The sequence below is a fragment of the Nocardia sp. NPDC051052 genome, assembly GCF_044456045.1.
In the GTDB taxonomy this organism is placed as follows: Bacteria; Actinomycetota; Actinomycetes; order Mycobacteriales; family Mycobacteriaceae; genus Nocardia.
The window spans coordinates 220523-277383 of the sequence record NZ_JBITFL010000003.1; the positions used below are offsets into that span (position 1 = coordinate 220523).

At 67.5% G+C, this 56861-nt stretch carries 55 protein-coding genes (2 of these 55 running past the window's edge); 17 read left to right on the forward strand and 38 right to left on the reverse strand.

What is annotated here, in order from left to right:
* The 5 genes in view from puuE to ACIBCN_RS11300 are tightly spaced (at most 38 nt apart) and all read right to left on the reverse strand, a layout consistent with a single transcriptional unit that may run on beyond the window.
* Nucleotides 1–501, reverse strand: partial view of an allantoinase PuuE gene (gene puuE / locus ACIBCN_RS11280; RefSeq protein WP_396991393.1) — the 5' portion only. It extends 411 nt beyond the left edge of the window; the window shows 501 of its 912 coding nt (coding positions 1–501); the start codon lies at nucleotides 499–501; the stop codon falls past the left edge of the window.
* Nucleotides 498–1466 (reverse strand): allantoicase, encoded by a 969-nt coding sequence (gene alc, locus ACIBCN_RS11285; RefSeq protein ID WP_396991394.1) that lies wholly within the window; start codon nucleotides 1464–1466, stop codon nucleotides 498–500. The genes puuE and alc overlap by 4 nt, the downstream gene beginning before the upstream one ends.
* Nucleotides 1463–2653 (reverse strand): DUF6986 family protein, encoded by a 1191-nt coding sequence (locus tag ACIBCN_RS11290; protein WP_396991869.1) that lies wholly within the window; start codon nucleotides 2651–2653, stop codon nucleotides 1463–1465. Before ACIBCN_RS11290 ends, alc begins: the two co-directional genes overlap by 4 nt.
* Before the next feature lie 38 nt (nucleotides 2654–2691).
* Entirely contained in the window at nucleotides 2692–5667 is a 2976-nt protein-coding gene (locus tag ACIBCN_RS11295; protein WP_396991395.1) for a molybdopterin-dependent oxidoreductase, read from the reverse strand.
* Nucleotides 5664–6521, reverse strand: coding sequence for an FAD binding domain-containing protein (locus ACIBCN_RS11300; RefSeq protein ID WP_396991396.1), 858 nt, complete (start codon nucleotides 6519–6521; stop codon nucleotides 5664–5666). The genes ACIBCN_RS11295 and ACIBCN_RS11300 overlap by 4 nt, the downstream gene beginning before the upstream one ends.
* 736 nt (nucleotides 6522–7257) lie before the next feature.
* Here ACIBCN_RS11300 and ACIBCN_RS11305 point away from each other — a divergent pair.
* Nucleotides 7258–8490, forward strand: a complete 1233-nt coding sequence (locus ACIBCN_RS11305; protein WP_396991397.1) for a M20 family metallopeptidase — start codon at nucleotides 7258–7260, stop codon at nucleotides 8488–8490.
* An 8-nt stretch (nucleotides 8491–8498) separates the two neighbouring features.
* Here ACIBCN_RS11305 and ACIBCN_RS11310 read toward each other — a convergent pair whose 3' ends face one another.
* Genes ACIBCN_RS11310 through uraD form a run of 4 tightly spaced genes read right to left on the reverse strand, consistent with a single transcriptional unit; the run spans nucleotide 8499 to nucleotide 11574 of the window.
* Complete coding sequence (locus ACIBCN_RS11310; RefSeq protein WP_396991398.1) at nucleotides 8499–9860, reverse strand: 8-oxoguanine deaminase; 1362 nt, start codon at nucleotides 9858–9860, stop codon at nucleotides 8499–8501.
* Nucleotides 9848–10753, reverse strand: coding sequence for a factor-independent urate hydroxylase (gene pucL, locus ACIBCN_RS11315; protein WP_396991399.1), 906 nt, complete (start codon nucleotides 10751–10753; stop codon nucleotides 9848–9850). Before pucL ends, ACIBCN_RS11310 begins: the two co-directional genes overlap by 13 nt.
* 6 nt (nucleotides 10754–10759) lie before the next feature.
* Nucleotides 10760–11077 carry a hydroxyisourate hydrolase gene (gene uraH, locus ACIBCN_RS11320; protein WP_396991400.1) on the reverse strand — a complete coding sequence of 106 codons (318 nt, stop codon included), beginning with the start codon at nucleotides 11075–11077 and terminating at the stop codon, nucleotides 10760–10762.
* On the reverse strand, nucleotides 11074–11574 hold the full coding sequence (gene uraD, locus ACIBCN_RS11325) for a 2-oxo-4-hydroxy-4-carboxy-5-ureidoimidazoline decarboxylase (protein ID WP_396991401.1): 501 nt from the start codon (nucleotides 11572–11574) through the stop codon (nucleotides 11074–11076). Before uraD ends, uraH begins: the two co-directional genes overlap by 4 nt.
* A gap of 150 nt (nucleotides 11575–11724) precedes the next feature.
* Here uraD and ACIBCN_RS11330 point away from each other — a divergent pair, with 150 nt between their 5' ends.
* Together ACIBCN_RS11330 and ACIBCN_RS11335 are read left to right on the forward strand one after the other, a co-directional pair.
* On the forward strand, nucleotides 11725–12324 hold the full coding sequence (locus ACIBCN_RS11330; protein ID WP_396991402.1) for an NTP transferase domain-containing protein: 600 nt from the start codon (nucleotides 11725–11727) through the stop codon (nucleotides 12322–12324).
* Nucleotides 12325–12337: 13 nt separating this feature from the next.
* On the forward strand, nucleotides 12338–13369 hold the full coding sequence (locus ACIBCN_RS11335; RefSeq protein ID WP_396991403.1) for an XdhC family protein: 1032 nt from the start codon (nucleotides 12338–12340) through the stop codon (nucleotides 13367–13369).
* On the opposite strand, the gene ACIBCN_RS11340 is transcribed toward ACIBCN_RS11335, so the two are convergent.
* The 4 genes from ACIBCN_RS11340 to ACIBCN_RS11355 form a co-directional block, all read right to left on the reverse strand.
* Complete coding sequence (locus ACIBCN_RS11340; protein WP_396991404.1) at nucleotides 13366–14538, reverse strand: ABC transporter substrate-binding protein; 1173 nt, start codon at nucleotides 14536–14538, stop codon at nucleotides 13366–13368. The two genes, ACIBCN_RS11335 and ACIBCN_RS11340, sit on opposite strands and share 4 nt — an antisense overlap.
* A gap of 98 nt (nucleotides 14539–14636) precedes the next feature.
* Complete coding sequence (locus ACIBCN_RS11345) at nucleotides 14637–15434, reverse strand: ABC transporter permease (RefSeq protein WP_396991405.1); 798 nt, start codon at nucleotides 15432–15434, stop codon at nucleotides 14637–14639.
* A 49-nt stretch (nucleotides 15435–15483) separates the two neighbouring features.
* Entirely contained in the window at nucleotides 15484–16230 is a 747-nt protein-coding gene (locus tag ACIBCN_RS11350) for an ABC transporter permease (RefSeq protein WP_396991406.1), read from the reverse strand.
* Nucleotides 16231–16345: 115 nt separating this feature from the next.
* Nucleotides 16346–17188 (reverse strand): ABC transporter ATP-binding protein, encoded by an 843-nt coding sequence (locus tag ACIBCN_RS11355; RefSeq protein ID WP_396991407.1) that lies wholly within the window; start codon nucleotides 17186–17188, stop codon nucleotides 16346–16348.
* 127 nt (nucleotides 17189–17315) lie between these two features.
* On the opposite strand from ACIBCN_RS11355, the gene pnuC reads away from it, so the two are divergent.
* The gene (gene pnuC / locus ACIBCN_RS11360) at nucleotides 17316–18032 is read left to right on the forward strand and encodes a nicotinamide riboside transporter PnuC (protein WP_396991408.1); all 717 of its coding nucleotides are present in this window, start codon (nucleotides 17316–17318) and stop codon (nucleotides 18030–18032) included.
* Between the two features lie 4 nt (nucleotides 18033–18036).
* On the opposite strand, the gene ACIBCN_RS11365 is transcribed toward pnuC, so the two are convergent.
* Nucleotides 18037–18603 (reverse strand): TetR/AcrR family transcriptional regulator, encoded by a 567-nt coding sequence (locus tag ACIBCN_RS11365; protein ID WP_396991409.1) that lies wholly within the window; start codon nucleotides 18601–18603, stop codon nucleotides 18037–18039.
* A 109-nt stretch (nucleotides 18604–18712) separates the two neighbouring features.
* Here ACIBCN_RS11365 and ACIBCN_RS11370 point away from each other — a divergent pair, with 109 nt between their 5' ends.
* Nucleotides 18713–19879 carry an FAD-dependent oxidoreductase gene (locus tag ACIBCN_RS11370; RefSeq protein ID WP_396991410.1) on the forward strand — a complete coding sequence of 389 codons (1167 nt, stop codon included), beginning with the start codon at nucleotides 18713–18715 and terminating at the stop codon, nucleotides 19877–19879.
* A gap of 22 nt (nucleotides 19880–19901) precedes the next feature.
* On the opposite strand, the gene ACIBCN_RS11375 is transcribed toward ACIBCN_RS11370, so the two are convergent.
* From ACIBCN_RS11375 to ACIBCN_RS11425, 11 genes are all read right to left on the reverse strand, one after another.
* Nucleotides 19902–20648, reverse strand: a complete 747-nt coding sequence (locus tag ACIBCN_RS11375; protein WP_396991411.1) for a TetR/AcrR family transcriptional regulator — start codon at nucleotides 20646–20648, stop codon at nucleotides 19902–19904.
* Between the two features lie 8 nt (nucleotides 20649–20656).
* On the reverse strand, nucleotides 20657–22198 hold the full coding sequence (locus ACIBCN_RS11380) for a cytochrome P450 (RefSeq protein ID WP_396991412.1): 1542 nt from the start codon (nucleotides 22196–22198) through the stop codon (nucleotides 20657–20659).
* Nucleotides 22199–22388: 190 nt separating this feature from the next.
* The gene (locus ACIBCN_RS11385) at nucleotides 22389–22535 is read right to left on the reverse strand and encodes a hypothetical protein (protein WP_396991413.1); all 147 of its coding nucleotides are present in this window, start codon (nucleotides 22533–22535) and stop codon (nucleotides 22389–22391) included.
* A 43-nt stretch (nucleotides 22536–22578) separates the two neighbouring features.
* Nucleotides 22579–23370, reverse strand: coding sequence for a DeoR/GlpR family DNA-binding transcription regulator (locus ACIBCN_RS11390; protein WP_396991414.1), 792 nt, complete (start codon nucleotides 23368–23370; stop codon nucleotides 22579–22581).
* 186 nt (nucleotides 23371–23556) lie between these two features.
* Nucleotides 23557–25677: a CocE/NonD family hydrolase gene (locus ACIBCN_RS11395; RefSeq protein WP_396991415.1), complete on the reverse strand. Its 2121-nt coding sequence runs from the start codon at nucleotides 25675–25677 to the stop codon at nucleotides 23557–23559.
* A 145-nt stretch (nucleotides 25678–25822) separates the two neighbouring features.
* On the reverse strand, nucleotides 25823–27445 hold the full coding sequence (locus ACIBCN_RS11400; protein ID WP_396991416.1) for an AMP-binding protein: 1623 nt from the start codon (nucleotides 27443–27445) through the stop codon (nucleotides 25823–25825).
* Between the two features lie 139 nt (nucleotides 27446–27584).
* Complete coding sequence (locus ACIBCN_RS11405) at nucleotides 27585–28238, reverse strand: TetR/AcrR family transcriptional regulator (RefSeq protein WP_396991417.1); 654 nt, start codon at nucleotides 28236–28238, stop codon at nucleotides 27585–27587.
* 68 nt (nucleotides 28239–28306) lie between these two features.
* Nucleotides 28307–29704, reverse strand: a complete 1398-nt coding sequence (locus tag ACIBCN_RS11410; RefSeq protein ID WP_396991418.1) for a lipase family protein — start codon at nucleotides 29702–29704, stop codon at nucleotides 28307–28309.
* 143 nt (nucleotides 29705–29847) lie between these two features.
* Nucleotides 29848–30756 (reverse strand): carbohydrate ABC transporter permease, encoded by a 909-nt coding sequence (locus ACIBCN_RS11415; RefSeq protein WP_396991419.1) that lies wholly within the window; start codon nucleotides 30754–30756, stop codon nucleotides 29848–29850.
* Complete coding sequence (locus ACIBCN_RS11420) at nucleotides 30753–31580, reverse strand: carbohydrate ABC transporter permease (protein WP_396991420.1); 828 nt, start codon at nucleotides 31578–31580, stop codon at nucleotides 30753–30755. The genes ACIBCN_RS11415 and ACIBCN_RS11420 overlap by 4 nt, the downstream gene beginning before the upstream one ends.
* A gap of 55 nt (nucleotides 31581–31635) precedes the next feature.
* On the reverse strand, nucleotides 31636–32886 hold the full coding sequence (locus tag ACIBCN_RS11425; protein WP_396991421.1) for an extracellular solute-binding protein: 1251 nt from the start codon (nucleotides 32884–32886) through the stop codon (nucleotides 31636–31638).
* Between the two features lie 128 nt (nucleotides 32887–33014).
* Here ACIBCN_RS11425 and ACIBCN_RS11430 point away from each other — a divergent pair, with 128 nt between their 5' ends.
* From ACIBCN_RS11430 to ACIBCN_RS11460, 7 genes are all read left to right on the forward strand, one after another.
* The gene (locus tag ACIBCN_RS11430; RefSeq protein WP_396991422.1) at nucleotides 33015–33959 is read left to right on the forward strand and encodes an SIS domain-containing protein; all 945 of its coding nucleotides are present in this window, start codon (nucleotides 33015–33017) and stop codon (nucleotides 33957–33959) included.
* 79 nt (nucleotides 33960–34038) lie between these two features.
* On the forward strand, nucleotides 34039–35103 hold the full coding sequence (locus ACIBCN_RS11435; protein WP_396991423.1) for an ROK family protein: 1065 nt from the start codon (nucleotides 34039–34041) through the stop codon (nucleotides 35101–35103).
* Nucleotides 35100–35414: a hypothetical protein gene (locus ACIBCN_RS11440; RefSeq protein ID WP_396991424.1), complete on the forward strand. Its 315-nt coding sequence runs from the start codon at nucleotides 35100–35102 to the stop codon at nucleotides 35412–35414. The genes ACIBCN_RS11435 and ACIBCN_RS11440 overlap by 4 nt, the downstream gene beginning before the upstream one ends.
* Nucleotides 35408–36562, forward strand: a complete 1155-nt coding sequence (locus ACIBCN_RS11445) for an N-acetylglucosamine-6-phosphate deacetylase (RefSeq protein WP_396991425.1) — start codon at nucleotides 35408–35410, stop codon at nucleotides 36560–36562. The genes ACIBCN_RS11440 and ACIBCN_RS11445 overlap by 7 nt, the downstream gene beginning before the upstream one ends.
* The gene (locus ACIBCN_RS11450) at nucleotides 36559–37512 is read left to right on the forward strand and encodes a hexose kinase (RefSeq protein WP_396991426.1); all 954 of its coding nucleotides are present in this window, start codon (nucleotides 36559–36561) and stop codon (nucleotides 37510–37512) included. The genes ACIBCN_RS11445 and ACIBCN_RS11450 overlap by 4 nt, the downstream gene beginning before the upstream one ends.
* Before the next feature lie 116 nt (nucleotides 37513–37628).
* Nucleotides 37629–38456, forward strand: a complete 828-nt coding sequence (locus tag ACIBCN_RS11455) for a class II fructose-bisphosphate aldolase (protein WP_396991427.1) — start codon at nucleotides 37629–37631, stop codon at nucleotides 38454–38456.
* 497 nt (nucleotides 38457–38953) lie between these two features.
* Entirely contained in the window at nucleotides 38954–39154 is a 201-nt protein-coding gene (locus ACIBCN_RS11460) for a DUF559 domain-containing protein (RefSeq protein WP_396991428.1), read from the forward strand.
* Nucleotides 39155–39405: 251 nt separating this feature from the next.
* On the opposite strand, the gene ACIBCN_RS11465 is transcribed toward ACIBCN_RS11460, so the two are convergent.
* The gene (locus ACIBCN_RS11465) at nucleotides 39406–39600 is read right to left on the reverse strand and encodes a DUF397 domain-containing protein (RefSeq protein ID WP_396991429.1); all 195 of its coding nucleotides are present in this window, start codon (nucleotides 39598–39600) and stop codon (nucleotides 39406–39408) included.
* Between the two features lie 9 nt (nucleotides 39601–39609).
* Nucleotides 39610–40470 carry a DUF5753 domain-containing protein gene (locus ACIBCN_RS11470; protein WP_396991430.1) on the reverse strand — a complete coding sequence of 287 codons (861 nt, stop codon included), beginning with the start codon at nucleotides 40468–40470 and terminating at the stop codon, nucleotides 39610–39612.
* A gap of 563 nt (nucleotides 40471–41033) precedes the next feature.
* Here ACIBCN_RS11470 and ACIBCN_RS11475 point away from each other — a divergent pair.
* Complete coding sequence (locus tag ACIBCN_RS11475) at nucleotides 41034–41483, forward strand: DUF4254 domain-containing protein (RefSeq protein ID WP_396991431.1); 450 nt, start codon at nucleotides 41034–41036, stop codon at nucleotides 41481–41483.
* A 594-nt stretch (nucleotides 41484–42077) separates the two neighbouring features.
* On the opposite strand, the gene ACIBCN_RS11480 is transcribed toward ACIBCN_RS11475, so the two are convergent.
* The 6 genes from ACIBCN_RS11480 to ACIBCN_RS11505 form a co-directional block, all read right to left on the reverse strand.
* Nucleotides 42078–42392 (reverse strand): DUF3349 domain-containing protein, encoded by a 315-nt coding sequence (locus tag ACIBCN_RS11480; protein ID WP_396991432.1) that lies wholly within the window; start codon nucleotides 42390–42392, stop codon nucleotides 42078–42080.
* Between the two features lie 16 nt (nucleotides 42393–42408).
* On the reverse strand, nucleotides 42409–42744 hold the full coding sequence (locus tag ACIBCN_RS11485) for a DUF3349 domain-containing protein (RefSeq protein WP_396991433.1): 336 nt from the start codon (nucleotides 42742–42744) through the stop codon (nucleotides 42409–42411).
* Nucleotides 42745–42754: 10 nt separating this feature from the next.
* Entirely contained in the window at nucleotides 42755–43039 is a 285-nt protein-coding gene (locus ACIBCN_RS11490) for a hypothetical protein (RefSeq protein ID WP_396991434.1), read from the reverse strand.
* 11 nt (nucleotides 43040–43050) lie between these two features.
* Nucleotides 43051–44319 (reverse strand): anion permease, encoded by a 1269-nt coding sequence (locus ACIBCN_RS11495; RefSeq protein WP_396991435.1) that lies wholly within the window; start codon nucleotides 44317–44319, stop codon nucleotides 43051–43053.
* 113 nt (nucleotides 44320–44432) lie between these two features.
* Entirely contained in the window at nucleotides 44433–45668 is a 1236-nt protein-coding gene (locus ACIBCN_RS11500; RefSeq protein ID WP_396991436.1) for a lipase family protein, read from the reverse strand.
* Between the two features lie 202 nt (nucleotides 45669–45870).
* Nucleotides 45871–47382 (reverse strand): ATP-dependent DNA ligase, encoded by a 1512-nt coding sequence (locus ACIBCN_RS11505; protein WP_396991437.1) that lies wholly within the window; start codon nucleotides 47380–47382, stop codon nucleotides 45871–45873.
* 93 nt (nucleotides 47383–47475) lie between these two features.
* Here ACIBCN_RS11505 and ramB point away from each other — a divergent pair, with 93 nt between their 5' ends.
* The gene (ramB, locus tag ACIBCN_RS11510) at nucleotides 47476–48882 is read left to right on the forward strand and encodes an acetate metabolism transcriptional regulator RamB (RefSeq protein ID WP_396991438.1); all 1407 of its coding nucleotides are present in this window, start codon (nucleotides 47476–47478) and stop codon (nucleotides 48880–48882) included.
* Nucleotides 48883–48993: 111 nt separating this feature from the next.
* On the opposite strand, the gene ACIBCN_RS11515 is transcribed toward ramB, so the two are convergent.
* Nucleotides 48994–50229, reverse strand: coding sequence for an MFS transporter (locus ACIBCN_RS11515; protein WP_396991439.1), 1236 nt, complete (start codon nucleotides 50227–50229; stop codon nucleotides 48994–48996).
* 75 nt (nucleotides 50230–50304) lie between these two features.
* Here ACIBCN_RS11515 and ACIBCN_RS11520 point away from each other — a divergent pair, with 75 nt between their 5' ends.
* Nucleotides 50305–51138: a TetR/AcrR family transcriptional regulator gene (locus ACIBCN_RS11520; protein WP_396991440.1), complete on the forward strand. Its 834-nt coding sequence runs from the start codon at nucleotides 50305–50307 to the stop codon at nucleotides 51136–51138.
* A gap of 24 nt (nucleotides 51139–51162) precedes the next feature.
* Here the strand turns inward: ACIBCN_RS11520 and ACIBCN_RS11525 are convergent, their stop codons facing one another.
* Both ACIBCN_RS11525 and ACIBCN_RS11530 read right to left on the reverse strand, forming a co-directional pair.
* Nucleotides 51163–52989, reverse strand: a complete 1827-nt coding sequence (locus ACIBCN_RS11525; protein WP_396991441.1) for an acyl-CoA dehydrogenase — start codon at nucleotides 52987–52989, stop codon at nucleotides 51163–51165.
* Nucleotides 52990–53169: 180 nt separating this feature from the next.
* Nucleotides 53170–54039, reverse strand: coding sequence for a nuclease-related domain-containing protein (locus ACIBCN_RS11530; protein ID WP_396991442.1), 870 nt, complete (start codon nucleotides 54037–54039; stop codon nucleotides 53170–53172).
* Between the two features lie 227 nt (nucleotides 54040–54266).
* Between ACIBCN_RS11530 and ACIBCN_RS11535 the strand changes: the two genes are divergently transcribed.
* On the forward strand, nucleotides 54267–54800 hold the full coding sequence (locus ACIBCN_RS11535) for a carboxymuconolactone decarboxylase family protein (RefSeq protein WP_396991870.1): 534 nt from the start codon (nucleotides 54267–54269) through the stop codon (nucleotides 54798–54800).
* Between the two features lie 33 nt (nucleotides 54801–54833).
* Here the strand turns inward: ACIBCN_RS11535 and ACIBCN_RS11540 are convergent, their stop codons facing one another.
* Nucleotides 54834–55562 (reverse strand): TetR/AcrR family transcriptional regulator, encoded by a 729-nt coding sequence (locus ACIBCN_RS11540; protein ID WP_396991871.1) that lies wholly within the window; start codon nucleotides 55560–55562, stop codon nucleotides 54834–54836.
* Between the two features lie 212 nt (nucleotides 55563–55774).
* Here ACIBCN_RS11540 and ACIBCN_RS11545 point away from each other — a divergent pair, with 212 nt between their 5' ends.
* Nucleotides 55775–56152: a VOC family protein gene (locus ACIBCN_RS11545; protein ID WP_396991443.1), complete on the forward strand. Its 378-nt coding sequence runs from the start codon at nucleotides 55775–55777 to the stop codon at nucleotides 56150–56152.
* Nucleotides 56153–56188: 36 nt separating this feature from the next.
* Here the strand turns inward: ACIBCN_RS11545 and ACIBCN_RS11550 are convergent, their stop codons facing one another.
* A protein-coding gene (locus tag ACIBCN_RS11550) for an SDR family oxidoreductase (protein WP_396991444.1) crosses the window boundary here: on the reverse strand, nucleotides 56189–56861 show its 3' portion. 176 nt of this gene lie beyond the right edge of the window; 673 of the gene's 849 nt are visible here — the last part of the coding sequence; its start codon lies off the right edge, out of view; the stop codon is at nucleotides 56189–56191.

Sequence of the window (56861 nt, forward strand, 5' to 3'; positions counted from 1 at the left end):
TGAGTCGCGGCCCGTGTACCAGCCCAGCGGTGCGGCACCGGTGAGCTCGGTGAGCAGGCGCACCGCCTCGGCCATGTCCGCGCGTTCGGTGTCGCGGTCGGTCAGCTGATACGACGTCCAGCGCAGGCCGTGGCTGGCGATCTCGTGGCCGAGTTCGCGAAAAGCGGCTACCGCCTCGGGGTTTCGCTGCATGGCGCGTGCGACGGCGAAGATGGTGAGCGGCAGGTCGCGGCGCTCGAAAGCGCGCAGTACCCGCCACAGTCCGGCGCGGGAGCCGTATTCGTAGAGCGACTCCATGCTCATGTGACGGTTCGGAAAGGCTTGCGCCGGAGTCATTTCCGAGAGAAACGTCTCCGAAGCCGGATCGCCGTCGAGGACGTTGCTCTCGCCGCCCTCCTCATAGTTCAGCACGAACTGCACGGCGATCCGCGCGCCGCCGGGCCACCGCGGGTCGGGCGGGTGCTGGCCATAGCCGATGAATTCGCGAGCGGGCCCGGTCATCCGCCGAGCTCTCCGTAGAGCCGCAGCCGGGCCAAGCCACCATCGGGGTAGATGTCCAACCGCACCTCCTCCACCGAGGCCGCCATCGGCGCGATCGCGAACTGATGCCTGGTGTCGGGCAAAAGCTCGGTGCGCGGCAGCAATTCGAGCTCGGTGCCGTCGTTGGTGCGGCCGGTGAGCCGGGCGGCGCCCGGACTGTTGCCCAGGAAGTAGGAGGTGTCGATCTCGGCGAGCCGGATCAGGCCGGGCCCGGCGAGCCGGATCCGCACCCAGTCGTTGCCGTCGTCGCGGCGGCGGGCGGTCTCCCAGCCGTCGCCCATCTTCCTGGCCAGCCCGGGATACAGCAGCTGATTCGGCGAGCTGTAGAAGCGGTTGGAGCAATCCAGCACCAGCGCACCGTTTTCCAGCGCCGCCAGGTCGAGCGGTCCGAGGCCGAGCAGGCGCGGATCGGGGCTGCCCTCGCCGTGTACTCGAAGCCGTGCCACCCCGCCATCGGGGTGCATGGTGAGTTTGACGTGGGTCCACCGCCGTTCGCTCGCGACGGCGAACGGGTTGCGGCTGTCCCCGGCGACCGGCGCGTGATCGATCAGGGTCTCCCAATCATCACGGGCGGCAATGCTTTCCGCCGTCGGATAGTCCACCACCTCCAGCGCGGCCACCGAGACCGCCGGCGGGTAGTTGCCCTTGAACCAGGCGGTATCGACCACGATGCCGCGGATCACGCCGGGCACGCCGAGCCGCACGATGGCGGAGTCGTCGCCGGGTCGGCCACGGTGCCTTCGGGTTTCCCAGCCGTCGTAGACCTGGCCCTTGTGCCCGAAGGTCGAGGGTTGATATTCGGCCGGATCCGGGTTGACCAGATTCTCCTTCTCCGCGAAGAATTCGTCGTCGGCCCAGATCACCGAGCCGCCGAGCGGACGAACCGCGAGGTCGGGAAGTAGCGTGAACGCCGGCTGGTCGGTCACGACCGCACCTCCTGTGGAATCGGCGAACGGGTGACCAGCGCACGCAACACCGCCGGTGACAATTCCGGCGCCCGCGCGGCAAGGTCTTCGGTGGTGCGCGCGCCGCACTCCACGCCGCGTAAGACGGTGGACGCCAAGGCTTCCGCGGTGGCCGGTTCGTCCAGTACGCCGCCCGATCGGCGATCCAGGTAGGCCTGCAGTCGCGGCACTGCCACGTCGATCGCCTGCCGGAAGAAGTCGTAGGTCGCCAGCCAGCGGGTGACCAGATGGCCGGGGTGCATGTCCCACCCCTGGTAGTACCCGCGTCGCAGCGAGCGGCTGACCAGGCGGTGGTGGTTGCGCAGTGCCGCTTCGGGCTCGGTGTCGGGCACGATCTGGGTGGAGCCGTCGCATACCCAGACGCCGGTCTGAGCCGCGGCGACCTGCATGACCGCCTTCGCGTAATCCGCGGTCGGGTGATCGAGCGCCTGGTCGGGCGCGGCTACACCGCACGCGGCGGTGTAGTCGTAGGTGCCGAAATGCAATGCGCTGCAACGCCCGTCGGCCAGCCCGAGCATCCGCGCGATCGGCGCGGTGCCGTCGGCGGCGATGATCGCCTGCGGGCTCTCGATCTGCAGCTCGAAGCGCAGCGTGCCCGCGGCGAGGCCGTAGCCGCTCTCGAGCCCCTCACACAGCGCGACCAGCGCTGGAACCTGCTCCGCCGCACGGATCTTGGGGACGGTGAAGACGAATCCCGCCGGCACGTCGACCATGGCCGCCAGCACCAGTTCGAGGGTGCGCAGGGTGCGGTTGCGTTCGCCGATCGCCAGGCCCTTCGTCCTGATGCCATAGCTCTGCGGGCGATACGGCGTGTACGCCCAGGTGGCCAGCACCGCACCGGCGGCGGTGGCCGCCGCGTCCTCTTCCGAGTCGGTGCGGAACCCGTAACCGTCCTCGAAGTCGATGCGCAGATCTTGAATCGGGTCGTGCTCCAGTCGCTTGCGCACATCGGGCAGCGATCCGGTCGAATCCAGCTCGGACAGCAGGTCCGCATGCCGGTCCAGCAGCTCGACGGCCGCGGCGCCCCACGCGGGCGGGGTGTCCTCGCGAATACGGTCGGCCGGGACATACGCCGTGTGGATCGGCTGTGCTCGTCCGTCCGGTCCCGGGTAGCGCGTGCGCAGCTCGGCATCGACGACGTCCAGCATCGCGTCGATCCTGACCCGGACATTCTCCGGCAACCGTGTCACCGCTCATCTCCTTCCTGCATGGACCGCCAGATCCGATCGGCGGTCATCGGCAGCCGATCCGGCCGCACCCCGACAGCATCCCGTATCGCGTTCGCCAAGGCGGGGGCGACCGGGTTGTACGGGGATTCACTCATCGACTTGGCCCCGAGCGGGCCGAACGCGTCGGCGGTGTCGGCGAAGTACACCTCGGTGTACGGCACATCCGAGAACCGCGGAATGTGATAGTGCCGCAGCGACTGGGTGGTGACGACGCCGAACTCGCTGCGCATGTCCTCGTAGAGTGCCGTGCCGATGGCCTGCGCGACGCCGCCCTCCACCTGGCCGCGGCACTGCACCGGATTGAGCACGGTCCCGGCGTCGGCGGCCTGGACCGACTGAAGGATGCGCACCGAACCGGTGTCCTGGTGCACGGCGACGCGGAAGGCGTGCACGTTGAAGCTCACCGATCGCGGGGTGCCCGAGTGCTCGCCGTGCGCGATCAGCTCGCCGTCGGCCAGCAATTCGCGGACGCCGAATACCTGGTCGCCGCAACGGACTCCGTCGGACTCGAGCACACAGTCGCGCTCTGGCAGCCCGGCCAGCTTCGCCGCCCTGGCCAGCAGCAGCCTGCGCAATTCGAGCGCCGCCGCGTAGGTCGCCTTGCCCGCCACCACAATTCCGGTGGAGCCGAACGCGCCGGTGTCGTGCCCGATCAGGTCGGTGTCGGATTGCCGGACCACGATGCGCGCCGCGTCGGTCTCCAGCGCGGAGGCCGCGAGCTGGGCGTGCACGGTGGTGGTGCCGTTGCCGAATTCCGCGGTGCCGACGCGGATCTCGTACCGGCCGTCGGGCCGCAGGGCGATCGTGGCGTCCGCCGAGTGCCCGCGCGGCGGGATGGTCGCGATCATCGCTATCGCCATCCCCGTGCCGACCCGCCACCGCGGCCCTGGAGCCGATACCCCGTTGCCCCGCAACAGTGCTCGTTCGGCCAGGTCGATGCACTGGTCGAGGCCGTAGCTACCGAACGACAGATCGCTCTCGTCCACCTCGGCACCGACGAACTCGTCGCCGGGGACCACCACGTTGCGGCGCCGGAACTCGAACGGGTCGATGCCGAGCGCACGCGCGAGATCGTCCAGCGCGGACTCGATCCCGAAAATGACCTGGCCGAGCCCGTAGCCGCGGAACGCGCCGGAGGGAATGTTGTTGGTGTACACCGCTTGCGCGTCCACCCGTTTGCTGGCGCAGCGGTAGACGCCGATCGATTCGCCGACACCGTGGAACATTACGCCCGCACTGTGATTGCCGTACGCGCCCGCGTCGGCGAGCACGTCGACGAGCAGCGCGGTCAGCACGCCGTCCGCGTCGGCGCCCGCGGTCACCGCGACGCGCATCGGGTGACGGCAAGTGGCGGAGGCGAATTCGTCGGCCCTGGTGAATTCGTACTGCACCGGCCGCCCGGTGCGCAGCACCGCCAGCGCGATCAGGTCCTCGGCCAGCATCTCCTGCTTGGCGCCGAACCCGCCGCCGACCCGGGTGGCGAACACCCGCACCTGGTCGCGCCGCAGCCCGAACACCTGGCACAGCTCGTCGCGCACCAGGAACGGCACCTGCGTGCTGCACCGAATGACCAGCCTGCCGTCCGCGTCGAGCCAGCCGATCCCGCCGTGCGTCTCCAGGTGCACGTGCTGTCCGCGCGGCGAATGCCACACGCCGCGCACCACTTTCGCCGCCGTCGCGAGACCGGCAGGCACATCGCCCACCTCGCCGTGCACCTCGGCGATCAGATTGCGTCCGACGTCCGCGATCCGCGCCGAATCCGGTTTGTCCCCATGCAGTTTCGGCGCGCCCGGCGTCAGCGCCTCGGCAGGATCGAACACCGCGGGCAACACCTCGTACTCGACCCGCACAGCCCGGCAGCCCGCGCGCGCGGCCGCCGAGCTCTCCGCGACCACCGCCGCGACCCGCTGCCCGACGAAGCGCACCGTCCGATCGAGCACATAGGTGTCGTCCGGATCGTCGGCGCGTAACTCGTGCCGTGCGGTGGAAAACGCCACCTCCGGTGCGTCCCGGTAGGTGAGCACCGCGTGCACTCCGGGCAGCGCCTCGGCGGCTGCCGTATCGATGGACACGATGCGCGCGTGCGCGTGCGGACTGGGCAGCACCGCGATGTGCAGCGGAGCGGTGGGCGGTGAGACCTTCGGTTCCCCAGGTGAACTCGCGCGCATGTCGTTCGCGCCCGGTCGGATATCGAAGGTGAACGGCTCCAGGCCTCGCACGATCCGCGGCCCGGCGGGGGCCCCGACACCGGCACCTGCTCGACCGGCCATCAAGGGCCCCGATTCGCCACTGCCTGAACATGTTTCGGAGGCGTTCCGCGCTGTCGCACCGTCCGGAGCGGCTGCGTCGGTTCGCCCACCGGCCAGCGCCTCGGCGATCGATCGATAACCCGTGCAGCGGCACAGGTTTCCCTTCATCAGTTCAGCCAACTCGGCGTCGGAGCGGCCGCCGTCTCCGGCCGTGCCCAAAGAACGCAGCGCTGCGGCGTCCGCCGATGCGACGGCACCGTCTCGCACGACTCCGTCGACCGATATCGCGGGCGCTTCGCCCGGCAGATCCACGCCGCTGGCCGCAACAGCCGATGTCGTCCCGGATGTGCCGCAACCCAGGCCTGCGGCGGTCACCACCATTCCCGCAGTACAGAACCCGCATTGGAAGGCGGCGTTCTCGACGAACCGGCGCTGTATCGGGTGCGGCTCTTCGGCGGTGCCGAGCCCCGCCGCCGTGGTGATCACCCGATCGGCCGCACGATGGGCTGGGATAAGGCATGAGTGCACGGTCATTCCGTCGACCTGCACCGAACACGCTCCGCAATCGCCTGTGTCGCAGCCTTTTTTGACCGACAGGGTGCCTTGCTCACGAAGCAGGGTGCGCAGGCATTGGCCGGGTCGCGGTTCGGCTTCGACAGGGCGGCCGTCGACTTCGAATCTCATAGTCGCTCCCGATCCTGGGCGCGTAGCTCGGCGGCGACCTCGCCGGCGAGTAGGCCGGTGACGTGCCTGCGCCAGTCGGGTGCGCCATGCGGGTCGTCGAACCACAGCAGTGGATCTATTTCCGCGACCATCGCATCGATCTCGGCATCGCTGGGCGCCGCGGCGAAATCCAGCACGACGGGTCGGGCAGTGGCCGCGGTAATGGTGACCACGCACCGGCCGTCCGGGTCACACCGCCCCATCACCACTGATCCGGACCTGCCCAGCGGCGCGAGCGCGACCTTGCGAAAACTTGTATGCGCCAGCAGACTCGACGTCGGCACGGTGATCGAGCGCAATACCTCGCCAGGTAGCAGCACAGTGCGGCCTGGTCCGAGTACGAACTCCCGCAGTGGGATTCGTCGATCGATGCCATCTGGGCCCCACACCAGCGCGACACTGTCGAGCGCGGTCAGCGCAGCGAGCACAGCACCGGCGGGCAAGGACAGACAGATGTTGCCGCCCACCGTCGCGGTGCGCCAGATCTTGTGCGAAGCAAGCAATGCCCGGCAGCCCTGGGCGAATAATCGTGTCCCCGGCCACTCTTCGCGCAACACCGGCGCACCGAGCTCACGCCCCGGCACCGCACCGGCGAATTCGGCCAGCGTGCAGGTGGCCGCGATCTCCAGCCCGTCCGGGCGGACCGTGAACGCGGGCCAGCCGAGTGCGGTGATGTCGACCAGCCGCTCCAGGTGATGCTGCGGCTCGGAGAAGAGGAAGGTGCCGCCCGCGAGCACCGCGCACGACGCATCGATCGCGGCCAGGTCGGCTCGCTCCCGCGCGAGCACCACCGCACGGATCGTGTCCAGATCCACGTCTCACCTCACTCCGCTGCCGCTGCGGCCACTCTAGGAGCGGGGAGTTGCCGCAATGTTGCACAACAACCGCCCCGGATGTCGCGACCGTTACCCAGCCGGCGTCCGACCGGCCTATTCCACTCCCTCGGATCGCCCGCGCGCCCCGCGACACCCGACGTCCGTTCCATTCGCCACCACAGTCAGAGGCGACCCTATTCCAGTATCCCGCACACGCGCTGAACTGGCACAATGCCGGTTCAATACCTGCCGGTCTATTTCTGACTGGCCGCAGCACAGGCCTCGAAAACACTTGCGGCGACAGCCCGCGAACTCCACCGGTCCGCAACACGCCGAGCCCCCGGTCCACGACGCGCGCTCGACACGCGACATCGAGGACGTCACACACTCGACAACCAGGCGGCTGCCGGATTAATGTCCAACCCGGCCCGCTCTGTGTGACATTTCCCACGCGTACGCGGGCCATCCCTTACTGATGTGCGCCACCGACGGCCCCGCTGCCGGCAGCCCATGTCCCGACGCGGAGGGCCTCCGATCAACGCCAACCAGCGGGCGGCGACCGCCGACCACGAGTTGCCAGCGGACCACTGTCACCGGCGGCGGCACCGCCCTCTACGATCGCTACGTCCCGGAACGGGAGCTGGGCGGCCTGGTTCTCGCCGTATTACACGACGACACGCACGGTGACCGATCCCGCCGGGTTACGCGATGTCGGTGCTGATCGGATTCAGAAAGCGTGAATAGTTCCACAACGACCTTCGTCGACCAGCTGCCCCGGCTGCTGCCCGACGACGAGCTCGTGCAGCTGGCTGCCGGGCTCACCGCGGTGCCCTCCTTCACCGGGCAGGAGACGCCGCTGGCTTTCCACGTCCGCAACGTCCTCGCCCGCAACGACATTCACGCGTACCACCAAGAGGTGCAGCCGGGCCGATTACAGACCATCGCGCGGCTCGGCCCGGAGCGCGGCACTCCAGCGCTGTTGCTCAACGGCCACCTCGACATGGATCCGCTCGGCCGCGACTTTCCCGGCGAGCCGTTCGCCGCCCGGCGCGACGGCGACCGGCTGTACGGGGCGGGCCTGCACAACATGAAGAGTGGCCTCGCCGCGATCCTCGGCGCGGCTATCGCGGTGCGCCGCAGCGGGATCGGCCTAGAACGACCGCTGCTGCTCGAGTTCGTCGTCGGCGAGCTACAGGGCGGGGTCGGCACGAGGCACGCGCTGCGCAGCGGCCTCACCGCGGACGCCGCCGTTGTCCCCGAACCGTATTCGGTGCGCAGGGTGATCACCCGCACCGCGGGCGTGCACAAGTTCGCGATCGTCGTGCGCGGCATCACCGCGCACACCAGCAGGCATCACGAGGGCGTCGACGCCGTCGCGATCCTGCGCCGCGTGCTCGACCTGCTCGACACCGCCGATCTCGGCCTGCACAACGACGAATTCCCGCCGCTACCACGGCATCAGGTGGCCAGTCTGATCGCGGGACGCGGCGAGGGACATGATTTCTCGGGGGTGAGCTACTGCTCGGACAAGGCCACCGCGCTCATCGATCTGCGCTATCCGCCGCCCTACGAGCCACATCAGGTCAGCAAGGCCATCGACGCGGTATTGGACCGCGCCCGAGACGCGTTCCCGCAAGCGCAGATCGCCATGGAGCATCCGGTCGATCCGCGGTTCCGAGTCGGCGGCACCGACATGCCGCCGATGGACATGCCTGCCGACTGCGCAGTGGTGCGCGACATCGCCGAATTGCTGCCCCAGGTCTCGGATTTCCGCGTCGAGGAAACCGGACTCGCACTGCCCTATTCCTACTGCGGTAACGACACTACTCACCTGAGCCGGGCAGGCATCGAATGCTGCCTGTTCGGGCCTCGTGGCGACACTCCGGATACCGAACATCACGTCCTGATCAGTGAAATGCGCGCCTGCGCAGACACTCTCGCGTTACTGGCGGCCCGTCGCTGCGGCTGACCCGCCCACTACCCCGCCTTGGCGACCAGCGCAGCCTGCGCCCGAGCCACCTGCGTCCCGACTGCCTCCTCATCGATGGTGCGCAACCGACCGTCGCGAACGACCGCACGCCCGTTCACGATCAGCGCCGCGAGAGGTGGCGCCGAGCCGAGCACGAGCGCGGTCACCGGATCGTCGATGCCCGCGTGCGCCGGGGTGTCCAGCCGCCACAACGCCAGGTCGGCGAGCTTGCCCGGCTCGATCGAGCCGATCTCGGCGTCGCGGCCCAGCACCCGCGCGCCGCCGATGGTGGCCAGCGCCAACGACGTTCGCACGGTCATCGCGCGCGGGCCGCCCCTGTTGCGCGCGAAGAACAGGGCATTGCGCGGCTCCTCGATCATCGAGCTCGATTCGTTGCTCGCCGCGCCGTCCACCCCGAGGCCAACCGGGACCCCGGCGTGCACCAGGTCCGCGGTACGCGCGATACCCGCGCCGATCCGCGCGTTCGAGGTGGGGCAATGCGCCACCCCGGTACCGGTTTTCGCCATCGTCTCGATCGCCGAGTCGTCCAGGTGGATCGCGTGCGCCCACCAGACGTCGGCGCCGACCCAACCGAGCCGCTCCATGTACTGCGCCGGTGTGCAGCCGAATGTCGCGGCGCAATAGTCCTGTTCGTCGATCGTCTCGGCGACATGGGTATGCAGCCGCACCCCTGACTCGCGCGCCAGAACGGCCGACTCGCGCAGCAGATCCGGCGTCACCGAGAACGGCGAGCAGGGGGCCAGCGCGATGCGCAGCATCGAGTCGAACGACGAATCATGGTGCCGGGCAATGGCCGTCGCACTGTCGGCCAGGATCTCGTCCAGCGTCTGCACCACGTGATCGGGCGGCAGTCCGCCCGAGCCCGCACCGAGATCCATCGAGCCCCGGCACGGATGGAAGCGCAGGCCCACCTCGGCCGCCGCGGCGATCTCGGCGCCGAGCAGGTCACCGCCCTCGCGCGGGAACACGTAGTGATGATCCGTCGTGGTGGTGCAGCCGGTACGGGCCAGCGCGGCGAGCCCGCCGGTCGCCGCGATCCGCACCGCCTCCTCGTCGATGCCCGCCCAGATGGGGTAGAGCGTGGTGAGCCACTCGAACAGCGTGTTGTCCGCGGCGAGACCCCGGGTGATCCACTGGTAGAGGTGGTGATGGGTGTTCACCAAGCCGGGCGTCAGCAGACAGCCACGGCCGTCGATGCGCCGCGCCGAGCCGTCGACGGCGGGCGCCGCGCCCGCGCCGACGGCCTCGATCCTGTTGCCGCGCAGCACTACATAACCGTCGCGATATTCGGTGCCGACCGCATCTACGGTCGCGACGGCACACCCATCGATGACCGTCACCGCGTCCATGCGGGCCCGGCCTCCGGTGCGTCGGCCCGCTGCACGGTCGCGTGGATCAGGCCGTACGGACGATCGGCGGCGATGTAGACCTCGCCGTTGTTCTCGATACCGAACCGTTCGAGGTCGTAGTCGAAGTGGTGCTTGTTCGGCGCGGCCAGCCGGATCTCCGCGAGCACCGGGTAAGCCTCGAGCGCGGCCTTACCCATCTCGAACAAGGTCTGCTGCAACGCCTTCGAGTGCTGTGTCGCGAACGTCTCGACCAACCGCGCCCGGATACCGGCGTACACCTCGTCCCAGGCGATGTCGGTGGTGCCCGCGAACCGCCATTCCACCACCAGCGCGGTGGCCAGCATCCGGTCGTGCGTCGGGGCGAGCACGGTGAATTCGTCGGTCAGGAAGTCGGCGAACTCCGAGCCGGTCGACTTCAGAATCGTCAGGTCCTGCACCCCGCCGATCACCCAGGCCTGCCGGTCCGCTCCCTTACCCGCCACCGTGACCGCCGCAGTGCGCACCTCGGGACCTTGCCGGACCCAGGTGTGGTCGTGTTCGTGGCCGTCCACCGAAACCCGTTGCCAGGCATACTCGTCGACCTCGATCCGCGCGCTGGTCACCGGCTCGATGTCATCGACGAAATGGCCCGCCAGCGCTAGCGCGTAGTCCTCGATCGTTTGTAGCCCTCGCTGTTTCGCGTAGGCGTACGCGGTCTGCTTCTGCGTATCGGTGGGGAGCACCTTGCGCTGATCGCCCGCGACGTAGGCGTCGGCGAAATCGCCGCGCAGCACGGTGGACACGTTCACGTCGCGGATCTCGTGGCGGGCGCGCTGCCGCCAGATCCGGACGATCCGGTTCTCGGCCTTGCCGTATCGGTGGTCGGACAGCACGATCGGCCCGGTCAGTTCCATGCTCGTTCAGCTCCCTCGATAGGTGGAAAAGGCAAAGGGCGACAGCAACAACGGGACGTGGTAGTGCCGCTCCTCGGCGACGGCGAACGCCACGGAGACCTCGGGGTAGAAGGTGTCGACCTGGCGTCCGGCGAAGTAGGCGCCGGTGGCGAACACCAGCCGATAGGTGCCCGCCGGGAGCGCACCGCCCAGCGCGGGGACCCGGCCGTCCGCGTCGGTCGTTCCCGAATCCAGCTGCTCGGCACCGCGATACAACACCACCGCGACGTCCTGCGCGGGCGCGCCGCGCACCGCGTCCAGCACGTGCGTGCTCAGCGTGCTCATCGGGCCGCCAGCAACGCGCGCAACCGAAGTCGATTGATCTTCGCCAGTTCTGTTCGCATAACCCGCCTTTCGGTCTCGGCATCGTTGCCGAGTCGTTCATCGAGGATCGCGAGCAGCTCGCCGCCCGATCTGCCGCTCGCGCACACCAGATAACGATGACCGAACCGCGCCTCGTAGGCCCGGTTGCCGTCCGCGAGCGCCGACCGTACCGCGTGCTCGGCCGTGGCGACCCCGGCTTGCTCACGCGCCGAGGCCGCCGTGTCGGGTCGCTCGCCGATCCGGGGATGCCCGGCGAGCGCGCGATCAATCTCGGACTCGGGCAGCCCGGCCAGCACGGTGTCGGCCGCGGCGAGCAGCGCGCCGACGCTCGCATACGGGCGCCCCGCGACGAGTGCCCGCGCCCATTCGGGCGAAGAGCAACACGCGAGCAATGCCTCGGTGGCCGCGCCGTCGGGCATCGCGTCGAACCGGGCGAGACCAGCAACGTCGTCTGTCATCGCACCAGCATCGAATACGACCCGCCCGGACGCCACCCGGAAGAGATACCGCACCCCCGGCGTGTCGCAGTAACGAAAGCGGCCGGGCAGGGCCACGAGCAGCACTCTTCCGGCACGCGCGCGCGACGGTTCCGGACTACCGTCGTAGCCATGGCTGTACCCGATCGCCCGGCCGCCCCGCCCGGTTGCGCGGGCATCGTGCTCGCCGCAGGCGCCGGAACACGCTACGGACGGCCCAAAGCGCTGGCCGAGGACGGTGCGTGGCTGCGCGGTGCGATCGCCGCGCTGCACGACGGCGGCTGCGATCCGGTGATCGTGGTGCTCGGTGCCACCGGCCCCGAACCGACCCTGCTCGACCTCCCCGCCGGCGTCCAGCACGTCTGGGCGGCGGACTGGGCCACCGGGCTCGGCGCGTCCGTCCGGGCCGGGCTCATCGCGGCCGCGCGCACCCCGGCGCGCTACGCCGCGATCATGCCGGTGGATACCCCCGACGTCGGCGCCGAGGTGATCGCCCGGGTCACGGCCGCGGCGTTCGCCTCGTCCAGCGGCCTAGCCCGCGCTGTGTTCCACAACACACCGGGCCATCCCGTTGTGCTCGCTCACAAGCACTGGACCTCGATATGTCAGGAGGCCGTAGGAGATTCGGGCGCGCGCACCTATTTGTCACGTAAGGCGGATATGGTGTGCGTCACGTGCGACGATTTGGCGACGGGCGTCGATCGTGATTACCCGGCCTCGTCCGCACGCTGATCGGAGCGAGCTGATGCGGGACATCGTCGATGACCTACTGCGAGTTTGGCATTCGGGGCGGACCGGTGGGCTGGCCACCATCGTGCGCACCATGGGCTCCGCGTCCTTACCGATCGGCTCGGCGATGCTGGTCGACCCGGACGGCGGCGTGTACGGCGCGGTCACCGACGGCGGGCTCGAGGAGATCGCCTACGAGGCCGTGCTGCAGGCCGCTCGCACGGGTCGGCGCGCGTTGCACCGCTACGGCGTGGCTACCCGCACGGAGGGCGCATCGGACGGCGACGGCACCATGGACGTGTTCACCGAACCGTTCTCGCGCAGACACTTTCCCGAGTTTCCCCTCGTCGCCGCGGAGATCGCCGCGCACCGGCGGATCACCGTGTTCACCGTGGTCTGGAATTCCGACGCGGACCTGATCGGCCAACACCTGGTCACCGACAAGAAGCACGGCACCGAGCTGCTCGCGCTGCCGGATTCGGACGTGTTCGTCGCGTCGTTCGCCCCGCCGCCGCGGCTGATCATCTTCGGCGCCAACTCTTTTGCCGCGGCGCTGACCGTGCAGGCGCGGCTGCTCGGCTACCGGATCACCATCTGCGACTCCAGGGAGAACTTCGCGAAACCGGAGAAGTTTCCCGGCGCCGAGGTGGTCGTCGACTGGCCGCACCGGTACTTGAACACGCTGTCCTCGGCGGGCGAAATCGACAGCGGCACCGGCATTGTCGTCACCTCGCACGACCCGAAGTTCGAGATCCCGCTGCTCACCGTCGCGCTCCGACTACCCGAGCTCGGCTACCTCGGCGCCATGGGTTCGCGCACCGTGCACACCCAGCGCATGGAAGACCTACGCGCGGGCGGCTTCGCCGAAGCGACGCTCGCCCGCCTGCATTCCCCCGCCGGACTCGACCTCGGCGCCCGCACCGCCGCCGAGATGGCCGTCGCGATCGCCGCCGAGCTGATTGCCGCCAAGACCGAACAGTCCGGGCGGCACTCGCTGTCCAACAACACCAAGACTCCGCTGAAAACGGTTGTCGGACTGAATAGTTAGGCTTTCAGGCCCGGGTTTTCCGCATACACCTCACGCAAAACCGACAGGTCGAACAGCTGATCGGCCTTGATGTCGAGCTTGGCCGCCCGCAACGCGACGACGTTCTGCTCGATGAGTGTGTCGGTCATGGTGAGCAGCCCGTTGGCGGTCGCGTCCGCCGAGGTGACCAGATCGTTCTGCGCCTGCGCCTCTTTCGTCTGCTCGGCCAGGTCGAGCTTCTGATCCTTGCCGTACACCTCGACCGCGAGCCTGGCGGATTCGGCCGGGTTGGCCACCGCGTCCTTCCAGCCCTTGATCTCCGCGACCAGGAACGCCTTCAGCTTGTCCCGCTCGTTGTCGATGGTGGACTGCTTGACGGTGAGCGTCTCGGCCGTCAGCGGCAGGTTGTAGTCGGCGAACAGGAAGTGGGTGTTGGCGAATCCCTTGGCCGTCAAGGTGATCGGCTCGTTGGTCACATAGCTGACCCAGCCGTCGACCTCGCCGTTGGCCAGCGGGGACGGGTCGAACTGCGCGGGCACGATGGTGACATCGCTCGGCTTGAGGCCGTTGGCGGTGAGCAGGGCGTTGAAGATCAGCTGGTTGGTGTCCTGCACACCGATTTTCTTGCCCTTCATGTCCTCGGGCGTCTTGATCGGCTTGGCGGCCGAGCTGACGATCGCGAAGGGGTTCTTCTGATAGGTGGTGCCGATGATCTTGCCCGGCAGGCCCTCCAGCACCGCCTTGGCGGTGGTCTGCGGGGCGGACAGGCCGAGCCAGATCTTTCCGGTGTCCAGCCCGGCCTCCACCGAGGTGCTGGCCGCGCCGCCCGCGATGAGGTTGACCGAGCCGAAACCGGCTTCTTTGAAATAGCCCTTACTGTCCGCGAAGTACTCGCCGGCGAATTCGATGTTCTTCAGCCAGGACAGCTGCACCGCGACGGTGCCGAACTTGGAGCCGTCCGCGGTGGAACCGTTCGAGGCGTCGGTGGAACTGCCGCCGCACGCGGCGAGCAGACCGGTGCCGCCTAGGGCGGCACCGGCCAGCGCGGAGTAACGAAGGAGAGACCGTCGGTTCAGTGTCGGCCCGAACGAAGAGCGTTGCCCCGCGGCGTTCACGACGGGCCCGGAGGCGGCAGCCTGCGTAACCACGTAGGGCCCCGGGAACGCCGCGAAATCAAACTCTGTTGTCATGGGCCGAATCTAGGTCGATTGCGTTTCGTTTTCTTTACTTTGGCGTTCCGGATATCGATTTGCTCGAATTTCACCGCGTTTCGCCGCGAAAACAGGGCTCAGTTTCTACCGGTGTCGGCACCGAAGCGGGCGAGCACCAGATTCTCGATCACGCCGACGATCGCGTAGAGCAGCACCGACACGATCGTGACGATGACGATCGACGACCACAGCTGGTTGTACTGGAACGTCGGGATGGCGCGAATCAAGCTGGCGCCGAGACCCGTTCCGCTGCCGAGCCATTCGCCGAGCAGCGCACCGATCAGCGCCCCCGGCACCGAGATCCGCGCCGCCGCGAACACCGAGGGCAGCGCGGCGGGCACCGCGACCATCCGCAGTCCGGTCCATTTGGACCCGCCGTACGCGGCAACCAGGTCCAGCGCCTCCCTCGGCGCGTTGCGCAAACCCGCCATGATCATCACCAGCGCCGGGAAAAACACCACGATCGCGGCGAGCACCGCAACGCCGCCGAGCCCGCGGCCGAACACCAGCACGATGATCGGCGCGAGCACCACCAGCGGCACCGAGCGCAGCAGCATCGCCACCGGCAGGAAGGTCTGCTCCAATGCGGCGAACGACACGAACAGCGCGGCCACCACCAGCGCCGCCACCATGCCGAGGCCGAAGCCGATTGCCGCGTCCCGCAACGTGATCTGCAGATCGTCGACGATCAGCTCGCGCGCCGCGCTCGCGCCGGGCGAGGTCACCAGATAGCGCCAGATATCCTCCGGCGACTTCCCCACCCGCGGCCCGACCTGCGGAAACGCCTTCAGGAAGACATACCAGATCAACAGCATCAACAACAGCGAGGTGAACAACGGGAACAAGAACTTCCCGATCCGCCACACAACCTTCATCGCCCCTCCTCCACGCCGCAGGTAAAGCGTTGCACGCCAAGCCCTTCGGTCATCGCGACTCCTGAGTGGTCCAGGGGGCGACGAGGCGGGCGGCCAGCGCGACGACCGCGTAGCCGAGACCGGCCAGTGCGGCGGCGGCCAGCGCCATGCCCCAGGTGCGTGGCACGTTGTAGGCCGTCTGGGCGGCGGTCAGCGCGACACCGATGCCGCTGTCGACGCCGCCGAGGTACTCACCGATGATCGCGCCGAGCACCGCCGAGGGCGCCGCGATCTTCAACGCCGCGAAGGTATTCGGCAACGCGGAGACCAACTGCACCCGGTACAGCTGCTGCCAGCGCCCGCCGCCATAGGCACGCACCAGGTCGAGGCTTGTTCTATCGGCCGAGCGCAAGCCCGTCACCGTGCCGACCATGGTGGTGAAGAAGCAGTACATCGCGGCAAGGAACACCGTCGGGGTGCGGCCGCCGAACACCACCAGAATGATCGGGCCGAGGGCGAGCAGCGGTGTGCAGTAACTCAGAATCGCCAGCTGCGTCGCCAACGACTCGATCTGCGGGATCAGCATGATGAGAATCGCCAGCGCGATGGCCATGCCGTTGCCCCACAGGAATCCCTTCAGCGCGCCGAGCGCGGTGATCCGGAAGTTCGGCCCGTAGAGCCCCCATCCGTCGGTGTACATGGTGTGCAGCACCGTCCACGGGCTCGGCACGGTGCCGCCCGCGACGCCGAGCGCCGCGAGCAGCCACCACACCCCGATCAGCCCGGCGACGCCGAGCAGTCCGCCGATCCGCTTCATGCTCGCCCTCCCCGCCGCACGCAGATCGCGACCGACCGCATCGACTGTCCGTACGGACGCACCCGCTGCCACCCCGGCCTGGCCTGCCACCGGCAGCGCGGCGGTCGTTGCTCCGTCATGCCTGCACCGCGCCCGTGCTCGACTTGCCCGCGGCGGTGCCGAGCGCGCCGCCGGTGCCCGACTTCCCGAACAGCAGCTCCGACAGATAGTCGTGCAGCCGATGGAATTCGGGCGCGCGCATCATCTCCGGGGTGCGCGGACGCGGCAGATCGATCTCCACCAATTCCAGCACCCGGCCCGGTCGCGGACTCATCACCGCGACCACATCGGAGAGGAACACCGCCTCGGCGATGCCGTGGGTGACCATCAGCGTGGTCGCGGGTTTCTCGGTCCAGATCCGCAGCAGCTCCAGATTGAGGCGCTGCCTGGTCATGTCGTCCAGCGCGCCGAACGGTTCGTCGAGCAGCAGCACGGTGGGCTTCACCACCAGCGCCCTGGCGATCGAGACGCGCTGACGCATGCCGCCCGACAGCTGCGCGGGCTTGGCCTTCTCGAAGCCTTCCAGCCCGACCAACTGGATCAGGTCCGCGATCAGTGCCGGATCCGGCGTGAGCCCGGCCACCTGCAAGGGCAGCTTGATATTCGACTCCACCGAGCGCCACGGCAGCAGCGCCGAGTCCTGGAACGCGATGCCGAGTTCGTGCCTGCGAACCAGCTCGGCGGGCGTCTGGCCGTCGATCAGCGTCTTGCCCGCGCTCGGCGTCTCCAGTCCCGCGAGGATGCGCAGGACGGTCGACTTGCCGCAGCCGGACGGGCCGAGCAGCGACAGGAAGGTCCCCTGTTCAGTGTGCAGGTCAACGGAGTCCAGCGCCTCCACCGTCTTGCGACCGACTCGGAAGGTTTTGGTCAACCCGCTGATGTGAATTCCGGTCCCCCCGGTACTACTTTCCGTGCTCATAGCCGTCACCCTAGAAGGGGTCCGTTGCACAGATATTGCGAATCGCGACCCCAGATTTCGCAATCGTTACGCGAACCCGCGTTCCTGCCGGTTTTTCGCTCAGTGCGAGCCGATATCCGCGCGGTGGATGACATCGGTCGGCGCGCTGGTTGTACGACAGGTGAACCCGATCATCTCGCTGCTCGACGCCAAGCTGCATATCGCAGGCTCGGAGATCCTCTGGCGCGAGGTGATCGGCAACGGCTTCGGTCTCGCCTCCGCGCTCGGCGGCATGCGGCGGCGCGTCTGGGCCTGGCCGATCGGCATCGCCGGGAACGCGCTGCTGTTCACCGTTTTCGTCGGTGGCGTCTTCAACACTCCGCAGCATCTGAACATGGCGGGCCAGGCGGGGCGCCAGCTCATGTTCGTCGCGGTCAGCGTCTACGGCTGGTGGAGCTGGCATCGGCACGCCAACGAGACCGGCCTGGAACATCGCGGTGTCGAACCGCGCTGGGCCAGCAATCGCGAACGCCTGATCCTGGTCGCCGCCATGTTCGTCGGCACCGCGGCGTTCGCGCGAATCTTCGCGCTGATCGGCTCCTACGGTCCGTGGGCCGAGGCCTGGATCTTCACCGGGTCGGTGCTGGCGACGTATGGGATGGCGCGCGGGCTCGCCGAGTTCTGGCTCATCTGGATCGCGGTCGACATCGTCGGCATCCCGCTGTTGGTGCGGGCAGGCTACTACCCGTCGGCGACCCTGTACTTCGTCTACGCGGGCTTCGTCGCGTGGGGATTCGTGGTCTGGATGCGCAGCATTCGACCGGCCGCCACCCCGGACACGGTGTCGCTGGCCGCGACCCCATGACGCGCTAGCGGGCGCGCAGCCCGTCGAGCATGATGTCCACCACCCGATCGATCGTCGCGGGATGGGATTCGCCTGGGCGAGTGTATATCTGGAGCGTCATCAGCTTGGCGACGTCCACCGGGCCGATGTCGTCGCGCAGCGCTCCGTCGGCTTTGGCCTGCGTGGTCATGCGATTGATCAGGTCGGTGACGGCGTCGCGCACCTCGATCAGCTTGGGGTCGGCCCGGATTCGGGAGTGTGCGACGGGTTCGATCGCGGCGGCCAGTCCGCCGACGCCCTGGTGGACGCATTCGCGCAGGAATCGGGCGAGCGCCGCCCAGGCGTCGGGCTCTTCGCGCCATGCCGTCGCGGCCGCGGCCGCGAGCCCGGCCAGGTAGGCGCTGGCGGCGGCGGAGATCAGCGCGTCGCGGTCCGGGAAGCGGCGGTACAGCGTGCCGACGCCGACACCGGCGCGGTCGGCGATCTCCTTCATCGGCACGTCGACTCCCCGCTCGCGAAAGACATTCAGTGCGGCCGTGAGGAGCTGATCCCGGTTGTTTCTGGCGTCGGCGCGCAGTTCCTCGGTCGCCATCAGTGCCTCCTATCAGGCGATATCGAATAACTGGACGAATTTCTTCCGCTTAGCGTACGCTATGACTAACCGGACGAAATTCGTCCAGTTAGCTGACGAAGGTATCGCCATGAACAAGACAGTGCTGATCTCCGGAGCGGGTGTCGCCGGTTCGACGCTGGCCTACTGGCTGGCGCGACGTGGATACGAGGTGACCGTGGTGGAGCGCGCGGCGGCGCTGCGTTCGAGCGGAAATCCCGTCGACGTGAAGGGCCCCGCGGTGGCCGTGGCCGAACAGATGGGGATCATGCCGCAGCTGCGCGCTGCCGGATCCGCCGTCGACCGGATGATCTTCGTCGACGCCGCAGGCAAGCCGGTGGGGCGGGTTCCCCTCGCCGCGTTCCAGGGCTCGAGCGGTGATCGGGAAGTCGAGGTGCCGCGCGCCGACCTCGCGGCAATCCTGTTGGCGGCCAGCCGCGCGGAGGCCGAATTCGTCTGGGGCGACACCATTACCGGCCTCACTCGCGACGACGAGGGCGTCGACGTCACCTTCGCGAGTGCGCCGCCCCGGCGCTTCGATCTGGTCATCGGCGCCGATGGACTGCACTCCACGGTCCGGCGCCTCGCCTTCGGCCCGGAAAGCGAATTCGTCAGGCACAAGGGCATGTACGTCGCGACGATGCCGGTCGACGCACCCGTCGGCTCGGATCGGGAAGTGGTCATTTACAACACGCCGGGCCGCGCCGTCTCGGTGCATCCGACGCGCGGCCACGCACTCGCCGCGTTCATCTTTCGGCACGACGCCGTGCCCGGCTTCGATCACCGTGATCAGGCGAGCCACAAAAGCCTTGTCGCCGAGGCGTATTCGGGCGGTGGCTGGCGGCTGCCGGAATTGCTGGAGCGCGTGCACGCCGCTGACGACCTGTACTTCGACGCCGTCAGCCAGGTCGATCTGCCCACCTGGTCGACCGGACGGATCGCGCTGGTCGGCGACGCCGGATCGAGTCTGTCCCTTTTCGGCGACGGCTCCACCCTCGCCATGGCGGGCGCTTACACGCTGGCAGAGGAGTTGGGCGAGGCCACGGGTGACCCCGCGGCGGCCTTGCGTCGATACGAGGCGCGGCATCGAAAGCTGGTGCAGTCCAAGCAAGGTGGCTTCCGGATCGCCGGAGCCATGCTGCTGCCCGCCACCCGGACCGGCATCGCGCTTCGCAACGCGGCAACGCGCTTCATGCCGGCGATTGCCGGCCTGCGGGCCGCACGATCAGCCCCGGTTGCGCCCGCGATTGTCTCGTAACGCCGAAACACGCTGCGGCCCTTCAGTCTTGCTTCGCCGCCGCGTCGGCGAGGAGTTTGGCGAGCGATTCGCCCATGGTGGCCGAGCGTTCGAAGTGATAGCCGCGGTCGGCGGCATGACCGGCGTAGAGGTGCCACACCGACGAGGCGAGCAGGCGGGCAATGGCTTCCTGGTCTGGTCGCTCGGCATCGGCCGGGGTGCCGATGTATTGGGTGACGATGCCCTCGACCAGTCCGACGATCCCGTACACGACGGGACGATAGGGCAGCACCTCGATGCCGAGGATCGCGGTCCAGGACGAAACCTGTTGCCACAGCGCCTCGGCGACCCGATGCCGGCCGATGGTCAGGCTGGTTTCCCCGGTCGCCTGCCCGTGCACCCAACCGCTCTGACCGTACCGGTACAGCTTCGGATGCGCTGCGGCCCAACGCACGACGGTGCGCATCACATCGAGGATGATCTCCTCGAGGGTCTTGGCCGGGTCGAGCGTCAGGACGCGCTCGACCTCGCCGACGTACCGTTCGACGATGAACTCCCGGACCCGCGAGTCCAGGTCTTCGCGATTGTCGAACTGCCGGTAGACCACCGAGCGGGCCAGTCCGGCCCGCTCGGCGATCTGCTGGATCGAGACCTCGACGTTCGGATCGTTCTCCTCGATCAGCGCGACGGCCGCCTCGAGGATCTGCGCCTGCCGAGTCGAATTGTGCGCGTCCCACCGTTGTCCGCCCGAGCGCCTGCGATGGCTGCGCATGTGGGCGGGCGGTTTCACAAATCCGACTATACGGCGGTGTCCGCGCGCTCCAGTTCCGGCAGGAACCGAGGACGCATCGGCAGCGGGCCGTCCGGACCGCCGGTGAACGAGATCTGCCGCCGCACCCGCTGATCCGACACCGCGTCGAATTGCAGCTGCTGGGCGAAGGTGGCAACCACCAGCGCGGCCTCCATGTTCGCGAATCCCGAAGCGACACACATTCTTTTGCCCGCACCGAACGGCATGGTGGCCCGCTTGTGTTCGCGCGCTACGTTTTCCGGCAGGTACCGGCTCGGGTCGAACTCGTCCGGCCGATCCCACACCCGCTGATTGTGGTGCGATCCGTGGATCAGCGTGATCACCGTGGTGCCGGGCTTGATCAGGTAACCGCCGAGCGCATCGGCCTCTTTCGCCGTCCTGGCCAGCCCGACCACCGGCGGCAGCACCCGCATGGTCTCGGCGACGACGGCCTGCGTCCACGGCAGCTGGTCGAGGTCGGCGGCGGTGGCCGGGCGGGTGCCGAGCACCGAGGTCACCTCGTCGCGTAGTCGCTCGCGGGCCTCGGGATGCTCGGAAAGCAGCTGCCACACCCAGGTCAGCGCGGTGGCGGTGGTCTCCATGCCCGCGCCGATGAACGTCATCAGCTCGTCGTGGATCTCCTGATCGGTGTACTTGTAGCCGGTTTCCGGGTCGGACGCGTCGATCAGCGCGGCGAGCAGGTTGTCCTTGCGGGTGATCCGGCCCGCCCGATGATCGGCGATGAGTCCGTCGACCACGCGCTCGGCATGACGCAGGTCGCGCATGGCGCGCGGCTCGATCACCCATCCCGCGGCCCGCATCACCCGCATCGGTAACCGCGAATTCCCGGCGTCGTCGCGATGGCGACCGCGCCGGTGCAGCCACGTCGCGACGTGATGCAGCGGATGGCTGAGGTTCGTCATGAAGCCACGGCCGAAGAACCCCAACAGCCGATACAGCACCACCTCCGACATCGGCCCGGTGATATCGGTGCCGAACATCGTCCGCGACGTGACATCCAAGGTGAGCCGGTTCATTTCGGCATTCACATCGACCACGCCATCACCCGCCGACAGCTCCCGGATCCGCGCGACGGCATCCCGCGCCGCCTCCACCATCACCGGCGCGAACCCATCCACGTTGCGCTTGGCGAAGATCGGCTGCACCAGCCGCCGATTACGCTGCCACAGTTCATCATTCAGGTCGGTTACCAGGCCGCGCCCGAACGCCACCGCGAGCATGTCGTAGTCCGGACTCTTCGTGTAGTTGTTCTGATTGGTCACCAGCACATGCCGGGCCAACTCCGGGCTGCGCACGATGACGAACTTCGCGAACGGCACCCGAGCGACGATCACGTCGTCCTGCCCGGGGAAGTTGGTCACGTAATCCAGCACGGTGTGATCACGCACCCTGGGCAGAATTCCTAACGACAACTTCACCGACTCCCACCAGGTCACCGGGGTGTTGTGCCATCGGATGAACGTCGGCGCCCATCGGGGCGGGTGCAACGTCGAATCAACGGCGGAATCAACAGAATCGACATCGGCCATAGCGGGCTCACCTTGCCTACACACTCATGTGGGACGTGCTGTCCCACTCAGACTAGTGAGACACCACGACTCGGTCAATGGGTGAATATCGTCGATAGATCGGTCGAAAAACAGCACAGCCCGGTAGGCCATCTATGGCATACCGGGCTGTTTCGGCCCGGACTCCGAGCGGGAGTCGCGAACCACTTGGCTAGTTGGGCGTATCGCCCTCGTAGTCCATATCCGACGCCTGATCCTCCGTGGTCGCCGCGGCGTCCGCGGTCGAATCCGGCTGATCAACGTCGTCGCGGTCCACTTCGGTGTCATCGGGACGGTTCGTACCGGGTTCAGTGGTCATGGCCTCGTGCATGCCCTGCGCGGCCACGTTCAAACCGGGCCGCCTAGACGACGTCGACGCGCACACCCGTCGCGCGGATCGCCGCCACCGCCACCGGGTCCGCGTCGGCATCGGTCACCAGGGCGTGCACCTGCTCGATGCTGCAGATGCGGGCCAGGGCGGTGCGCTCCAGCTTGTCGGCGGTGGCGACGACCATCACGTGGCGGGAGCGGCGGACCATCTCGGTGGTGACGCCGGCCTCGTCGATGTGCCTGCATTGCGCGCCGCCCTCGGCGGAGATGGCGTTGACGCCGAGGATCAGTTCGTCCAGGCGGAGTTCGGCGAGGGCGCGTTCGGCGAGCGGGCCGTGCAGCTCGTAGGACTCGCGGCGGGCGACGCCGCCGAGCACGACGGTGCGCATGTGCGGGCGCAGCACCATCTCGCCCGCGATATTGAGCGCGTTGGTGACGATGGTCAGCTGTTCGTCGCCGGTCATGCCCAGGTCGGTGCGTCCGGCCAGGGCCCGCGCCACCGCGGTGGTGGTCGTGCCGCCGTTCATCGCGATAACGGCGTGCGGATCCACCAGTGACGCAGCGTGTTCCGCGATCCGCTGCTTGGCCTCCCCGCCGGTCTGCCGGTAGCGGGCGGGCAGGTCGTAGGCGACCGAGGTCGCGACGACACCGCCGTGCGTTCTGGTCGCCAGCTGCTGTTCGGCCAGGGCGGTGAAGTCGCGGCGGACCGTCGCCGAGGACACACCGAGGCGCTCGGCGGCCTCCTCGACGGAAAGCCGCCCGGATTCGGCGAGCAGTTCGAGCAGCCGGTTCCACCGCTGCGGGCGGTCGGTCGGGCCGGTCATCTCACACCGCCCTGCGGCGTTCGCGACGGGCCCGGCGGAGGTAGCGAAGCGTCACCACGGAGGGACCCGCGAACGCCGCCAATCGAACACGCCGACCTGCTGTTTTTCTAGGCACGCGAACAATCTGATCACAGGCACGCTGCCGACCGTAGAGATTCCGGTGCGGCAATGCCAAGCGGCGCCGTCTCAGCGGTGCATCGCCGACGCGCCGGCCAGCGGCACCGTGAGGAACGAGGACGCGCCCTCGGTGCGCTGAATGTCGTAGACGCCGCCCAGCAGTGCCGGGTAGTCCTTCGGGTTGAAGACGTGCGTCGGCGCGTCGCCGGAGCCGATCGTCACCTGCAATCGGTGGCCGGACTGGAAGACGTGAAAAGCCGGGCGGATCTTGACGTTGTACTCGGTCACCTGGCCCGGGATCACCGGCAGCATCGACTCCCTGGTTCCCGGATGGAACGCGCCGAGCACGCTGCCATCCGGCGTCCGCCACGTCCGGTCCTCGTCCAGCGCACGGAAGTTTCCGGCGAGCTGTCCATCGGTCAGTGCGATGGCCGTGCCGTCCGGCGCGATGTCTTGCACCGTCACGCTGAACGCCGAGGCGGGCGTGTTCGAGACGGCGAAGAGGGTGGCGCCGATCGGCCCGCCGAGCACGGTCGGCTCGGTGAAGGCGTCGGTCGTGTACTGCGGATTGTTTAGCAGCCCAGGCACATCCGGGTGCGCGGGGAACTGCCCACAGGGATCATCGACGCCAACCATGGTGGTGAGCAGCTCATAGACGCCTGCGAAGTTGCGGGAGAACGAGGAGTTGCAGATGGTGCCGCCATTGACCGGACTGAAGGTCACCCGGTCCGAACCCGACTGCGCCACCGGACGATCCGAGGCCAGTCGGCCATCGGCTGCCAGATACAGGTTCTGCGTGGGGGTTTCCCGCATCGGATAGGTGGCGCTCTCGATCACGTTGCCGTTCACGTCGATCGCGTGCAGCGGCGTCTTCGTCTCGTCGATGCCATTGCGGTCGTTCTTCAGCCACCGGTCGAACCAGGCCAGCTGGACGGCGTGCATATCGATATCGGCGTTACGCTGCACCCCGGGCTGCACGTGAAACCAAGGGCCGGTGAGCATTTGGAAGCGGCCGGTGGACGGCGCTGCCGCGGGCATCGGCCCGTTGTGCGAGCGGCCGGCGTAGGCGTTCTGCAATCCGGCGAAGGTGCGCGGCGTGCCGTCCTGCAGCAGGTCGTACTGGCCGCCGACCAGATAGGTCGGAATGTCGTTCGCCGCGATCTGTTCCACCACATTGTCGATCGCGCGCGACTCCCAGTACGGGCTGTTGTAGGCCTTGTCGCCGTCGAGCAGTGCGTTGAACACCGAATGCCAGGTGCCGTCGGCCCGGAAATGCGATATCAGGTGGTCGACGAACACGCTGGCCATCTTGTCCGGCTCCCGGTACAACCCGAGGATCGGATCGAGCTGCGGCAGCAGGGTGATCGGGAATTGCAGCATGGAGGCCAGGAAGGCGGTGTTGTAGAACCCGTCGTGGTCCAGCAGATCCTGGAACGCGTGGTTGCCGGGCATCAGCGGAAAGAGCGCCTTGACCGGCGAATCTGGTTCCAGCACACCGGCGGTGAAGAGTTCGGTCATCCCGAGATACGACAGACCCCACAGGCCGATCTCGCCGGTCGAGCCGGGTAGTCCAGCGGCCCAATGGATTACCCGCTTGGAGTCCTCCCGCTCCTGCGGTTGCAAGATGCTCCACTGCCCACCCGACGAGCCGGTGCCGCGAACATCCACGATGACGCTGATGTAGCCGCGCTTGACGAAATAGTCGCCATAGCCCGCCGCGTCGCTGATCTGTTTTGCCACGTCGATGACGCTGGGCAGCGCGTTCTGCAGGAGCGGGCCGAGCCCGTCGTAGGACAGCAGCCGCATGAAGCCCGCGCTGTCCTTGCCGTATGCCGTCTGGGTCAACATGATCGGGAACGGGCCTTGCGCGGGTGCGCCGGCGGCATCGGTCGGATACCGAACGTCCGCCCGCAACACCACGCCGTCCGCCATCGGCAGCTCGACGTTCTTCTGCTCGCCGACGCCATAGCTTTCCGGCCCCGGATTCCACCCCTCGGGTAATCCGGTGCGTGCGTCGGCCTTCGGAAACTCGGTGGTCGGCGCCGGCTCCGCGAGTGCTGGCGGGATAGCCATCGGTAGCATCGAGGGAACCGCGAGAACGCCGACCGCGACCACGATTCGGGCTGCGGTCGCGGCGAATCCGGTCCGGCGCGTGGCACGCCGCTTCGGCCAACCATCGGTCATCATCATTGATCACCCATCGATCCCGCGAGTCGCGATTACGCCTGCTCACGATTACTTTTCGGTGCGACGGCGACACCTCGACCGTCATATTGGTAAGTTATATTTTCAGATAATCGGCGGGTTGTCTACACCCCGTCCCAGACGATTTAGCTCAGCTCGCGGTGAGGTCGCGCCGCAAGAGTTTTCCGGTGCTGGTGCGCGGGAGTTCGTCGACGAAGGTGACATCTCGGGGCACCTTGAACCGGGCAAGATTGGCCTTCACATAGGCGCGGACCGCATCGGCGTCCAGCTCCCCATCGGGGTGCCGCACCACGAAAGCCGCCAGCCGCTGGCCGAATTCGTCGTCGGGTACCGCGACGATCGCCGCCTCGGCAATGGCCGGATGGGCGTACAGCAGCTCCTCCACCTCGCCGGGAAAAACGTTCTCACCACCGGAGACGATCATGTCGTCGTCGCGTCCGTCGATGAACAGCCGCCCGCCCGAATCCCAGTGCCCCACATCGCCGGTGGACAGCAGACCATCGATGACGTCCTTGTTACCGCCGCCGGAGTACCCGGTGAAGGACAGCATGCTGCGCACGTAGATGGTGCCGCGCGCACCCGGTTCGGTGACCACCTTGCCGTGTTCGTCGTAGAGCCGGACCGTACAGACCGTCGGCGGTCTGCCGACCGTCCCGGACACCGCGCGCCAGTCCGCAGGCGTGGCGATGGCGGCCACTCCAACCTCGGTCGAGCCGTAGAAGTTGTAGAGCACGTCACCGAATACCTCGGTGGCCGAATCACCCAGCGCGGCAGGCAGAGCAGAGCCCGCACTGAATACGATTCGCAGGCTGTCGGTGTGGTATTTCGCCAAGGTCTCGGGGCCGAGGTCGAGTATCCGGCGCAGCATGGTCGGCACCAGGACGAGCACCTGCGCCTGATGATCGGCGACGTCGGCCAGTGTCGCCTCGGCGTCGAATCGCCTGCGCAGCACCACCGTCGAGGCCAGCGACAGCGCCAGGATGAACTGGTTCAGCGCGGTGCCGTGGAACAGCGGCGCGGCCAGCACCAGAGTCTGGTTGCGGCGCAGCGGTATCCGCTCCAGCAGCGCGGCCGCCGCGAGCGGTGACTTGACCTCGCGCGGCACCCCCTTCGGCGTCCCGGTGGTGCCGCCGGTCAGCAGCACGAATCCGCCCTGCCGCGGCGGCGAGGCCAGTTCGGCGGTGTCGTTGTCCGCGATCAGCGCGGCGATGGTGGCCATGCCGTCGACCCCGCTGCCGTCGTGCACGGCGAGTACCCGCCGCACCTCCAGCGGCAGCACCCGCAGCAATTCGGCGAATTCCTGGTCGTACACCACGGCGTGCACGCCTTCGCGCGCCGCGACATCGGCCAGCTGCGGACCGGCGAATCCGGTGTTGAGCAGCACTAGCCGTGCGCCGATCTTCGCGGCGGCGAGCATGGTGTCCACCAGCTCGCGCCGGTCCCGAATGAGCGCGGCGACCGTGTCGCCCGGCCCGAGACCAAGCCCGATGAAGCCGCGGGCCAGCGCGTTACCGCGAGCCTCGAGCTCGCGGTAGGTGAGCGGGCCGAGCTCATCGATCAGCGCCACCCGCTCCGGCTCCCGCCGCGCCGACATTCGCACCGGCCCGGCGATGCCGCCGAACTGCCGGACCGCACGGGAGGCCCGCACCAGGTCGGCCGGTGCGAGCAGGTTGAGCACGCCCGCGCGTTGCAGCACGCCCACCGAATGCAGATTGACCACCAGCGCGCGAACGGCACTTCCGATGGAGGACATGAACACTCCGTCCAGAGAATCGTCGACTCCCTCGAATAAGGGAGCCGACTCGACTGTAGGAGGTTTCCACTAATTCGGCAAGACATCTTTTCAGATGGCGAGCCGACCCGAACCCGCAGGCGATTCAGCCGGTTTCAGATCAGGTGAGAGCGAGCCCGGAGTTCACGAAGAAAGCGATCTCCTCGCATATTTCGTCCACGCTGAGGACCGAATCGGGCAGCGTGCTGTGCACCAATTCCTGGGCGAGCGAGTTCACCGCACCGATCACCGCGAGCGCGAAAAGATCGAAACGCCTCGGCTTGACCTCGCCGCGCTCGACACCGCGCTCGGCCTCGCTGACCAGCAACGCGGAAAGCAGGCGTCGCTGGTCTCGGCGCCACTCCTCGACCGCTTGGCTCACGCCGACCACTTCGACATAACAGACCCTGGCCGAACGATGATCCGCACAGGTCACCGAGAGATAGGCGCGGAAGCCCTCGACCACCCTGGTCGAGAGCGGGTCGTTCTCGTTTTTCGCCAATATCTGCAAGGCCCGCTCGACCGCGCGCGAGGTGGTCCGGTTGGCCAACGCGATCAGCAAAGCCTCACGGCTGCCCATATCTTCGTAGAAACTGCGCGTGGAAACATTGGCGACCGCGCAGAGGCGCTCGATGGAAGTGGCCCCGTAACCCTGGGTTCCGAATAATTCGAGGGCGGCATCGATCAATCGGGTCTGCCGCTGCGCCACCCGTTGTTCCCGTGACAGCCCGCCGTAGCTGCGACCGTCCTTCGATTCTTCGTCCCGCCGTGCCACCGTTCGATGCTACCCGTTGACCCGCCGCGACCCCGGCACGGACATCGGTCCGCGCCGGGGTCGCCGGCTCACTTCTGCTGGCCGATGGCGTATCCGACCAGGGCCTGCGCCATGGGCGGCAGTATCTCCGAGAGACCCTGCCCGAACTGGGGTTCGCCAATGGTGCTCACCGGGCTGGTAATCGAGCAGCCCTGCGGTGCGGCGACGCCGTTGAGCCGGTCTTTCAGCCAATAGAACGCGCCGGGCAGGTGCGAGAGGATACCGGAGATATGTTCGGCGGCGAATTCCCGGACGTAGGTCACGCTCGGCGCACCCTCGGCGCAGTATTTCTGCACCGTCGCGTCGGTGCCCGCGATCGGAATGAGCTCGTCGTTCTGCGCGTGATAGAAGTAGATCGGCACGGTCGGCTTCTGCTGTCCTAGTGAGTTATCCGCGATCGCGTCCCGAATCTCCGGCAGCGCCAGCGGATCGCCGCCCTGAAAGGTGCCGAAGTAGTTGAATCCGGGGAACAGGGTGGCGCCCTGCGGATGGCACAGCACCTTCTTGGACGCCATAACGAATTGCCCGAGCAGATCGACCCTTTCGCGCATCACCCGCTGCGTTTCCGGGTATTCGGTGGAAATACCGACGATCGCGGCCGAGATGAGCCCCGCGTAGACGCCGCCATTGTTGTGCCGTACCACCCCGGCATAGTCGCCCGCCGCGACACCGCCTGCGGCGATGCCGACGATATTCAGTTCGGGCGCATAGCTTTCCTTGATCTCCGGAACGAAGGCCGACGGGATCGTGCCACCCGAGTAGCCCCACAGCGCCGCCGGAGTTCCCGGCCCACTCAACTGAGCGGGCGCGAAGTTCTCGGCGGCACGAATACCGTCGAGGGTCGCCTGCGCGTTCATCCGCGACGCACCGTACGCCGAATTCGGGCCCTGATAGTCGGGCATCGCGACCGTCCAGCCCTGCCCGATACCCGCGGCGATCGGGATGAGCGTCTCCGCGGCGTTCACGTAATCGACCGGGATGGCGCCGGATTGGGCCACATACGACGGGGCGCAGTACTGCGCGACGCTGTCCTCGGCGATCTGATACGACAGCAGCTTCGACCCGCCCGCGGGCGCTGGGCCGCGCGGTTTCAGGATGGTGGTGACGGTCGAGATCGGCTCGCCATGACTGTTGGTGGTGCGGTAAAGCAGCTGCCACGCATCGACATTCAGCTGCAGGATGCCCATGAACGCCGGATAGATCGCCCGCGCGCGCAGGATCTCGCCGGGCTGTGCCACGGCGACCGCCCCCGCCGCGGGCTTGTAGAAGTCATCGAGTTCCGGGGGCAGGGTGAGCGCGGGGGCCGGTTCGATCCGGACACTTTCCTGCTCCCCCGGCGCCGCCTGCCCCGAACCAACTGCCGTCCACGCCGCCATCAGCGCGATGACGCCGAGGACGACGACGCGCCCACCATTGCGCACGCTCATCGAAGAACCTTCCCGTTACCGCTCGTTACCGACAATGGTAAGAGATATTTTCAGATAACCGACAAGAAGTCCAGACTCAGACAGTGGTTCGATTCACAACGCGCCAACGGCGGGTGGTGTGGCACACCACCCGCCGGGACGATTTACTTGACGCTGCCCGCGGTAAGGCCCGCGACCAGGCGCTTTTCGATCAGTGCGAACAGGATCACGACCGGGATGATACCGACCGTGGAGATAGCGAACACGTATTGCCACGACGTGTCGTACTGGCCGATGAACTTCGTCAGCGCCACCGACAGCGGCTGGTTCTCGGGGGTGGTCAGCACCACCAGGCTGGCGGCGAACTCGTTCCAGCAGGAGACGATGACGAAGATCGTGGCGGTGACGATGCCCGGCCACACCAGTGGCAGGCTCACCCGGACCAGGATCTGCCAGCGGCTCAGCCCATCGAGCATCGCGGCCTCCTCGATCTCCACCGGAATGGAGGCGAAGAAGCTGTGCAGGATCCACACCGCGAACGACAGATTGAACGCCGCGTTCACCAGGATCATCGCCAGCCAGGTGTCGTTGATGCCGACCGCGAAGAACTCCCGGATCAGACCGGTCACCAGCACGGTCGGCTGCAGCATCTGGGTGATGAGCACCAAACCGAGGAACACCGCGCGACCCGGAAACTTGTGCCGCGCCGTGTAATACGCGGCCGGAATCGCGACGAGCAGCACCAGCACCGTGGCGCACACCGAAATGATCACCGTGCTGGCCAGATTGAACGGCAGCGGTGTCTCCGGGGTGTCCCACATGGTGGCGTAGTTGTCCGGATGCCACGTCTCCGGAATGTATGTCGGTGGAATGCGCAGGATTTCGGCACGGTTCTTCAGCGAGCCGAGCACCATCACGATGAACGGCAGCAGGAACAACGCGGCGAGCACCACGCCGACCGCGGTCAGTTCCCAGCGACGCCGTTTCGCTCGCGGGCCGGGACGCTCGGCCGAATCGGCCACTCCCGTCGCGCCCGTTACCTGCTCGAGGTGCGCCACATCCGCCGCGGTCACCCGTCGACCTCCTGTGTCGGCCGGATCACCTTCACGTAGATCGCGATGATGACGATGATCAGCACGAAGTTCAGCACGCTCATCGCCGCGGCCGTGTCGATCTGCTGGTTCTGCCGAATCAGCTTGAACATCAACGTGGTGGTGGTGTCGGCCTGGAATCCCGCGATACTGCCGGTGATCACCTGCAGAATCGGCAACGAGTTGAACGAGTTGATGATGTTGATGATCGTCGCCACCGCGATGGCCGGACGCAGCTGCGGCAGCGTGAGAAAGCGGTAGCGCTGCCAGGCACTCGCACCGTCGACCCGGCCGGCCTCACTGATCTCGGCCGGAATGGATTGCAGCCCGGCCAGAATCGTGTACGTGGTGAACGGGATCGAGACGAATACCGCGACACCGATCGCGACGAGGAACGCGGGCGTCGGCTGCTTGGTGAAGCCGTAACCCCGGTCGAGCAGGCCGATGTCGACCAGGAACCGGTTGGCGATGCCGACGTCGGGATCGAGCATGTAGTAGAAGATCGTCGTCGTCATCACCACCGAGGCCGCCCACGGCACCAGGACCGCCATCCGCACCGCGGTACGGCCGGGGAAGTCCTTGTTGAGGAACTGGGCGAGCCCGGCCGAAAGCACCAGGGTGATCAGCACAACGGCGACAACCCAGATCACCGTGTGTGCCAGCACCGAGCCCAGCTCCGAAATCCCGAACAGGGTGCGGAAATTGGCCAGGCCGGCCGCGCCCCGGTCTTGACCGTAGGCGCTCAGATCCCTGGTACTGGTCCACACCATGTAGCAGGCGGGAAAGGCGACGATAGCCGCGATCAAGACCAGCGAAGGTCCGATCCACGGTATCGCCGCCAGAGTTCCTTTCCGTCGCACGCTATTTCGCGGCTTCCTGAACGCGCTGCAACACCTGGGCCGGGTCGGTGCCCTGAGCGATGGTGCCGATCTGCTGGCGGATGGCGCCTTGCGCCGCAGCCCATTTCGCGTTGTTGCTCGGGTAGAACTGGGCCACCGCGAGGGTCGAGCCGAACGCCTTGGTCACCGGGTCCGAGGCCAGCTTGGCGGCCGCGGTGTTGGTGATCGGGATGAAGCCCTCGGTCGAGACGAACTTCGAGTAGACGTCGGCGCCGTAGAAGAAGTCGAGGAACTTCTTGATCGATTCCGTCTTCTTGCCGTCCTTCTTGAACGCCATCAGGTGATCGGCCACGCCGAGCGTCACCGGGGTGCCGGACTTGGTCGGCGTCGGCGCGGTGGAGTACTTCAGGCCGGGGTTCTTCGCGGCGATCTGGCTGATGTTCGGGGGCAGGCCCTCGATCATGCCGATCTTGCCCTGGATGAAGGCGTTGATGACGTCCTTGCGGTCGGTCGCGCCCGGATTCGGCTGGGTGACACCGGCATCGGCGATCTCCCGCATCGCGCGAACGCCGTCCAGGTTCGCCGGGGTGTCGATGGTGAGCTTGTCACCCTCGGCCCACTGGCCGCCCGCGCCGAAGGTCCAGATGGAGGTTTCGCCCTGCGCTTCCTCGCTGCCGAGCGGCAGACCGTAGCCGGAGACACCGCCGCCGAGCGCCTGGATCTTCTTGGCCGTGTCGGTGAGCTCGGCCCACGTCTTCGGCGGCGAGGTGACGCCCGCCTTGGCGAACAGATCGGTGTTGTAGAACAGGGTGCGGGTGGAGGCGAACAGCGGCAGCGCGTACTGGGTGCCGTTCAGCGACGCGTTCTTCGCGAAGCCGGGCTGGATGTCCGAAAGCACCTGCGGCGAGACAACTTCCGAGGCCGGGTAGAGCTGGCCGTCACTGGCGAAGCTGGCGTAGGCATCGATGTTGAGGATGTCCGGGGTGGTCGACTTCGACTGCAGCTTGGTGCGCACCACGTCGTTGATCGAGTTCCAGGACTCGATCTGCAGGTTCACCTTGATGTCGGGGTTCTGCTTCTGGAAGTCCGCGATGATCCCGTCCCACAGCGCCTTCGTACCGTTGGCCCCGTCGCTGTAGGCCGGGGCTAAAAAGTTGATCGTGTTGTCGGAATCGGCGTTATCTTTCGAGCCGAACCCACAGGACGAGATCGCCAGCGCGAGGCCGGTGAACATCGCGACCCCCGCAAGCACGCCGTGGAGTGGTCTTTTCACGAGTAGAACCTTTCAAATTTGCACACCGGGCGCCACTGGACAGCCGATGATGGGATCGAACTGATCGACCGACTATCAACATAGACCCAAGTTTGATCATATGTGACCGATTCGCTCTTAAATTTGACATGAACGATCACCGGGCGGATTCTGTTGTGGTGCCGATCTCCGCCGAACCCACGCCTGTCACCCATCTGGCCAACGAAGTAGCCACCCAGCCCGACGACTGGGCGCGCGCCGAAACGATCGCTGCCGAGCATCGCGACATCCTCCCCCACAAGGGCGAGCGAGTCGCCGTGATCGGTTGCGGCACTTCCCTGTTCATGTCCAAAGCGATCGCGGCATTGCGCGAGGGCGCGGGCCACGGTCTGACCGACGCATGGCCGGCCAGCGAGGTCCGCTCCGGCCGCGAGTACGACCGTTACCTGGTGATCTGCCGGTCAGGCACGACCACCGAGGTGGTCAATGCCATGCGGGACATCCCAGCACACATTCCACGCACCGTCATCTGTTCCAGTCCCGGCACCCCGGTGCTCGAGCTCGGCGACCCGATCCTGATCGACGAGGTCGACGAGGAGTCGGTGGTGCAGACCCGCTTCGCCACCACCACCCTGGCGATCCTGCGCTGGCACCTCGGCGAAGATCTCGCCCCGGTGATCGAGCAGGCGCGCAAGGTGCTCGCCGAGGATCCGGCGGTCTCGCTCGCCGACGTCCGCCACGCCGAGGAGATCAGCTTCGTCGGCATGGGCTTCGCCGCCGCCATCGCCGAGGAATCCGGGCTGAAGCTGCGCGAGTCCTGCCAGTCCTGGACCGAGTCCTACCTGGCCACCGAATACCGGCACGGCCCGGTCGCCATCTCGGCGCCCGGCCGCGCGGTCTGGGCCTTCGGCCCGCTGGTCCCCAACTTCGCCAGGGACATCGCAAGCACCGGTGCGCATTTCGAGCACCGCGACATCGACCCGATGGCCGATCTGCTCCGCGTCCACCAGCTCTGCGTGCTGCGCGCGGCCGACCTCGGCCTCGACCCCGACCACCCGCGTGGGCTCAATCGCTCGGTCGTCCTCGACCAGTGATCGGACCGGCCCGGTGAAACTCGACCCCGCTTTACCAGGCAGCACGCCGCGCGACGCACCGGGAACTACTGTGCGAAGCATGGGAGTGGTGCAGGACCCGACGGCCGATAACGAAGTGCCCCCGACCAGTGCCGCCCGGCCCGCGGCCGGGACTGCCGGGTCGACCGCGGCGACTCACCGTGGCGGCACACCGGCGCGTTCGGCTGCGGTATCGCCGCAGCCGGACGCGTTGGCCGAGGACGCGCTGGTGCTCGGGCTCGATGTCGGCGGCACCACCATCAAGGGCGAGATCACCGATGCCGCAGGCACCGTGCTCGCCGTCGGCACCGTGCTGACGCCGCAGGGCGAGGCGGCGTTCGAGGTGATGGGGGCGCTCGGCGATCAGTTGCTCGCCGAGCTGACCGAAGCACAACGCGGCCGCGTCGGCCGGGCCGCCGTGGTGCTGCCCGGCATCGTGGACACCGTCCGCTCGATCGCCGTGTTCAGCAGCAATGTCGGCTGGCGAGACTTCGAGGTCGGCAACCGGTTCATCGATCGCTGGGGTATGCCCGTATTGATCGAACACGATGTCGCCGTGGCGGGTTGGGCCGAATGGCGCTTCGGCGCCGGGCGTGGCTACGACAACGTCTGCGTGGTCATCCTCGGTACCGGCATCTCCGGCACGCTGTCGGTCGGCGGGCGGCTGCTGCGCAGCAGCTACGGCCAAGTCGGCGAATACGGCCATATCCCGGTCCGCGCCGACGGTTTGCCCTGCCCGTGCGGCAACACCGGTTGCGTCGAAACCGTCGCCTCCGGTGCGTCGATCGCGCGCGCCTACACTCGCCGCACCGGTCGTGAAATCAGCGGCGCCGCAGAAGTATTCGCCTTGGTAGATACCGACACCGATGCCAAGGCGGTGCTCGCCGACGCCGTCGACGCGCTCGCCGACGGCCTCATCGGCATCGTGCACGCCGCCTGCCCCGAACTGATCATCCTCGGCGGCGGGCTGGCCGGCGCGGGCGCGGCATTGACCGAGCCACTCCATCAAGCCATTGCCGACCGACTCCGGCTGGTTCCGGCTCCGCACGTGGTGCTGGGCGAGTTCGGTGCCCGCGCGGGTTTGACCGGGGCCGCGCTGTTCGCCAGGCAGGGAGCGCTCGGATGATCGACGTGGGGCTGTCACCACATTGTGTACCGTTTTCCGTGAAATCAGTTGCTGGCGAACCAGTTTCGCGACGTCGATCGGTGACATGGACATCGCATGTCGGCGGCACGCATGGCGCACCGAGCCGAAGGATCGACCTCGGCGACAGGCTTGCGAACGGAGGCGGCGCATCGGCTGAGCCGCTCAGCCAAGCCGTTGCCGATCGACTTGCCGCTTACCCGGTGCTCAGCGGATTCCGCGCATGCGCCGGTCTGACCGGCGCCACCGTGATTGCCGCCGAGCGGGGCCGCGGGGAGGTGCTCGCATGGTGACCGAATTGGTCATTCGCGGGCGGATCGTTTCGGCGACCACGCAGTTGGACGATGGTGTTGTCACAGTCGTGGGCGATCGGATCGGTGGCGTGCGGCCTTTCGCGGAGTGGGTTGCGGCGCATCCTGATTCGCCGGAGCCTGTCTTTGCGGGGACGCTGATTCCTGGGCTGGTGGACATTCACAATCACGGCGGGTTCGGGCATCGGTTCGACACTGTCGATGCGGCGGAAGCGCGGGCGGCGGCCGAGTTTCACCATGCGAGCGGATCTACGACGGTAGTGGCGAGCATTGTCACGGCTGACGCGGCGGACATGGTCGCGCAGACCGCCACGTTGCGGGAGCTGGCTTCGGAAGGCCTGCTCGGCGGTATTCATGCCGAGGGGCCGTTTCTGTCGGAAGCGCGTTGTGGGGCACAGGATCCGCGGTTCTTGCGGGATCCCGATCTCGAGCTGACCGATCAGCTGCTCGCTGCCGGGGGCGGGCACCTGCGGGTGATGACGCTGGCTCCGGAGCGACCAGGCTATGACGCTGTCGCGCAACGGCTTACCGAGCACGGTGTGCTGGTGTCGCTAGGGCACAGCAACGCTGACTACGCCTCGTTCTCGAAGGCTTTGCGGCCGAACGGGTTCGGTTCACTGGTCACCCATCTGGCGAACGGCATGCCGCCGCTGCACCACCGCGACCCCGGTCCGGTCGGCGCGGGACTGGTCGCCGCGGCGGGCGGGCACGCGACGGTCGAACTGATCGGGGACGGCGTGCATGTCGACCCCGGCTTCGCCGCGCTGGTGTTCGCGACCGCGCCCGGCCGGGTCGCGCTGATCACCGATGCCATGCAGGCGGCCGGATTGTCCGACGGCGAGTACCAACTCGGTCCGCAGTCCGTGACCGTGCGGCAAGGGGTCGCCAGGATCGCGAACGGCTCGATCGCGGGCGGCGTCAGCACGCTGCTCGATTGCGTGGCCCGGGCGATGCGCGAGTCGGGTGTGGCGCTGGCCGACGCGGTGACCGCGGCGACATTTACCCCGGCGGCGGCGGTTGGCCTCGCCGAGGTCGGTGACCTGCGGACGGGCTACTTAGCCGACCTACTGATCGTCGGCGAGGGCCTCCAGTTGCGCCGGGTGCTCAGGCGAGGACAGTGGTTGTCGTGATCCTCACCGTGACGATGAATCCCGCCTACGACATGACCTACCGCGTCGAGCACTTCGAACGAGGCCAGGCGCATCGGGTCCGCTCGGTCGAACAGCGCATCGGCGGCAAGGGCATCAACGTCACCCGGGTGTTGAACCAGCTCGGCAAGTACGCCAGGGCGACGGGCTTCGCCGACCATGCCTTCGCGGCCGCCGCCGAGCTGGAGATGCCGGTCGACTTCGTGCACGCCCTGCCCTGGGTCCGGCGCACCGTGGTGATCAGCGAATCCGAGGACGGCACCGCGACCGCCCTGTGGGAGCCCGGCGCCCGCGTCTCCAATCCGCACGCCGCCGAACAACTCGCGGTCCGCGTCGCGGGGATGCTGCCCGACATCGACGGCCTGGTCATCTCCGGATCGCTGCCCGGCGGCATCGCGGCCACCCTGCCCGCCGAGATCGCCCGCACCGCCATCGCCGCCGACGTGCCGACCATCTGCGACGTCGACGGCGAGGCGCTGCGTCTTGCCGCGCAGATCCCCGGCATCATCCTGATGCCCAACGGTGATGAGCTGCACCATCTCACCGGCATCAAACCCGCCACCGCCGCGGAGGTCGTCACCGCGGCCTACCCCCTCATCGAGAGCGGCGTCCGCGCCGTCATCGCCACCCGCGGTGCCGACGGCATGGTCGCCGTCACCGCCGAGGGCGCCTGGGTCGCCACCCTCCCCGAGCCGCTGGCCGGAAACCCCACCGGCGCAGGCGATTCCGCCACCGCTGCGGTCATCGCCGCGCTCACCGAGGATCCGGTCCCCGACTGGCCCGCCATCCTCGCCGACGCCGTCGCCACCTCCGCCGCGGCCGTGGTAATCCCCGTCGCGGGCGAGATCGATCGCTGCCTGCGCACCCGCATCGCCCCCACCGTCCGCGTCACTCCGCTCGACCTGCCCACCCGCCAAGAATCCGCACCGTGAGCCACCTGTCGGCGCTGCGCGTCGATGCGGCCGGCGACGGCCGGAGCGTCCGTAACCCCTCGCCCGCACCGCATCGTCGAGCAGTCGGGCATGTTGAGTTCTCAGGAGAGATACCGATGCCGCTGACGCCCGTTTCCGACTTGATCACCGCAGCGCGACCGGGCGGGCTCGGCGCGTTCAACGTGATCACCCTGGAACATGCCGAAGCCATCGCGGCCGCCGCGGAATCGGCGAAACGGCCTGTCGTGCTACAGCTTTCGGAGAACACCGCGAGCTACCACGGTAGCCTGGCCCCGCTCGCCCTCGCCTGCCTGCGCATCGCCGCGGACAGCAGCGCCGACATCGCCGTCCACCTCGACCACGCGACCATCCCCGAATTGGTCCGTGCCGCAGTGGATCTCGGCATCCGCTCGGTCATGTACGACGGCTCCACCCTCGACTACGCCGCCAACGTCGCCAGCACCGCCGACATCACCCGCTGGTGCCACGAACGCGATGTGCACGTCGAAGCCGAACTCGGCGAGGTAGGCGGCAAGGACGGTGCGCACGCCCCCGGCGTCCGCACCGACCCCGACGAGGCCGTCGAATTCGTCGCCGCCACCGGCGTAGACGCGCTAGCGGTAGCCGTCGGCTCCTCACACGCCATGCACACCCGCACCGCCACCCTCGACAACGACCTGATCGCGCACCTCGCCGCCAAGGTCCCCGTCCCGCTGGTCCTGCACGGCTCCTCCGGCGTCCCCGACGAGGGCCTGCGCGCCGCGGTCGAACACGGCATCACCAAGGTCAATATCGCCACTCGCCTCAACGTCCTGATGACCGAGGCCATCCGCGCCACCCTCGACACCTCCCCCACCCTCTCCGACCCCCGCAAGTACCTGACACCCGCCCGCTCGGCGATCCAAACCGAGGTAGCACACTTCCTCCACCTGCTCGCGCGGTAGAAGTATGCGGTCGGCGACGCCAGGAGTAACGCCGCCGACCGCGGGGAGGGGTGAACCGGGGCAGCCGATCCACCAAAGCTCGACCCCTCCACCCTCCCGCCCCCACCTGAACACTTCCCCTCACCCCACCTGAGAGTCCCCTACGAAACCTCCCCGCCAGCACCCCAAAGCGGATACATCACGTCGAACGGGACATAGTGGCGGCTCCACTCGTACTTTTCCGCCGCTATGTCCCGTTCGATGATGCGGAAGGCGGGCTGGGGATAGGTCTGGGGCTGGGGATAAGTGGGGGTGGAGGCGGGTTTGGGCGGGGTCGTGGATAGGTGGGCGAGGCAGGATTGCGCGCATGGGGGTACTCGATGAACCGTTTCCTGGAAGTTGGGCGTTGCGCACCGGGTTGGTGCGGCGGTGGCAGTTGCGTACGGAGTACGAGCGGATTCATCAGGACCCAAATCCGCGTCTTCGACCCCTCCGGCAGATGCATCGCCCGCCTCGACATGGGTTGGCGCCAATGGCAAGTCGCCGTCGAATACGACGGCGAACAACACTGGACCAACCCCCACCAGCGCACCAAAGACATCGACCGCACCGCCACCCTCGAATCCCTAGGCTGGACCCTGATCCGAGCAAGCCACACCCTCCTAACCCACCACCCCAACAAAGTCCTGACCCGAACCCGCCAGGCCCTCCCGATCTGAACAGCGAACGGGACATAGTGGCGGGATTACTCGGAGTTTCGCGCCACCATGTCCCGTTCGACGAAGTCGACGGTCGGCGGCGTGGGCGAGGGACCGGCGCCGCCGACCGGCGGGGTGGTGGGCCCGGGCAGTGGCCCACCAGGCAAGTTATCGGAGTAGTGAGGCGATTCCGACTACGTCAGTTTGCTCGCGTCACCTGAATACTCACCCCAGGCCAGCTGAGAGTCCGCTGGGAGCCGGGTCGACATTCGTCAAAGGGTGGCGAGGAAGGTGGTCCACTCGGCGTTGGTGAAGGACAAAGTGGGCCGGGAGGCCGGTGGACCTTGATATTTGCTGTCGCGCATGAGGATTCGGTCGCCGGCGAAGCAGACCTCGACGCAGGCCTGGCTGTCACTCGAGTGCGAAGACTTGAACCAGCCTTCCGAAGAGGAAACCGCGCTATCCACAACGCAACCCTACAAGGCGTCGGCCTTGCTCACGATCAACGAGAGCGAATCCGCTGGTGGCAGTGCATGATCGGCTACCGTGCTGTCGAACATGGCGCCGAGGTGATGGACCGGCTCGACATCCTCGATGAGCTGGTAGTGCACCAAGGTCTCGCTCCACGCGACGTCCGGCAGCAGCGGGCTCTCGAAGTTGATCAGATGAAATGTCGCGCCGCCGAGTAGCGCGCCGCCTGGCGCGTTGAACGGTATGACTCGAATGTCGACCGTATCGGGATGTCCCTCCACCATCGACGCAAGATGACGAAGCTGCCTTTTCAACACGTCGGTGCCACCGGTCGCCTGGGTAAGCGCCGCTTCGCTGATGACCGCGGTCAACCGAACGGGGTCCTCGCCGACCAACCGTTGCTGGCGACGCATGCGGACCTCTACCCATCGGTCGATCTCCACCCGGCGAACACGCGCAAGGTCATTGGTGAACAAGGCGCGTGCATAGTCGGCCGTCTGCAGCAATCCCGGAATGAGGACACTCTCGTAGGTCTGAATTCGCTGCGCACCGTATTCGAGCCCGAATAGCCGGGCTACGTCGCTCGACAGCAGACCCGCATAACTCGACCACCACCCGCGCTGCTTGGCGATCTCGCGCAACCGCAGCATCTCTTCGCGCTCGGCCGGGTCGAACTCGAGCAGGGACATGAGCTTCTTCAGCTTGTCCTCGGCGAGGATTCGCTCCTTCTCCACCTTCGACCAGTACGACAGGGTGAAGCCGAGTTCCTTGGCGATGACCGAGGCGTTGACGTCGAACTCGGTGCGGCGGCGACGAATTCGGAGCATGAGCTCCCAGCGGGCGACCGTTGGTGAGAGTGGAGCCATGGTGTCCTTCCAGCTCGGGCGGTGCGTGGAGACGGCGTACCTCTCGTAAGACTAAGCCACATCGTAGTGGAAGCGATATGTCAACTTGACTTATCGGCCGATACTCACTTAACTTCTTGTGTCACACGTCACACGCGGGATCTCGCTAAGCGGGCTCGCATGGTGGGAGCGAGGGGGTTTCGCGTGTCTGTGCATGTCATCGGTAAAGCCTGGATGGTCAGTGATCGGACGGCGCATCAGGCTCGGCGGGTCAGTGACGATGCTTGGGTGGTGTCGTATCTGCGGGGTCGGATGTTGACCACAGAGCAGGCTACGGCGGCCATTCAAGCGGCGGAGGCGGTTTCGCTGGTGGATGAGTTGGCGCAGCGGATGGGGCTTACCGCGTTGGAAGCGATCGGGTTGGCGGTCATCGAAAAGCCCTGGGAGACACCTTCGCCCAGACGGCTCCGGTTGGTACCCCGGCCGGGAGGTCGGCACCACCGCTGAACGCGCGGCGGGTCGCCGGCGATTCGATGTACCACATTTGTTGTCCAGTAACAGCATTCGCATCAGGGGGTTACCCAGTGGAACCGCTTCCGTCCAAGGCGTTGCTTCTCGAAGCCTGCCGGACCGCGCCCAGCACCGGACATCCGGTGTTGGAATCCGCCCATCTGCTCGCCGGATTGCATGAGCGGCGGACCCGCATCGGTCTCGGCGCCGCCGGAGACATCGACGCGCATCGCGCCCGATTGGTGCTCTCCATCGACCGGTGGATCGCCACCGAACTTCCGCCGGCGCACGGCGCCGCGCACATGCACAGCGAGACCGTCGGCATGGTGATCGATCGGCTCGCCCAGTTCTCCGTCAGCGCCCACGAAACCCTGTTCAGCGCACCGGAATGGGCGGTCCACATCGCCTGGGAACGCCTCGCCGAGCTCGCCCTCGGCTACCACGACCTAGCCTTCGAGGTCTCCGCGGGCTTCCGCCGCCTGCCCTACCTCGGCGGCCCCCGAACCTCCACCCCACCCACCTGACCCACACCGCCGCAACGCTTCGCCGCATCCCCGCGTCGTTCACCCCACCCAACTCCCGTCCCGCAGCCAGCAGCCCGCCGTCCAACCGATCCTGCGCCGCGACGCCAATGCGGTTCACCCCCATCGCGCGCGGCGACCTTTCGGTGACACCGCCGACAGCCGCGGCCACACGTTTGACAAGTAACGCTGGCGCCGAGCGACCACGACCGAACAATCACTCGCCGTGTCGATCAGCCAGGCCCGGTCACCATCGACCCCACCGCCGGCGAGACAGGCTGCCCCAACGCATCCGCCATTCGACGCAACCAACCCGCACACAGTCGACGACCGAACCCCAACAGCCGCGGCCGAACCTCTGACTGATCACGCTGCGGCCGAGCGACCACGACCAATCAGCCACCCACCATTTCGACTCAGCCAGGTTCCGTTCATCATCGACACCGCCGCCAGTGAGTCGGGCTGTCCCCCAACGCATCCGCCATTCCACGCAACGCGGCCGCACTCGAGTCAGCTGCCGAGTACCCGTCCCCATCGGTCCGACCGCTGACGATCCGACTGTCGCACCCGCTGACGACCAATTCGGTCGACAGCCCGTCAGACCTGTGGGGTCGCCCCTCCGGTCGACGAACCATCTTGCGGCCAAGCGTGCGCCTCCAGACGGGTCTGGACACGCAAAACGTCTGTCTCTGAAGGCATCTCGTTGGTGATCTTGGTGATCATCACCTGGATGTCGGTCTTGTCGGCGGGCAGGTCGCCGGAACCTGCCAGTTCGGCGGCGATTTGGCGGATCTCGTCGTCGGAAAGCCGGCGGCGTAGCAGGGCGAGCAGCGGGATGTAGTCGGATTCCGGGACACCGTCCGGATATCCGGCCCGCAGCCAGTCGATGATGGCGTTCAGGAAGGGTGGCATCGGCGGCGGTGCCGGCTCAGTCGATGTCGGGTGGTGGGGTGGCCAGCGGCCAGCCGCCCGCCGCGAGGTGGGAGGCCACCCGGGCGACGTCGATGTCGGCGGGCTGTTCCTTCGCGACCCGTGCGATGGCGTCCTCGATCTCGGCGCGGGTGATCTCGCTGTCCGGATTCGACGCCGCCAGCTCCTCGGCGATCGCGACCACCTCGAAATCGGTGAGGTGCCGGTGCAGTACCGCGAACAGCGCCACATAATCCGAATGCGGGATGCCCTGCGGATAACCGGCACGCAGCCAGCCGATGATCCGGCCGAGCACCTTCGGCCGGAGCTCCGCGGATTTCGCTTGATCGGTCACATCTCGCCCTTCAGGCCTGTCCGAACAGGTGGATGCCGAACTTCGCGGCAATGAAAGCCTTAGCGGTATAGAGGATTCCGGTGCCGATCGCGGCGATGATCAGCCCGAAGCACACCACCGCGACGGCCAGCGCCGGGTAGTTGCGTTGCGCGACACGGCCGTCCGCGGTGACCGTGTCACCCATCGACCAGAACCGCACCCCCACCGCGAACACCAGCGGCAGCCCGGCCCCGAGAATCAGCCCGGCCAGCAAGACCTTCCAGAGCGCGTTCAGATTCGTGATGAGCGTGTGCACGTCTACTCCTCCTAAACCTGCGCCGACCGAGTGGACTTGCCCGGCTCCGCGGCCGCACCGTCCGGTGTGCCGGATTCTGCACCATTTACGCGAGCCGCGCCGCCCGGCTCGACAACCTCGACCGGAGCGACGCGGCCGCCCTGCGAGTCACCAGGCCATTCGTTGACGTTGCCGGTGTCGACCGGATCCCGGCGCGACCGCACATACATCAACCCGGACAGCCCGAGCAGGATCGCGAACACCACGAGCACACCGGGCAGTCCGCCGATGAAGTGCGCGATCGCCCAGCACGCCGCACCGGCCAGACCGGCCAGCGGCAGCGTGAGCAGCCACGCCACCACCATCCGGCCCATCACGCCCCAGCGCACCTCGGCACCCTTGCCGAGCCCGGTGCCGAGGATCGAACCGGTCGCGGTCTGCGTGGTCGACAGCGGCAACCCGAAATGGGCGGAGCTGAGAATGATGGCCGCCGACGCGGTCTCGGCCGCGAGGCCCTGCGGCGATTCGATCTCCACCAGGCCCTTGCCGAGCGTCCGGATGATCCGCCAGCCACCGAGGTAGGTGCCCGCCGCGATGGCGACGGCACACGCGGCCATCACCCATATCGGCATATCGGCGTTCTTGGTGAGCGTGCCGTGCGCGACCAGGGCCAGGAAGATGACGCCCATTGTCTTCTGCGCGTCGTTGGTGCCGTGCGCCAGCGAGACCAGCGAGGCCGAGCCGATCTGACCCCAGCGAAAGCCCGTCTCCACCTTCGCCGGATCGGACTTCTTGGTGATCCGGTAGACCAGCCAGGTGCCGAGCGCCGACACCAGCGCCGCGACGATCGGGGCGAGCACGGCGGGCAGAATGATCTTGGTCAGCACCCCGTCCGAGCCGGCCGCCCAGATCACGCCGCTCCAGCCGAGCGCGGCGAGGGTGGCGCCGATCAGGCCGCCGAAGAGCGCGTGCGAGGAACTCGACGGCAGGCCGAACAGCCAGGTGAGCAAGTTCCAGAGAATGCCACCGACCAGACCGGCGAACACAATGATCAGCAGGTCATGGCCCTGCACCGCGTCGAGTCGAACGATGCCCTTGGCCACGGTGGCGGCGACGGCTACCGAAAGGAATGCACCCACCAGATTCAGCACCGCCGACAACGCGACCGCGACCCGCGGCCGGAGCGCACCGGTCGCGATCGAGGTCGCCATGGCGTTGGCGGTGTCATGGAAGCCGTTGGTGAAATCGAATGCGAGTGCCGTGACGATGACGATCAGGAGAACCAATAATTCGACGGTCACATGTCCAGTGTGCGGCACAGGTCAATACGATTGCCAGGTGGTTGCGGTTCACCGCGCGTCGCCGGTGCGTTAAATTGGATCCTGTCCTCTATCGGCCCGGATTCCGTCGTCTATCAGCCGAATCGGGTGCAGCCCCTATTCACCGGTTTGCCGGCAAATCGATCTTCGATCCAGGCATACGCGCCCGGAACACCGCTGGTGCTGACGATGAAGTGTTCACCGAGATATACCTGAAAATCCACCTGAGTCCCGCCCCGGCACCAGTCCTGATAGAGGTTCTCCGCCCCGGCCAGCGGCACCCACCATTCGTTCAGGCCGTGATACATGAACACCGGGATGGTCGGCGGCATGGCACCGAGCCGATTCTCCGCCAGGATCTGCCGGATGAGCGGCAGCTCGGTCGGCGCGGGCACATCGGTGAGCGCCTGCACCGGAATGGGCGCGACCATCCCGACGGACTCCTCATGGGCCATGCAGAAGTCCTTACCGATCCGGGCGAGGCGCCAGCCGTTGTCGTTCATCAGGCCGAGCATCTCCGGGTATTCCCGCGCCAGACCCAACGTCGCGGCGAGGAAGATGCCGGAGGCGAGGTCCCTGCCGTTCATGGTGTGGATCAGCATGTCGAAGTCGGCGGGCACGCCACCGAAGGCGACGCCGACCAGATTCAGTTCCGGCGCGTACGTCGGCGCCAGTTGCGCGGCCCAGGCCGAGGCAATCGCGCCGCCGGAGTAGCCGGTGATCGCGGTCGGCGCCTCGGGTCGCAGACCGAGTTCCGGGGTGCGCACCGCGGCCCTGATCGAATCGAGTACCGCGTGCCCGGCCATCAGGCCCGCCGCGTACGCCTGCCGCGGCCCCTGATGATCCGGCACCAACACGGCGAAGCCCTTGGACAGCGGGATCTGTGCCATCCACAGCTTGCTCGACACCATGCGCAGCTCATAGGACGGCGCGCACTGGTTTCCGAGTGAGTCGATCGCCGGGTTCAGGGTCACCAATGGGCGCGGCCCCTGGCCGGTCCATGGCGTCGCCGGTGTCAGCAGGGTGGCCACCACCGGGACGGGCTTGCCCTTCGCGTCGTTCGACCGGATCAGCAGCTCGGTCGAGGTCAAGGGCACCCCGGTTACCCCGGTGCCGCCGGGACGAGAAGCGAGAACCGTTCCCGGACCCTGACTTTCGAAGCCGGGCGGGGGGACGTAGAAGGGATCGCCGAGCGGCGTCGGCATGGCGTCGGCGATATCGCGGGACGGAAAGAGTAGGTCATCGATCGGATTGGCGTGCGCGATGGTGCCGAGCACCGCGCTGACCACGACCACCGAGGCCAGCGCCAACGCGCGAAGCCGCCACACCATAGAACCCAACCGTCTTCCCCGATCCCGAAGCAGAACCCTGCCGAACCCACTGCATTCTGGCCCGCCCCCGAACCCCTGAGGAGCCCGCATTTGCAGTGGCAGAGCAATCTTCGCACCGCCCGCCCGGTAACCGCTCGACATCGCCGAGACTGCCGCGAGTCGACCTCGAGTGCGCTTCGTCAGGTCCTTTTAGGCGGGGCGGTCACGGGAGTAAGGCACGAACCGTATCGATGGTGTCGGCGTCGACCGGTTCCTTGTCGGGGCGGTAGCGGACGACCCGGGCGAAGCGAAGGGCTACCCCGCCGGGATAACGCGGGCTGACCTGCACTCCGTCGAGCGCGATCTCGACAACCAATTCCGGCCGCAGGTAGACGGTGTGCTCGTCGCGGTCGCGTTCATGGTGCGGGAATTCGGTTGTCTGCCATTGCAGCAGGGCGTCGGTGAGCCCCTTGAAGGTTTTGCCGACCATGACCGGCTCGCCGGTCTCCGGATCGCGGGCGCCGAGGTGCAGGTTCGACAGGTAGCCGGTGCGCCGGCCGTAGCCCCATTCGGCACCGAGGACGAGCAGGTCGAGGGTGTGCGTCGGCTTGATCTTCTGCCAGGCCCGGCCGCGCCTGCCCGCCGCGTAGGGCGCGGACAGCGCCTTGATCATCACGCCCTCGTGGCCCGCGGCGAGCGCGCTGTCGAAATATTCGGCGGCGGCTTCTTCGTCAGGTCGGATCAGCGCGGGAATGCTGTGTGCGGCGGCCACTTTCGTGAGTGCGGCGCGCCGCTCGGACAGGGGCGCGTCGAGCAGATCCGCGCCGTCCAGGTGCAGGCAGTCGAAGAAATACGGGTGCAGCAGCAGTTCCCGGGTGGAGCTCACCTCGGCGAATCGGCTCATCGTTTCCTGGAAGGGGCGCGGCCGCCCGGCATCGGTGAGCGCCAGGGTTTCCCCGTCGAGCACAACGCTGGTGCAGTCGAGGCCGGCGACCAGCTCGACCAGTTCCGGCACGCTCGCGGTGATGTCACGCAGCGTCCTGGTGAACACCCACACCCGCGAGCCGTCGCGATGCACCTGGATCCGTGCGCCATCCATCTTGATCTCGACGCTCACGTCGCCGCCGAACTCGGTCAATGCCCCGTCCAGCGTCGCGCCGGGCGAGGCAAGCATCGGCTGGATCGGCCTGCCCACCTCGAGCCGGAACTCGCCGAGCGCCTCGACGCCGCCGGTCAGCGCGGCAATCGCGGTCACCGGCAGCGAACCGGACAGCATGTAGGCCCGGCGCACGAGATCGGCGGGCACCCCGGCGGCCACGGCGACGGCCTCACCGACGATCGCGGTGAGCGCGCCTTGGCGCAGCTCACCGGTCAGCAGGCGCAGCAGGAACGCCTGCTCGGCCGAGGTCGCGGCGGTCCACAGCGCGGTGAGCAGGGCTTTGCGCCGCGCCGCGGAACCGGCACCGGAGGTCCCGGCCAATTCGGTGAGCGCGGCATCGACGGCCGAAACCGTCAGCGTCGCAACGGCTGCCGGGGTAGTGTCCACCGCGGTGAGGGTGCGCCACCCGGTGCCGATCCGGCCCTGCCGGAGCTCGCCGGACGCCCAGGCGACCACCGGCGCGAGTTCGTCCGGCCCGGCGGCGGTCAACAGCTCGGCGAAGGTCGCGATCTTCGTCTTGCGTGACCTGGTCGCGCGGACCGTCTCCGAAGCCTGGACGACATGCGAGAACAACACCCGTCGACGGTAACGCCTGCCTGTGACATATAGCTCAGCACTACTGCTAATTCCCCATTGGCACGGTTGCGAAAACGCCCATAAACTGGACGCATGGCCAAGACTTACGTCGGGGCGCGGCTTCGTCAGCTGCGGACCGAGCGGGGGCTGAGCCAGGTCTCACTCGCCCAGAAGCTGGAGATCTCGGCGAGCTACCTCAATCAGATCGAACACGACGTGCGCCCGCTCACCGTTCCGGTGCTGCTGCGGATCAGTGAGGTGTTCGGGGTCGACGCCACCTTCTTCTCCTCCCAGGACGACACCCGGCTCATCGCCGAACTGCAAGAGGTCGTGATGGACCAGGAGCTCGGCATCGAAGCCGACACCCAGGAGATCGCGGACATGGTGTCGGCGCATCCCAGCATGGCGCGCGCGCTGGTCAACATGCACAACCGCTACCGCAACACCTCCGCCCAGCTGGCCGCCGCCACCGAGGACCGGTTCTCCGACGGTTCGGGCAGCGCGGCGATCAGCAAGCCGCACGAGGAGGTGCGCGACTTCTTCTACCAGCGGCAGAACTACATCCACGAATTGGACACCGCCGCAGAGGAACTCACCGCACGCATCCGATTCCACGGTGGCGACGTGAACAGCGAGGTGGCCCGGATCCTGCGCGCGCACGATGTGCGGATCGTCGAACGCATCGACCTGGGCGAGGGCGTGCTGCACCGCTACGACGAGGACACCCAGCGGCTGGAGATCGCGCCGCACCTGTCCGGCGGCCAGCGCACGTTCAAGCTCGCCGCCGAACTCGCCTACTTCGAATGCGGCGATCTGCTCGAAAAGCTGGTCGAGGAGGGCAATTTCGCCTCCGAGGATACCCGCAAGCTGGCCATGCTCGGGCTGGCGAACTACTTCGCGGCGGCAACCGTGTTGCCCTACACGCACTTTCACGAGGTCGCCGAGGACTTCCGCTACGACATCGAGCGGCTGTCGGCGTTCTTCACGCAGAGTTACGAGACCATCTGCCACCGGCTTTCGACGCTGCAGCGGCCCAAACTGCGCGGCGTCCCGTTCTCCTTCGTCCGGGTGGACCGGGCGGGAAATATGTCGAAGCGCCAGTCCGCCACCGGTTTCCACTTCTCCGCCAGCGGCGGCACCTGCCCGCTGTGGAATGTCTACGAGACCTTCGCCTACCCCGGCAAGATCATGACGCAGATCGCGCAGATGCCCGACGGCCGCAAATACCTGTGGGTCGCCCGCACGGTCGAGCGGCGCGCCACCCGCTATGGGCAGCCGAGCAAGACCTTCGCCATCGGCCTCGGCTGCGAGCTTCGCCACGCGGGCCGTGTCATCTACGCCGACGGCATCGATCTCGACGAAGTCGCGCCCACCCCCATCGGTGCGGGCTGCCGCGTGTGCGAGCGGCTCAACTGCCCGCAGCGCGCCTTCCCGCCCCTGGGCAAGGTGCTCGATATCAGCGAACACCGCAGCTCGGTCTCCCCATACGTCTTGAAGTAATCCCGGCGGCGAGTCAGCGTGCAGTAGGGATTTCGCCATGCCCGATGACGAAGGCCGACATCGCCGTATCGCGATGTCGGCCTTCGCCGTTGAGCCGGTGCCCGCGTCGTCTCACGCGACGGCGAGCGCCTTCCGTTGGACCCGCAGCCCGACCAGGGTCATGCCGAGCGCGACGACCAACAGCGCGGCCAGGGTCCAGGCCAGAGCCGAGAAGCCGTGCGGGGCAGCGGCTGCCGCGACCAGCGGGCCAACGGTGGCGCCCACATAGAAGCTGAACATCGCGACCGACATTGCGGCGGCGCGGGATTCGCCGCCGAGCTCGCCCGCGCTCTGCAGCACGGCGGGGCCGATCACGCCGAGACCACCGACGAGAACCGCGAGCAGGATCGTCAGGACCGCCAGGTGCGAGCCCTCAAAAGTGGCCGCCACCATCGCCGCCGCGGCGACCAGGACGCCGAGCATGATCTGGTAGTGCTTGGTCAACCGGGCCAGCGGGATCGCCAGCAGCGGCAGCGCCACCATTACCGGGAGGGCGCCGGCGCGCAGGGCAAGCAGTTCGCCGGAACCCTTGACCACGCCGGTGAGTTCGAGGCCGGTGTAGATGCCGACCATCACCGCCATGCTCATCGAACCCGCGACCAGCATCGGCAGCAGCGGGCGGATGCGCAGCACCGCGGGGATCGCGGCGTAGCTGTGCCGCAACGGAAGATCGCGCCCGGTCGGCTCGTCATCGAGCATCACCCGGCGCAGCACGACCGCGAGCACCGCGAAGACAATGGCGGAACCGATGAACATGGTGCGCCACGGGAACGAGGCGACCACGGCCTGCGAGACGATCTGCGCGATCACCGTCGCGGCCAGGAACGAGGTAGCCACCGACATGGTCGCCACGGCACGGTGCGCGGGCGTGACGCGAGTGGCGACATAGGCCATGATCGCGGGCGGTATGGAGCCGACGACGAGGCCCTGCACGATCCGCAGGGCGACCGCGACCGGCGCACTGAACGCCAGGCCGGTCAATAGGGTTACCACTGCGGCGACGAGCATGCCGGTCATCAGCACCCGGCGATGCCCGAAGCGGTCCGACAGCGGGCCGAACAGCACGAAGCCGCCCGCGTAGCCGAAGGCGAACGCGCTGATGATCCAGGTCATCACGCCCGAGCCCACGTTCCAGTCCGCTTTCATGGCCGCGAACAGGGGTATCGGAACGTACATCTGGCCGGTCGCGAGCAGTGCGGCCAGCACGAAAACGGGCACGGTGCGCGCGGTGTGTGCGCGCGGGAGTGCGGCAAGGGTGGGCGCGGCGGCCGAAGTATCGGTCGTGAGTGGAAGAGTCGGCGTAGCCATGAGGAAGACATTAGGACCGCGACAGATCAGTTGTCAACCAAATAGTTGGTTTAATGAAGTGGTAAAATCGGCACCATGACGGCCACCATCAAGCGCAGCGACGCGACCAAACAGGCGCTACTGCGTGCCGCGCGAGCCGAATTCGCCGAATACGGCCTGGCGGGCGCGCGGGTCGATCGCATCGCCGAGGCGGCCGGGGTGAACAAGGAGCGCATCTACGGCCTGTTCGGCAGCAAGGACAAGCTGTTCGACGTCATCCTGATCGACACCATGCGCGAGTTCATGGACGTGGTCCAACCCTTGACCGAGACCGACCCCGCCCGATACGTCGGCAAGCTGTTCGACTACCACAACAACCACCCGCAGCTGCTCCGGCTACTGCTGTGGGAGGGCCTGCATCGCGGTGTCGACGCGCACGACATCGACGGCTGGCGCGCGCAGCACTACGAGCAGAAATTCGACAGGGCCATCGAACAATTCGGCGTCGACGCGCAGCACGCCGGACGCTTGCTGCTCGCGCTGTGCGGCATGACCAACTGGAGCCTCGCCGTCCCGCAAACCACCCGGCTGCTGCTCGGCGCCGCCGCCGAGGACAAGGACGTGACGCGCGATTTCATGCAGGAATTCGCCACGGCAGCGATGCGCAACTTCCCACCCGCGATGAAGCAGGCCGCGTCGGCAGCACCACCGGAAACCGCACCGGTCAACACCTTGACCGACCAGGCAACCAGGGTCGACCGAGCAGCCCAGCGTCTCCGCGAAGCCCAGGCCGCCGCCGACGCCGCCCGCGACGAACTGGCCGCCGCCCTGCGCGACGCACACGCCGCAGGCACCAGCGCCAACCAGCTCGCCCGCGAGGTCTCCGGCACCCTGTCTCGCCCCGTCGTGCTCAAGCTGCTCGCCGACTGAACGCCCACAGACCGTGGCGCGGTTTTAGAACGCCGCTTCGTCCAGCTTCATGATGTCGTTGTCGAGGGCGGCGATGATCGCTACGTTCGCGGTCAGTTCCGGTAGTACGTTTTTCGCGAAAAAGCTTGCGGCAGCGACCTTTCCGGCATAGAAGGGCCGATCCTTGTCCGGCGCTTCGGCGGCAAGCGCCGAGGCCGCGATCTCGGCCTGTACCAGCAGCCGCCAGCCGATGAGCAGGTCGCCGACCGAGAGCAGGAAGCGCACCGAACCGAGGCCGACCTTGTACAGCTCGGCCGGATCTTGCTGGCCCGCCATCAGGAAGCCGGTCAGCGTGGCCGCCATCGCCTGCACATCGCCCAAAGCCGTACGCAGCAGCTCACGTTCGGTCTCGAAGCGGCCGCTCTTGGTGTCCAGGAACGCGGCGATCTGCCCGGTGACGTGCCCGATCGCCACCCCCTTGTCCCGAATGATCTTGCGGAAGAAGAAGTCCTGCGCCTGGATGGCGGTGGTGCCCTCGTAGAGCGAGTCGATCTTCGCGTCGCGAATGTACTGCTCGATCGGGTAGTCCTGCAGGTACCCCGAACCGCCGAGCGTCTGCAGCGATTCCGTGAGGTATTGGTAGGCCCGTTCCGAGCCGACACCCTTGACGATCGGCAGCAGCAAATCGTCGACCCGGTGCGCCAATTCGGCGTCCGCACCCGAAACCAGCTGCGCCACATCGGGATTCTGGTGCGCGGCGGTGTACAGGTAGACCGCGCGCATGCCCTCGGCGTACGCCTTCTGCAACGCGAGGCTGCGACGCACATCCGGGTGCCGGGTGATCGGCACGCGCGGTGCTGCCTTGTCCGTCATCTGGGTCAGGTCGGCCCCTTGCACGCGCTCCTTGGCGTACTCGAGCGCGGTCAGATACCCGGTGGACAGCGTGCCGGTGGACTTGATGCCGACCACCATTCGCGCGTTCTCGATCACCTGGAACATCTGCGCGATGCCGTTGTGTACGTCGCCGACCAGCCAGCCGACCGCGGGCACGTCGCCGCCGAAGGTGAGCTCACAGGTGGGCGAGGACTTCAGGCCCATCTTGTGCTCGAGATTGGTCGCGTACACGCCGTTGCGGGTGCCGAGCTCCAGCGTCTCGGCGTCGAACAAGAACTTCGGCACGTAGAACAGCGAAAGGCCCTTGGTGCCGGGGCCCGCGCCCTCGGGGCGGGCGAGCACCAGGTGGAACATGTTTTCCGCGGTGTCGCCGACATCGCCGCCGGAGATGAAGCGCTTGATGCCCTCGATGTGCCAGGTGCCGTCGGGCTGCTCGATCGCCTTGGTGCGGCCCGCGCCGACATCCGAGCCGGCGTCGGGCTCGGTCAGCACCATGGTGCCCTGCCAGCCGCGTTCGTAACCCTCAGTGGCCCAGTGCCGCTGCTGTTCGTTGCCGACGTTGTAGAGCACCGAGGCCATCACCGGGCCCATGTTGAAGAAGCTCGCCGCCGGGTTGGCGCACATGATCATCTCTTGGACGGCCCACACCACCGCGGCGGGCGCGGGCGTGCCGCCCATGCCCTCCGGCAGCCCGAGCCTGCTCCAGTCCGCGTCGCGCACGGCCGTGATGGTCTTGCGCAGCGCGTCCGGCACCGTGACGGAATAGTTGGCCGGATCGAATTCCACCGGATCGCGGTCGGCGGGCGCGAAGGACTCCGCGATCGGCCCCTCGGCCAGCCGCTTCACCTCGGCCAGGATCTCGCGCACGGTATCGGAGTCGAGATCGCCGTAGGCGCCGGTATCGAGCAACTTGTCCAGCCCGAACACCTCGAACAGATTGAACTCGATGTCACGCACGTTCGCCTTGTAGTGACCCACGACGGTCCTCCCAGGTTTCGGCCGTTTGACGATGTACAAACGCAGCCTGCCCGACCGCGACGACGCTACGCAACCGTAGGCGGCAGCCGTGATCCGCAGCACGGCGCACATGCACGGCAAACTCGTTGAGGTGCACCGGACTGGATGACGCGCGGTCCGGCGGCCCCGATCGAGATGCGTTCAGCAGTCCTGCTGGAACGGCCAGCAGGGGTGATACGACGTCGGGGGTGCCGTGGTGGTCGGCGTGACGCTGGTTTCCTGCGGCTTGGGGTGCGAGGAGTCGTGCGCCAGCGAGCTGGCGATCACGCCGATCACCGCGATCATCCCGAGGACCGCCAGCGCGACGACGGTCCACCCGGCGTACGCGTGCCGCTTCGTCGCGACACCAGGTGTCGGCTCGACGCGCGGCTTGGGCGGGCGCGGAATCACGCTCGGCGACTCCTGCGCCACCTGTTCGAACCCGGTCCCGACCAGGTCGGCCCGGGACGGCGCGAGCTCGGCGAGACCGAGCGCGGTGCAGTCCCCGATCACCCGGTCGGCCGTCCACTTCCGCGGCCCGGCCGAGAAACTTTCGAGATAGATGCGCAGTTCGGTGGCGTCGGCGACATTGCCGACGACGACGTCCAGGCCCGGTCGCAGGTTGGTCCGGGACGGCCGCACCACCGCGCCACGGAACGGGACGAGCACCACCGCGCCACACACGTGCCCCGGGTCGAGCAGTGCCCGCTCGAGCGTCGTCTTCACCGCGGAGATGCCGTGTTCCAGCCGATCGGACGGGCTGCCGGACGGCTCGTCCAGGTCGGCGTCGGCATCGCTGATCTTCCACGGGCTGTCGGCGGCGATGCTGAGAATGCCGCTCTGCCTGCGCCGGAAGCCCTTGACCTCGAGAACCGTGAGCCCGCGCGGCGTCCAGATCACCGCATCGATCTGCCGGTCACCGACCTGTAGGTCGATCATGGCGAGGGCGGCCGACGGATAGGAGCGCAGGCATTCGACGAATTCTTGTTCGGCACCGGAGAGTTGCGCCCCGGGCTTGACCCTCACCAGCATGTCGAGCTCGTCCGCCTCTCCACGTCGTCAGGCCGTGGAAATCGATCGTAACGGTGTAATCGCCAGCGTGCGCAGGCAATTCGGCACCGCATCGACCGATAAACCAGTGAGCCTCGGTCACGGCCTCGATCCGGCGCGTACTCGCCGGTAGGCTGACGGCTCGGCCCGGCATCGCCTGGCCGCCGAGTCCATCCACGCGGAGGAGCCGAACAAGCATGGTTTCAGCGCTGCGACCACGCATTTCACCCGGACGACTGCGCGAGCTGGGTCCGATCAACTGGGTTGTCTGGCAGGTGCTTTCCAGGGCCGCGGGCACCGACGACGCCCATCTGTTCAGCACCCTCGGCCGCACCAAGGGACTGTTTCGCGGCTGGCTGCACTACTCGGGCAAACTCATGCCCGGCGGCAGGCTACCCAGGCACGAGTCGGAGCTGGTCATTCTGCGGGTCGCGCACCTGAGTGGTTGCGAATACGAGATGGACCACCACATTCGGCTCGGCAAGCGGGCCGGGGTGACGTCGGAAATCCTTGAGCGACTGCGCACGGGGCCGGACGCACCGGGTTGGTCGGACAAGCACCGCGCGCTGCTCGCCGCCGTCGACCAGCTGGTGCGGACCCGCGATCTGGACGACGCGCACTGGACGACGCTGGCGCAGCACTATGACGAGCGCAGTCTTATCGAAATCGTGCTGCTGGTGAACCAGTACGAAGGCTTGGCTGCCACGATCACCGCCCTGCGGATCCAGCGCGACGGAGTCTAGCGGACCGCAGGCGCGCGCGAAACAGGTTGACGTTCAGCGCTTTTCGATGAGCTTAGCCAGGCCGTCGAGTACCAGGGCGAGACCGAATTCGTAGGCGTGGTCGGCGCTGTAGGCGGAGTCGTAGGCCTGGCCCGCGGCCGACCCGACCCTGGCCCCGACCGGATACCGCTCCGGGTCGAACACCTGCGCCAGTAGCGGCGCCGCCCGCTCCCACCACTGGTGATCCGACATCGCGCTGTCCGCGGCGGCCCGCGCGGTATCGATGGCGATGCGGGCCACCGACGTGACGAAGCCGAGAACGTAGGTGACCGACGCGTCCATCGTCACGTCGTCCAGGCCGAGGCCCTCGAACGCGCGCAGCTCGTGGTCGTACTTGGCGGCCATGCCGGGACCGAGCGGCGGGCGGGTGGTCGGCAGGTAGGCGACCCAGGGATGGCGGGTCAGCATGGCGCGATTCTCGGCCGCGATGATGCTCACCCGATCGCGCCATGGCAGGTCGGCGAAGTCGGCGCGGTCCATCTCGCCGTAGACCTTGTCCACCATCAGGTCGATCAGCTCGGCCTTGCCCGGCACGTAGGTGTACGTGGCCATGGGGGTCAGCCCGAGCTCGGTGGCGACCGCGCGCATGGTGAGCGCGCCGATGCCCGCCGCGTCGGCGAGCTCGATGGCGGCCGCGATCACGGCATCCACGCTGCTGCGCTGCTTGGGTCCGCGCACCGGAGCAGCGCTGGAGACCCGCCACAGCAACTCCAGGGTGCGCACGGGATCGCCCGCGCTGCTGCGGTCTTGCTTGCCGCGGCGCTGTCCGGTCTTTTCGCCGGAATCGTGCGCCGAATCGTCGTCCACCCTGCCTCCTCGCCTGGTCGTCCCGATCGTATCGGCGTGACTCAGGTCATAGTGCGGCCGCCCGGGAATTCTTCTACAAAGTACATCGTACTAAGTATAGAGTTAAGTTCCGCAGCCGAGGAGGGCTTATGAACATCACCGCTTCCGCCATCTCGCTCAACGTCACCGATCCGCAGGCCTCGGCGAAGTTCCTGATCGACCACCTCGGCTTCACCGAGAAGATGTCGGCCGATGGGTTCGTCTCCCTGGATCGGCCCGATGCCGGATTGAACGTGATCTACCTGCGCACCGGGCTGGCGACCTTCAAGCCGGCGACTGCGGCGGGCAGCGCGGGCGAGGGGCTGCTCGTCGTATTCGTAGTGGACGACATCGATGCGGAGTACGTCCGGCTGCAGGGCGAGGGTGTCTCGATCGTCACGCCGATCGAGACCGAGGAGTGGGGCGAGCGCTACTTCCAGATGCGCGACCCGAACGGCATCATCGTGCAACTCGTCCAGTGGGTGTAGGAAATCGACTTCGAACGCCTTGCAGCCAGCCAGGTCTCAGGCGAGTGCCGCGCGGAACACCTCGACGGCAGACGTCGCCGGACGACCGAGCAGCTTCTCCAGATCACCACTGGTCACGTCGAGGACCCCTTTGGTGATGCCCGCGTCCGCGTCGGCAAGCACCTTCGCGTAGTCGGCGTCCAGTCCGGACTGCTGGAGTGCGGCGGCGTAGTCGGCCTCGGGCAGATCCTGGTAGCGGACGGGCTTGTCGGCGGCCGTCGAAATCGCCTGGGCCAGATCGGCATAGGTGAGGCGCTCGGCACCGCCCAGCTCGTACACCTGTCCGGCGTGCCCGTCGGTGGTGAGCACCTTCGCGGCCGCGTCGGCGTAGTCGGCGCGCGCCGCGCCCGCCACCCGGCCCTCGCCCGCCGCGCCGTGCAGAACGCCGGATTCCACCGCGTGCGCAAGGCCGCCCAGGTAGTTCTCCCAGTACCAGCCGTTGCGCAGAATCGCATGCGGCACAGTCGAAGCCGCGAGCGCGGCCTCGGTGCCGATGTGCTCTTGCGCCAGGATCATCGGGTTCTCGGCCCCCTGCGGAATGCTGGTGTAGGCGAGCAGTTCGACGCCCGCGCGCTCGGCGGCGCGAATGACGTTGGTGTGCTGCGCCACTCGGGCGCCGAATTCATTGCCGGAGACCAGCAGCACCCGGTCGACTCCGGCAAGCGCACGA

Bases quoted from the DNA above. Each gene is read 5' to 3' on its own strand.
- ACIBCN_RS11290 (WP_396991869.1), bottom strand. From the start codon at position 2,653: ATGCTGGACGTCGTCGATGCCGAGCTGCGCACGCGCTACCCGGGACCG.
- ACIBCN_RS11295 (WP_396991395.1), bottom strand. From the start codon at position 5,667: ATGAGATTCGAAGTCGACGGCCGCCCTGTCGAAGCCGAACCGCGACCC.
- ACIBCN_RS11310 (WP_396991398.1), bottom strand. From the start codon at position 9,860: ATGGACGCGGTGACGGTCATCGATGGGTGTGCCGTCGCGACCGTAGAT.
- pucL (WP_396991399.1), bottom strand. From the start codon at position 10,753: ATGGAACTGACCGGGCCGATCGTGCTGTCCGACCACCGATACGGCAAG.
- uraH (WP_396991400.1), bottom strand. From the start codon at position 11,077: ATGAGCACGCTGAGCACGCACGTGCTGGACGCGGTGCGCGGCGCGCCC.
- uraD (WP_396991401.1), bottom strand. From the start codon at position 11,574: ATGACAGACGACGTTGCTGGTCTCGCCCGGTTCGACGCGATGCCCGAC.
- ACIBCN_RS11330 (WP_396991402.1), top strand. From the start codon at position 11,725: ATGGCTGTACCCGATCGCCCGGCCGCCCCGCCCGGTTGCGCGGGCATC.
- ACIBCN_RS11335 (WP_396991403.1), top strand. From the start codon at position 12,338: ATGCGGGACATCGTCGATGACCTACTGCGAGTTTGGCATTCGGGGCGG.
- ACIBCN_RS11340 (WP_396991404.1), bottom strand. From the start codon at position 14,538: ATGACAACAGAGTTTGATTTCGCGGCGTTCCCGGGGCCCTACGTGGTT.
- ACIBCN_RS11345 (WP_396991405.1), bottom strand. From the start codon at position 15,434: ATGAAGGTTGTGTGGCGGATCGGGAAGTTCTTGTTCCCGTTGTTCACC.
- ACIBCN_RS11350 (WP_396991406.1), bottom strand. From the start codon at position 16,230: ATGAAGCGGATCGGCGGACTGCTCGGCGTCGCCGGGCTGATCGGGGTG.
- ACIBCN_RS11355 (WP_396991407.1), bottom strand. From the start codon at position 17,188: ATGAGCACGGAAAGTAGTACCGGGGGGACCGGAATTCACATCAGCGGG.
- pnuC (WP_396991408.1), top strand. From the start codon at position 17,316: ATGACATCGGTCGGCGCGCTGGTTGTACGACAGGTGAACCCGATCATC.
- ACIBCN_RS11365 (WP_396991409.1), bottom strand. From the start codon at position 18,603: ATGGCGACCGAGGAACTGCGCGCCGACGCCAGAAACAACCGGGATCAG.
- ACIBCN_RS11370 (WP_396991410.1), top strand. From the start codon at position 18,713: ATGAACAAGACAGTGCTGATCTCCGGAGCGGGTGTCGCCGGTTCGACG.
- ACIBCN_RS11380 (WP_396991412.1), bottom strand. From the start codon at position 22,198: ATGGCCGATGTCGATTCTGTTGATTCCGCCGTTGATTCGACGTTGCAC.
- ACIBCN_RS11385 (WP_396991413.1), bottom strand. From the start codon at position 22,535: ATGACCACTGAACCCGGTACGAACCGTCCCGATGACACCGAAGTGGAC.
- ACIBCN_RS11390 (WP_396991414.1), bottom strand. From the start codon at position 23,370: ATGACCGGCCCGACCGACCGCCCGCAGCGGTGGAACCGGCTGCTCGAA.
- ACIBCN_RS11395 (WP_396991415.1), bottom strand. From the start codon at position 25,677: ATGATGATGACCGATGGTTGGCCGAAGCGGCGTGCCACGCGCCGGACC.
- ACIBCN_RS11400 (WP_396991416.1), bottom strand. From the start codon at position 27,445: ATGTCCTCCATCGGAAGTGCCGTTCGCGCGCTGGTGGTCAATCTGCAT.
- ACIBCN_RS11410 (WP_396991418.1), bottom strand. From the start codon at position 29,704: ATGAGCGTGCGCAATGGTGGGCGCGTCGTCGTCCTCGGCGTCATCGCG.
- ACIBCN_RS11430 (WP_396991422.1), top strand. From the start codon at position 33,015: ATGAACGATCACCGGGCGGATTCTGTTGTGGTGCCGATCTCCGCCGAA.
- ACIBCN_RS11435 (WP_396991423.1), top strand. From the start codon at position 34,039: ATGGGAGTGGTGCAGGACCCGACGGCCGATAACGAAGTGCCCCCGACC.
- ACIBCN_RS11440 (WP_396991424.1), top strand. From the start codon at position 35,100: ATGATCGACGTGGGGCTGTCACCACATTGTGTACCGTTTTCCGTGAAA.
- ACIBCN_RS11445 (WP_396991425.1), top strand. From the start codon at position 35,408: ATGGTGACCGAATTGGTCATTCGCGGGCGGATCGTTTCGGCGACCACG.
- ACIBCN_RS11455 (WP_396991427.1), top strand. From the start codon at position 37,629: ATGCCGCTGACGCCCGTTTCCGACTTGATCACCGCAGCGCGACCGGGC.
- ACIBCN_RS11460 (WP_396991428.1), top strand. From the start codon at position 38,954: ATGGGTTGGCGCCAATGGCAAGTCGCCGTCGAATACGACGGCGAACAA.
- ACIBCN_RS11470 (WP_396991430.1), bottom strand. From the start codon at position 40,470: ATGGCTCCACTCTCACCAACGGTCGCCCGCTGGGAGCTCATGCTCCGA.
- ACIBCN_RS11480 (WP_396991432.1), bottom strand. From the start codon at position 42,392: ATGCCACCCTTCCTGAACGCCATCATCGACTGGCTGCGGGCCGGATAT.
- ACIBCN_RS11500 (WP_396991436.1), bottom strand. From the start codon at position 45,668: ATGGTGTGGCGGCTTCGCGCGTTGGCGCTGGCCTCGGTGGTCGTGGTC.
- ramB (WP_396991438.1), top strand. From the start codon at position 47,476: ATGGCCAAGACTTACGTCGGGGCGCGGCTTCGTCAGCTGCGGACCGAG.
- ACIBCN_RS11515 (WP_396991439.1), bottom strand. From the start codon at position 50,229: ATGGCTACGCCGACTCTTCCACTCACGACCGATACTTCGGCCGCCGCG.
- ACIBCN_RS11520 (WP_396991440.1), top strand. From the start codon at position 50,305: ATGACGGCCACCATCAAGCGCAGCGACGCGACCAAACAGGCGCTACTG.
- ACIBCN_RS11530 (WP_396991442.1), bottom strand. From the start codon at position 54,039: ATGCTGGTGAGGGTCAAGCCCGGGGCGCAACTCTCCGGTGCCGAACAA.
- ACIBCN_RS11545 (WP_396991443.1), top strand. From the start codon at position 55,775: ATGAACATCACCGCTTCCGCCATCTCGCTCAACGTCACCGATCCGCAG.